Source organism: Pseudoalteromonas sp. Z9A6 (genome assembly GCF_011378805.1).
Taxonomy (GTDB): domain Bacteria; phylum Pseudomonadota; class Gammaproteobacteria; order Enterobacterales; family Alteromonadaceae; genus Pseudoalteromonas; species Pseudoalteromonas distincta.
The window spans coordinates 1-57,671 of sequence record NZ_WTKZ01000015.1; the positions used below are offsets into that span (position 1 = coordinate 1).

47 protein-coding genes, 1 pseudogene and 1 riboswitch are annotated in these 57,671 nt (G+C 40.4%); of the genes and pseudogenes, 26 read left to right on the plus strand and 22 right to left on the minus strand.

Going from position 1 to position 57,671, the window contains the following annotated elements:
• Positions 1 to 78: 78 nt before the first annotated feature.
• Complete coding sequence (locus GQR53_RS08020; RefSeq protein WP_165743483.1) at positions 79 to 1,554, minus strand: NAD(P)H-hydrate dehydratase; 1,476 nt, start codon at positions 1,552 to 1,554, stop codon at positions 79 to 81.
• A gap of 239 nt (positions 1,555 to 1,793) precedes the next feature.
• Here GQR53_RS08020 and gmk point away from each other — a divergent pair, with 239 nt between their 5' ends.
• The 5 genes from gmk to GQR53_RS08045 all read left to right on the plus strand — a co-directional run bounded on the left by gmk (position 1,794) and on the right by GQR53_RS08045 (position 7,206).
• Entirely contained in the window at positions 1,794 to 2,414 is a 621-nt protein-coding gene (gmk, locus tag GQR53_RS08025; protein ID WP_165743484.1) for a guanylate kinase, read from the plus strand.
• A gap of 124 nt (positions 2,415 to 2,538) precedes the next feature.
• Positions 2,539 to 2,814 (plus strand): DNA-directed RNA polymerase subunit omega, encoded by a 276-nt coding sequence (gene rpoZ, locus GQR53_RS08030; protein WP_002958829.1) that lies wholly within the window; start codon positions 2,539 to 2,541, stop codon positions 2,812 to 2,814.
• 122 nt (positions 2,815 to 2,936) lie between these two features.
• Positions 2,937 to 5,042 (plus strand): bifunctional GTP diphosphokinase/guanosine-3',5'-bis pyrophosphate 3'-pyrophosphohydrolase, encoded by a 2,106-nt coding sequence (spoT, locus tag GQR53_RS08035; RefSeq protein WP_002958827.1) that lies wholly within the window; start codon positions 2,937 to 2,939, stop codon positions 5,040 to 5,042.
• Positions 5,043 to 5,054: 12 nt separating this feature from the next.
• Positions 5,055 to 5,447: a RidA family protein gene (locus GQR53_RS08040; protein WP_002958826.1), complete on the plus strand. Its 393-nt coding sequence runs from the start codon at positions 5,055 to 5,057 to the stop codon at positions 5,445 to 5,447.
• A 151-nt stretch (positions 5,448 to 5,598) separates the two neighbouring features.
• Entirely contained in the window at positions 5,599 to 7,206 is a 1,608-nt protein-coding gene (locus GQR53_RS08045; protein ID WP_165743486.1) for a FapA family protein, read from the plus strand.
• Between the two features lie 39 nt (positions 7,207 to 7,245).
• On the opposite strand, the gene asnA is transcribed toward GQR53_RS08045, so the two are convergent.
• Positions 7,246 to 8,241, minus strand: a complete 996-nt coding sequence (asnA, locus tag GQR53_RS08050; protein ID WP_165743488.1) for an aspartate--ammonia ligase — start codon at positions 8,239 to 8,241, stop codon at positions 7,246 to 7,248.
• A gap of 197 nt (positions 8,242 to 8,438) precedes the next feature.
• Here asnA and asnC point away from each other — a divergent pair, with 197 nt between their 5' ends.
• Genes asnC through recG form a run of 3 tightly spaced genes read left to right on the plus strand, consistent with a single transcriptional unit; the run spans position 8,439 to position 11,765 of the window.
• Complete coding sequence (asnC, locus tag GQR53_RS08055; RefSeq protein WP_002958822.1) at positions 8,439 to 8,897, plus strand: transcriptional regulator AsnC; 459 nt, start codon at positions 8,439 to 8,441, stop codon at positions 8,895 to 8,897.
• Positions 8,898 to 8,938: 41 nt separating this feature from the next.
• On the plus strand, positions 8,939 to 9,625 hold the full coding sequence (trmH, locus tag GQR53_RS08060; RefSeq protein ID WP_165743490.1) for a tRNA (guanosine(18)-2'-O)-methyltransferase TrmH: 687 nt from the start codon (positions 8,939 to 8,941) through the stop codon (positions 9,623 to 9,625).
• A 58-nt stretch (positions 9,626 to 9,683) separates the two neighbouring features.
• Entirely contained in the window at positions 9,684 to 11,765 is a 2,082-nt protein-coding gene (gene recG / locus GQR53_RS08065) for an ATP-dependent DNA helicase RecG (protein WP_165743492.1), read from the plus strand.
• A 160-nt stretch (positions 11,766 to 11,925) separates the two neighbouring features.
• Here recG and GQR53_RS08070 read toward each other — a convergent pair whose 3' ends face one another.
• The 7 genes from GQR53_RS08070 to GQR53_RS08100 all read right to left on the minus strand — a co-directional run bounded on the left by GQR53_RS08070 (position 11,926) and on the right by GQR53_RS08100 (position 22,912).
• On the minus strand, positions 11,926 to 14,058 hold the full coding sequence (locus GQR53_RS08070) for an alpha-galactosidase (protein WP_165743494.1): 2,133 nt from the start codon (positions 14,056 to 14,058) through the stop codon (positions 11,926 to 11,928).
• A 321-nt stretch (positions 14,059 to 14,379) separates the two neighbouring features.
• Complete coding sequence (locus tag GQR53_RS08075) at positions 14,380 to 15,864, minus strand: SLC5 family protein (protein WP_165743496.1); 1,485 nt, start codon at positions 15,862 to 15,864, stop codon at positions 14,380 to 14,382.
• Positions 15,865 to 15,917: 53 nt separating this feature from the next.
• A complete protein-coding gene (locus GQR53_RS08080; protein ID WP_346774390.1) occupies positions 15,918 to 16,634 on the minus strand; it encodes a SapC family protein in 717 nt (238 codons plus the stop codon).
• Between the two features lie 50 nt (positions 16,635 to 16,684).
• Positions 16,685 to 18,211 carry a tryptophan halogenase family protein gene (locus GQR53_RS08085; protein WP_165743498.1) on the minus strand — a complete coding sequence of 509 codons (1,527 nt, stop codon included), beginning with the start codon at positions 18,209 to 18,211 and terminating at the stop codon, positions 16,685 to 16,687.
• A gap of 192 nt (positions 18,212 to 18,403) precedes the next feature.
• Entirely contained in the window at positions 18,404 to 21,151 is a 2,748-nt protein-coding gene (locus GQR53_RS08090) for a TonB-dependent receptor (RefSeq protein ID WP_165743500.1), read from the minus strand.
• 187 nt (positions 21,152 to 21,338) lie between these two features.
• Complete coding sequence (locus tag GQR53_RS08095) at positions 21,339 to 22,313, minus strand: aldose epimerase family protein (protein WP_165743545.1); 975 nt, start codon at positions 22,311 to 22,313, stop codon at positions 21,339 to 21,341.
• Positions 22,314 to 22,513: 200 nt separating this feature from the next.
• Positions 22,514 to 22,912 (minus strand): acyl-CoA thioesterase, encoded by a 399-nt coding sequence (locus GQR53_RS08100; protein ID WP_002958811.1) that lies wholly within the window; start codon positions 22,910 to 22,912, stop codon positions 22,514 to 22,516.
• A 33-nt stretch (positions 22,913 to 22,945) separates the two neighbouring features.
• Between GQR53_RS08100 and GQR53_RS08105 the strand changes: the two genes are divergently transcribed.
• Positions 22,946 to 23,650 (plus strand): 2OG-Fe(II) oxygenase, encoded by a 705-nt coding sequence (locus GQR53_RS08105; RefSeq protein WP_165743502.1) that lies wholly within the window; start codon positions 22,946 to 22,948, stop codon positions 23,648 to 23,650.
• Between the two features lie 20 nt (positions 23,651 to 23,670).
• Here the strand turns inward: GQR53_RS08105 and GQR53_RS08110 are convergent, their stop codons facing one another.
• The 6 genes from GQR53_RS08110 to GQR53_RS08135 all read right to left on the minus strand — a co-directional run bounded on the left by GQR53_RS08110 (position 23,671) and on the right by GQR53_RS08135 (position 32,203).
• The gene (locus GQR53_RS08110; protein WP_165743504.1) at positions 23,671 to 24,906 is read right to left on the minus strand and encodes a cysteine desulfurase-like protein; all 1,236 of its coding nucleotides are present in this window, start codon (positions 24,904 to 24,906) and stop codon (positions 23,671 to 23,673) included.
• Between the two features lie 11 nt (positions 24,907 to 24,917).
• Positions 24,918 to 25,550, minus strand: coding sequence for a 2OG-Fe dioxygenase family protein (locus GQR53_RS08115; protein ID WP_002958808.1), 633 nt, complete (start codon positions 25,548 to 25,550; stop codon positions 24,918 to 24,920).
• Positions 25,551 to 25,750: 200 nt separating this feature from the next.
• Entirely contained in the window at positions 25,751 to 28,348 is a 2,598-nt protein-coding gene (gene acnB, locus GQR53_RS08120; RefSeq protein WP_002958806.1) for a bifunctional aconitate hydratase 2/2-methylisocitrate dehydratase, read from the minus strand.
• Positions 28,349 to 28,640: 292 nt separating this feature from the next.
• A complete protein-coding gene (locus tag GQR53_RS08125) occupies positions 28,641 to 29,696 on the minus strand; it encodes an OmpA family protein (RefSeq protein ID WP_002958805.1) in 1,056 nt (351 codons plus the stop codon).
• A gap of 390 nt (positions 29,697 to 30,086) precedes the next feature.
• The gene (locus GQR53_RS08130; RefSeq protein ID WP_165743506.1) at positions 30,087 to 31,496 is read right to left on the minus strand and encodes a protein adenylyltransferase SelO family protein; all 1,410 of its coding nucleotides are present in this window, start codon (positions 31,494 to 31,496) and stop codon (positions 30,087 to 30,089) included.
• Between the two features lie 11 nt (positions 31,497 to 31,507).
• Positions 31,508 to 32,203: a DNA-3-methyladenine glycosylase I gene (locus tag GQR53_RS08135; protein ID WP_165743508.1), complete on the minus strand. Its 696-nt coding sequence runs from the start codon at positions 32,201 to 32,203 to the stop codon at positions 31,508 to 31,510.
• Positions 32,204 to 32,394: 191 nt separating this feature from the next.
• Positions 32,395 to 32,595: riboswitch (Lysine riboswitch) on the plus strand.
• Positions 32,596 to 32,785: 190 nt separating this feature from the next.
• Here GQR53_RS08135 and dapA point away from each other — a divergent pair.
• From dapA to GQR53_RS08160, 5 genes are all read left to right on the plus strand, one after another.
• Positions 32,786 to 33,670 carry a 4-hydroxy-tetrahydrodipicolinate synthase gene (gene dapA / locus GQR53_RS08140; protein WP_165743509.1) on the plus strand — a complete coding sequence of 295 codons (885 nt, stop codon included), beginning with the start codon at positions 32,786 to 32,788 and terminating at the stop codon, positions 33,668 to 33,670.
• A 15-nt stretch (positions 33,671 to 33,685) separates the two neighbouring features.
• Complete coding sequence (locus tag GQR53_RS08145; RefSeq protein ID WP_002958799.1) at positions 33,686 to 34,426, plus strand: 2,3,4,5-tetrahydropyridine-2,6-dicarboxylate N-succinyltransferase; 741 nt, start codon at positions 33,686 to 33,688, stop codon at positions 34,424 to 34,426.
• Positions 34,426 to 35,631 (plus strand): PLP-dependent decarboxylase, encoded by a 1,206-nt coding sequence (locus GQR53_RS08150; protein ID WP_165743511.1) that lies wholly within the window; start codon positions 34,426 to 34,428, stop codon positions 35,629 to 35,631. The genes GQR53_RS08145 and GQR53_RS08150 overlap by 1 nt, the downstream gene beginning before the upstream one ends.
• Positions 35,632 to 35,636: 5 nt before the next feature.
• Positions 35,637 to 36,758, plus strand: a complete 1,122-nt coding sequence (locus tag GQR53_RS08155) for a succinylglutamate desuccinylase/aspartoacylase family protein (protein ID WP_165743512.1) — start codon at positions 35,637 to 35,639, stop codon at positions 36,756 to 36,758.
• A 378-nt stretch (positions 36,759 to 37,136) separates the two neighbouring features.
• The gene (locus GQR53_RS08160; RefSeq protein ID WP_165743514.1) at positions 37,137 to 38,171 is read left to right on the plus strand and encodes a phospholipase A; all 1,035 of its coding nucleotides are present in this window, start codon (positions 37,137 to 37,139) and stop codon (positions 38,169 to 38,171) included.
• Positions 38,172 to 38,243: 72 nt separating this feature from the next.
• Here GQR53_RS08160 and GQR53_RS08165 read toward each other — a convergent pair whose 3' ends face one another.
• On the minus strand, positions 38,244 to 39,137 hold the full coding sequence (locus GQR53_RS08165; RefSeq protein WP_149594448.1) for a bifunctional GNAT family N-acetyltransferase/hotdog fold thioesterase: 894 nt from the start codon (positions 39,135 to 39,137) through the stop codon (positions 38,244 to 38,246).
• 246 nt (positions 39,138 to 39,383) lie between these two features.
• On the opposite strand from GQR53_RS08165, the gene GQR53_RS08170 reads away from it, so the two are divergent.
• Positions 39,384 to 40,091 carry a methyltransferase gene (locus GQR53_RS08170; protein ID WP_165743547.1) on the plus strand — a complete coding sequence of 236 codons (708 nt, stop codon included), beginning with the start codon at positions 39,384 to 39,386 and terminating at the stop codon, positions 40,089 to 40,091.
• On the opposite strand, the gene dtd is transcribed toward GQR53_RS08170, so the two are convergent.
• Positions 40,088 to 40,525 carry a D-aminoacyl-tRNA deacylase gene (gene dtd / locus GQR53_RS08175; RefSeq protein ID WP_165743516.1) on the minus strand — a complete coding sequence of 146 codons (438 nt, stop codon included), beginning with the start codon at positions 40,523 to 40,525 and terminating at the stop codon, positions 40,088 to 40,090. The two genes, GQR53_RS08170 and dtd, sit on opposite strands and share 4 nt — an antisense overlap.
• Positions 40,526 to 41,431 (minus strand): virulence factor BrkB family protein, encoded by a 906-nt coding sequence (locus GQR53_RS08180; RefSeq protein WP_149594447.1) that lies wholly within the window; start codon positions 41,429 to 41,431, stop codon positions 40,526 to 40,528.
• 87 nt (positions 41,432 to 41,518) lie between these two features.
• Between GQR53_RS08180 and GQR53_RS08185 the strand changes: the two genes are divergently transcribed.
• The 3 genes and pseudogenes from GQR53_RS08185 (at position 41,519) to GQR53_RS08195 (ending at position 44,114) form a co-directional block, all read left to right on the plus strand.
• Positions 41,519 to 42,175: a DUF2959 domain-containing protein gene (locus GQR53_RS08185; protein WP_165743518.1), complete on the plus strand. Its 657-nt coding sequence runs from the start codon at positions 41,519 to 41,521 to the stop codon at positions 42,173 to 42,175.
• Positions 42,176 to 42,249: 74 nt separating this feature from the next.
• Positions 42,250 to 43,318, plus strand: a pseudogene (locus tag GQR53_RS08190) (MBL fold metallo-hydrolase).
• 67 nt (positions 43,319 to 43,385) lie between these two features.
• Entirely contained in the window at positions 43,386 to 44,114 is a 729-nt protein-coding gene (locus GQR53_RS08195) for a CBM9 family sugar-binding protein (protein WP_165743520.1), read from the plus strand.
• Positions 44,115 to 44,275: 161 nt separating this feature from the next.
• On the opposite strand, the gene GQR53_RS08200 is transcribed toward GQR53_RS08195, so the two are convergent.
• Both GQR53_RS08200 and typA read right to left on the minus strand, forming a co-directional pair.
• A complete protein-coding gene (locus GQR53_RS08200; protein ID WP_165743522.1) occupies positions 44,276 to 44,593 on the minus strand; it encodes a hypothetical protein in 318 nt (105 codons plus the stop codon).
• Between the two features lie 214 nt (positions 44,594 to 44,807).
• Entirely contained in the window at positions 44,808 to 46,631 is a 1,824-nt protein-coding gene (gene typA / locus GQR53_RS08205) for a translational GTPase TypA (protein WP_002961123.1), read from the minus strand.
• A gap of 507 nt (positions 46,632 to 47,138) precedes the next feature.
• Here typA and glnA point away from each other — a divergent pair.
• From glnA to GQR53_RS08230, 5 genes are all read left to right on the plus strand, one after another.
• Complete coding sequence (glnA, locus tag GQR53_RS08210) at positions 47,139 to 48,545, plus strand: glutamate--ammonia ligase (RefSeq protein WP_024603879.1); 1,407 nt, start codon at positions 47,139 to 47,141, stop codon at positions 48,543 to 48,545.
• 113 nt (positions 48,546 to 48,658) lie between these two features.
• Positions 48,659 to 49,180: a DUF4124 domain-containing protein gene (locus GQR53_RS08215; protein WP_165743523.1), complete on the plus strand. Its 522-nt coding sequence runs from the start codon at positions 48,659 to 48,661 to the stop codon at positions 49,178 to 49,180.
• Between the two features lie 82 nt (positions 49,181 to 49,262).
• On the plus strand, positions 49,263 to 50,333 hold the full coding sequence (gene glnL, locus GQR53_RS08220) for a nitrogen regulation protein NR(II) (protein ID WP_165743525.1): 1,071 nt from the start codon (positions 49,263 to 49,265) through the stop codon (positions 50,331 to 50,333).
• Between the two features lie 14 nt (positions 50,334 to 50,347).
• Complete coding sequence (gene ntrC / locus GQR53_RS08225; RefSeq protein ID WP_002961117.1) at positions 50,348 to 51,733, plus strand: nitrogen regulation protein NR(I); 1,386 nt, start codon at positions 50,348 to 50,350, stop codon at positions 51,731 to 51,733.
• A gap of 29 nt (positions 51,734 to 51,762) precedes the next feature.
• Positions 51,763 to 52,221, plus strand: coding sequence for a cyclic nucleotide-binding domain-containing protein (locus GQR53_RS08230; RefSeq protein WP_002961116.1), 459 nt, complete (start codon positions 51,763 to 51,765; stop codon positions 52,219 to 52,221).
• A 1-nt stretch (position 52,222) separates the two neighbouring features.
• Here GQR53_RS08230 and GQR53_RS08235 read toward each other — a convergent pair whose 3' ends face one another.
• A complete protein-coding gene (locus GQR53_RS08235) occupies positions 52,223 to 52,888 on the minus strand; it encodes a hypothetical protein (protein WP_165743527.1) in 666 nt (221 codons plus the stop codon).
• A 56-nt stretch (positions 52,889 to 52,944) separates the two neighbouring features.
• Positions 52,945 to 53,232 (minus strand): hypothetical protein, encoded by a 288-nt coding sequence (locus GQR53_RS08240; RefSeq protein ID WP_165743529.1) that lies wholly within the window; start codon positions 53,230 to 53,232, stop codon positions 52,945 to 52,947.
• Positions 53,233 to 53,478: 246 nt separating this feature from the next.
• Between GQR53_RS08240 and GQR53_RS08245 the strand changes: the two genes are divergently transcribed.
• The 3 genes from GQR53_RS08245 to acnA all read left to right on the plus strand — a co-directional run bounded on the left by GQR53_RS08245 (position 53,479) and on the right by acnA (position 57,339).
• On the plus strand, positions 53,479 to 53,862 hold the full coding sequence (locus GQR53_RS08245) for an RNA-binding S4 domain-containing protein (protein WP_002961114.1): 384 nt from the start codon (positions 53,479 to 53,481) through the stop codon (positions 53,860 to 53,862).
• A gap of 98 nt (positions 53,863 to 53,960) precedes the next feature.
• A complete protein-coding gene (locus tag GQR53_RS08250) occupies positions 53,961 to 54,389 on the plus strand; it encodes a hypothetical protein (RefSeq protein WP_039488637.1) in 429 nt (142 codons plus the stop codon).
• A 205-nt stretch (positions 54,390 to 54,594) separates the two neighbouring features.
• Complete coding sequence (acnA, locus tag GQR53_RS08255) at positions 54,595 to 57,339, plus strand: aconitate hydratase AcnA (protein ID WP_165743531.1); 2,745 nt, start codon at positions 54,595 to 54,597, stop codon at positions 57,337 to 57,339.
• Positions 57,340 to 57,671: the final 332 nt, after the last annotated feature.

The window sequence follows — 57,671 nt, forward strand, 5'->3', positions numbered from 1 at the left end:
AAAATCAGCTGCCTGATATATTCATTTCAGATGAGGCTGAATAGTTACATAATTAGTTATGTAAAGTGACGCTTAAACTCACGTCACTTTATTAACTAACTCTCTTACAATTGGGAATAGATCACTGGGTAGCATTCCCCTTTGCCCGTCTCGCTCACTTGCGATATCACCGGCTTTAGCGTGCAGTGTTACGCCATAGCGTGCTGCTTCATCAATATTTAAACCTTGAGCAAGTAATGCCCCAATAATACCAGTGAGTACGTCGCCACTGCCGCCAACTGCCAGTGCTGGGTTGCCATCTTCACATACCCACGTGTGCTGGGCATTAGCTATTAATGTTCCAGCGCCTTTTAATACACAAGTCGCGTTATAGCGCTTGGCGCAAAGGCGAGCATAATTAAAGCGGTCTGATTCTATGTCGCTAGTACTAACACTTAGCAGACGCGAAGCTTCGCCTGGATGTGGCGTAAGTACGCATTGCTCTAACATATACGATGAGGCTTGCTTAGCCAGTAAATTAAGGGCGTCTGCATCTATAACCAATGGCATTTTATTGTTTTGGCAATATTGCATTACTTCATCGAATGTTTGTTGTGCCCACTCGTCTTGCCCAAGCCCTGGGCCAATAACAACGCAGCTTGCCCACTCTAGCGCTTGATGTAAGTTATTACTGCTTACCATAAGCTCTGGTCTGCCAATGCTAATAGGTGTTATTGAGCTTTCGTGTGTATACACCCTTACCATGCCAGCACCCGTTCTAAGAGCTGCTTCACTACTTAACCTAATTGCACCTGCAGTACCGTGATTACCACCAACACATAAAAGCTTGCCATGGCTGCCTTTGTGACTATTGATTGCCCGCGTGGCTATTCCTTTAAAGCTATTAATATTTATCAAGGTTCCTGATGACTGAGCTATACAAGTAAACGCATCGCCAATTGCTAAATCATCAAAAACTAACTTACCGCTATATTGTTTACCTGCCGTCGTTGTGAGCCCTTGCTTTATACCTACAAAAGTAACGGTTGAAGTAGCTTGTACTGCGCACCCTAAAGGCTGTCCTGTATTTGCTTCAATGCCTGATGGAATATCAATGCTTATTACGGGCTTACCACTGTTATTTACAGCGTTAATTATATTCGCAAAATTATCGCGCACGGCGCTATTAAGCCCAGTACCGAGGAGCGCATCAATAACGATATCGCATTTATTAAGAGCATCTTTTGTAAAATGAGAAACCACCCCACCCGCTTCTGTCCATAGCTGCTGCGCTTTTGCAGCATCACCGTTTAATGTCTTATCAGGTTCAGCAGCGCATACTGTTGCCTTTTTACCTGATTGCATAATAAGCCTAGCTACAACGTAACCGTCTCCAGCGTTGTTACCATGGCCAACAATGACTAATGTATGCTGTACATCAAATAACTGCCATTGCTTATATACAGCCTCGCCTGCTCGCTGCATTAGGGTAAATAAATCGCAATGACTATTTTTAGCCGCTAAAGCTTCATTATCTCTTACTTGTTGTGCGGTAAATAAGGTTTTATTAAGCATAAAGGCTCCTTTAATAGGTGATACTTCACCTTATCAAATACTTATATCTAGCGGCTAGTTCTGTTGGCAATTTTAAATTGCAATTTTATTTAAAGTCTAACACTCCCACTTCAATTTGGGCATGGCTCACTTGAGCACGTCTAACTTGAGCAAGGTGAGCTAATTAAAGTACAATGCAGTTAATTAAAGGCTTGGTTTACTTGTAATCCAAGCCTGTTTATTTTTAGGTAGAGAAAAGCATGGCACAAACTCGCGGTAACTTATTTATTTTATCAGCCCCTTCAGGTGCTGGTAAATCAAGCTTAATCAATGCGTTATTAAAAAAACACGCTGATATGAAAGTATCTGTATCACATACAACTCGCGCCCCTCGCCCAGGCGAAGAAAATGGTTTGCATTATCACTTTGCATCTACAGATGAGTTTAAAGCGCTTATTGCCAAAGATGACTTTTTTGAATGGGCCCAAGTGTTTGACAATTACTACGGCACATCAAAGCAGGCTATTGAGTCGCAACTTGATGCGGGTATTGATGTGTTTTTAGATATTGATTGGCAAGGCGCGCAACAAGTGCGCGAAATAATGCCAAGCGTAAAAACTATTTTTATACTACCTCCTTCAAAAGAAGAGTTAGAGCAACGCTTAAATAATCGTGGCCAAGATTCGGCTGAGGTTATTGCCTCTCGTATGGCAAAAGCACAATCTGAAACATCACATTATAACGAATACGACTATGTAATTGTTAATGATGACTTTGAGACTGCGCTTGGCGACATAGAAATGATTGTAATGGCTCAGCGCTTAACCCTAAAAGCGCAAGAAGAACGCCATCAAGTTTTACTAAATAGCCTGCTTAAATAATTTAAGTCTATTTAAATCAGGCTTAGACAAGTAAAACTGATAAAAATTGAACACTGGCTATTGGCGAAAGTGGCTGCTTGCAGTAAACTACGTCTTTGATTTAAATTATTTTTGGAGTGCTGTGATGGCCCGCGTAACAGTTGAAGATGCAGTAGATGCAGTTGGTAATCGTTTTGACTTAATTTTAGTTGCGGCTCGTCGTGCCCGCCAAATTGCTGTTGGTGGTAAAACTCCACTAGTAGACCCTGAAAACGATAAGCCAACGGTAGTTGCTTTACGTGAAATTGAACTAGGTTTAGTTGATAGCTCTTCAATGGACTTAATTGACCGTGAAGAACAACAACACCAAGAAGCAGCTGAATTAGCTGCTGTTGCTGCTATTGTTGGTGGCAACCAATAATCGACCTCCCGGTCTGATTTAGCCAACGGCGCAGTATTTCTACTATAGCCGTTGGCAATCCTCTCTTTTCATCGTATATTCGTAACTTACCTAATTTGCTTCACTAGAACATTGGAGTGTGAATGTATCTTTTTGAAGGTCTTAAAAAGAAAATCTCAGAATACTTGCCCGCTGCTGATGTAGAGCTGGTTCAAAAATCTTACGTGGTAGCCCGAGAGGCCCATGAAGGACAAACTCGCTCGAGTGGCGAACCTTACATAACGCACCCAGTAGAAGTAACCCAAATTCTTGCAGGCATGCACCTTGACCATGAAACGCTCATGGCCGCGCTAATGCATGATGTAATTGAAGATACTGATTTTAGTCAACAAGATTTAGCCGAGATATTTGGCGAAACTGTTGCAGAGCTAGTTGAAGGTGTGAGTAAGCTCGATAAGCTTAGCTTTAAAGATAAAAAAGAATTCCAAGCTGAAAACTACCGCAAAATGATTATGGCAATGACTCAGGATATTCGAGTCATTTTAATCAAGCTTGCTGATAGAACACACAATATGCGTACTTTAGGCGCATTGCGCCCAGATAAGCGCCGCAGAATAGCGCGTGAAACACTAGAAATTTACGCACCAATTGCAAACCGCTTAGGTATTCACGATATTAAAAATGAACTTGAAGACTTAGGTTTTCAAGCTTTATATCCTATGCGTCATCGCGCACTTAAATCGGAAGTTGCTAAAGCACGCGGTAATCGCAAAGAAGTTATTACTAATATCCAGCATGAAATAGAAGCACGTCTTGAAGAATCAGGCATTAAAGCAACTGTGTCTGGCCGTGAAAAACATTTATATAGTATTTATAAAAAAATGCTTAATAAAGAACTGCTATTTAACGAAGTTATGGATATTTACGCGTTTAGAATTGCAGTTGACTCTATGGATACGTGTTATCGTGTATTAGGTGTAGCTCATAGTCTTTATAAACCTATTGAAACACGCTTTAAAGATTATATTGCAGTACCAAAAACAAACGGTTACCAATCGCTTCATACTTCATTAGTTGGTCCACACGGTATACCTGTTGAAATTCAAATTCGTACTCACGATATGGATCATATGGCCGACAAAGGTGTAGCGGCGCATTGGATGTATAAAAAAGCAGGTGATGGCGCAGGTAATACTTCGCAGCAACGTGCTCGCCAGTGGATGCAGAGCTTATTAGAGCTTCAACAAAGTGCGGGTTCATCATTTGAATTTATTGAAAATGTAAAAACTGAGCTATTCCCAGAAGAAATTTACGTATTTACACCAGATGGGCGTATTGTTGAGCTACCGATGGGTGCTACCGCAGTCGATTTTGCCTATGCCGTGCATACAGATGTAGGCAACACCTGTGTAGGCGCGCGCGTTAATCGCAAGCCGCACCCTTTAAGTAGGCCCTTAGATACAGGGCAAACTATAGAGATAATAACAAGCTCAGGTGCTCACCCTAATGCAACATGGCTAAACTTTATTGTTACTGGTAAAGCGCGTTTGGGCGTTCGTAATTACCTTAGAAGCCAGCATCATGAAGAAGCTATGCTTTTAGGGCGCCGCTTACTTGATTCAGCATTAGGTGAAAACAAACTAGATAGCATTGCTGATGAAAATATAGCGAGAGTACTTGAGGAGCACGAACTAACAACGCTTCTTGAATTACTTGTAGAAATTGGCTCTGGTAACCTAATGAGCATGTTAATTGCCAAACGCCTATTACAAAATGACAGTGACGACTTAACTGATATTACCAGCCAAGCCAAAGCGACCATTATTGGTACTGAGGGCATGCTAGTTAATTACTCTAAGTGTTGCCGACCTGTACCTGGCGATGCTATTACAGCTCATGTAAGCCAAGGTAAGGGCCTGACCGTTCACCGCCAAGAATGTAAAAACATCCGTGGCTGGGAAAATGAGCGCTCTAAATACTTAGTTGTAAAATGGGACGACAACCCAGAGAAAGAATATATTGCAGCTCTGAGAGTTGAAATTATTAATCATCAGGGGGCTCTGGCTAAATTAACCAATGTTGTTACTACAACCCAAGCCAATATTGTAGAAATTACCACCGATGAAAAAGAAAGTAATTTATACGTGATAGATTTAGGGGTTACCGTTAAAAACCGTATCCACGTTGCTAACATCATGCGCCGCATTCGCGTTATGCCTGATGTACAAAAAGTCTATCGTAAAAAGTAAAATAGGAAACACATGAATAAAGCATTTATCTCTACCGACAAAGCACCTGCTGCCATTGGCACTTACAGCCAAGCAGTTAAAGTAGGCACCGCTGTTTATTTATCTGGTCAAATTCCATTAGTGCCAGAAACGATGGAAATGATTTCAGAAGACTTTAGTGAGCAAACGCATCAGGTATTTAAAAATATCACTGCGGTATGTGAAGAAGCTGGCGGGCAAATTCAAGATTTAGTGAAAATAAATATTTATCTAACTGATTTATCTAACTTCGCCACTGTAAATGAAGTAATGAGCCAATACTTTAAGCAACCTTACCCAGCAAGAGCTGCATTAGGTGTTCGTGCACTACCAAAAGGTGCACAAGTTGAAATAGATGGAATAATGGAACTTCCTTCTACCAATTAAGTATTACAGGCTATAGAGCCTCTCTATAGCCTTTCTTTCCCTCTTAGCACTTCGTTCTCTGTGACCTCTTGACTCAAATGTAAATTTCTAGCAATCTGTAGTTGTGTTTTAAAAAACAAACTTAACTTAAGTAGTAAAAAAGGATTAACTCGTGTTTAAGCTTGCCAACAATGGAAATGTTTTACTTGATGTAAAAGAACATATTCCTCCCAGCGCTGCATTTATTTTAGAGGCTCTCGAAAAGTCAGCTTTTTGCGACTGCAAAATAGATCATGACGCTATTAATGATTTTTTTAAAAACGAAAACACACAACACACTCTGGTTGTAGCAACAAAACACAATGCCACTTTAAATGTAACAATTAGCGACGATAAAATGTTGGCCATTGGCGAGCTAACCCTTGCCCAAGGCGGAAAATTATTAAGTTTAGAAGATGCAAAAAAACAACTCGTTAAAGCAGGAATTGTGCGTGGCTATAAGCAAGCATTTTTAGAGTTGCTACTGCAAAAACAGTTTGAGCATACAGCGGGTTCTGTCGTTAAGGGAGTATTAGCTAAAGGCAGACTCCCAAGTGATGGTTTGGCCACTAAACTAATAACAACCGTAGAGACTTTAAAAGACCGTTTAAAAACCCCCAAGCTCAAAGAAGATGGCAGCGTGGATATGCGCGACTTTGGCAAGCTTGCAAGCGTAGAGCCAGGCTCTGTGCTTATTCGCCAACAACCAGCAACCCCTGGTAAAGAAGGCTTCACCGTAATAGGTGACATACTGCCCGCAAAACCCGGAGAAAATAAACAATTAGTGGCAGGCGAAGGCACCGAAATATCAAAGCTGAATCCGCTTGAACTAGTCTCTACTATTACAGGTGTTCCGGTTGAAATTAATAATGGTATGCGTGTCGACGATATTTTTACCATTTCAGATGTAAACGTAAAAAGCGGCCACATAGACTTTCAAGGCAGTGTTATTGTTACCCGCAATATAGACCCTGGAATGAAAGTAACAGCCAAAGGCGATATTACTATATTTGGCACTGTTGAATCAGGAGAGCTTACCGCAGGCGGAAACATCACCGTTAAACAAGGCATTATTGGCCATCAAAAAGCCGACGAACAATCACTGTCTTGTAAGCTTATTGCACGAGGTGATATTCACGTATCCCATTCACAGTATTGCTACCTAGAAGCAAATAATATTTTTATTGATCGCCAAACAAGCCACTGTGTAATGAAAGCTAAACGCTTACTGCAAGTTGGTCAATCAGACTTACCTAATGGTAAAATATTTGGTGGCGAAATACTTGATGCAACAACCCTCATTGCTGGCGAAATAGGGAATGAATCAGGTGCTAAAGTGATTATTAACCTAGCGGCTTCTGGCGCCGAAATAACAGCAGATACTGATAATTGCTTTAAAGACTTAGCTAAAACAGATGCACAGCTAGACACGTTACAAGCAGCACTAGAAAAAACTGATTTAGTGAAAGATGCCGAAAAGAAAAAACTATTAATTACTAAAATTGGTGCTACTCAAAAGCATTATTGTGAGCAGGCAGAGCAATTAGAAAAACGTCTTTCAAACTTAGATCACGACTTACACGATTTACTTAACGACGCTAATTTAGCGGTAAATTCTGTTTTGCATTCAGGTGTAGAGATTCATATTTTTGATAAAGTACTTAAAACAATCCGCAATTACCCTCCGTGCAACGTTAAACTTTTGAATAACAAAATTGAAATAGAGTTCAAAACAAGCTAATAACTGAGTGCTCTATTGAGCACTCAAATTTATTCACATTTAAAGTAAACCGCTTACCTCAGCATGTGTTTGCTGCGGCCATACACCCACTTGTACTTGGCCAATATGCTGCTTTTGTAGCAAGAGCATAGCCAAGCGCGACTGCCCTATTCCACCGCCAATTGTTTGCGGAAATTTACTTTGTAGTAGCGCTTTATGCCAATCAAACTCTAAGCGGTCTTCATCTCCAGTAACCCTTAACTGCGCTTTTAAAACTTCAGGACTTACGCGTATACCCATTGATGAAATTTCAAAAGCGTCTTCAAGTACTGGATTCCATACTAAAATATCACCATTTAAACCCATGTATTGCTCGCATGTCGGCGTAGACCAATCATCGTAATCTGGGGCTCTTACATCATGGATTTTGCCATCACCAAGCGCGCCACCAATACCAATTAAAAATACAGCACCATATTCTTGTGCAATGGCTTTTTCGCGTTGTTTAGCGCTAAAGTCAGGGTACATTTTACGTAGCTCTTCACTGTGCACAAACTTAATGTCGTCCGGTAAAAAAGGCGTCAAACCATAAGACTCACTTACAAAAGCTTCCGTCTCTTTTATCCCTTTATAAATAGATTGAACAGTTTGCTTTAGTGTTGCCAGCGAACGCTCTGTGGTTTCGTTAATTACCTTTTCCCAATCCCATTGATCAACATATACAGAATGAATAGGACTTAATGAATCTTCATCTGGGCGCAAAGCTTTCATTTGAGTGTAAATACCCTCACCAACACCAAAGCCATAAGTTGCGAGTGTTTTACGTTTCCACTTAGCTAATGAATGCACCACTTCGTAGCGACTATCTGTAATCGCTTTTACATTTACAGCAACTGCGTTTTCATGGCCGCTTAAGTTATCTTGCGTGCCGTCACCTACTTTAGCCAAAATAGGGGCTTGAACCTCAACCAGCCCAAGTTGGGTTTCTAGTTGCTGTGAAAAAAATTGCTTAACTTTACTTATTTGCTGCTGTTGCTGCACATAGTGTGAACTCATAATAATTGGCCTCATTCCCAGTTATTGTTACTTGCTTAATTGATAAAAAGCGCCCTAATGAGCGCCTTTAACGAGGTTAATTTAACGATTTGATTAATTAATTCAATATCCCACAATAAAAATAGCTTTAAGATATTAAAACCATCAATTAAGTGGTATAAAAATCATATATTCGATAATTTTATGAGAAAAATATAATGGAAAATTATTTAATCGATAATCTCGATAAACAGATACTTCATGCATTAATGGCAAATGCCCGTACTGCGTACGCCGAATTAGCAAAAAGATTTAATGTAAGCGCAGGGACAATTCACGTAAGAATTGAAAAAATGAAGCAAGCAGGGATCATTACAGGCACCCAATTAACGATTAATACTAAACAGCTAGGCTACGATGTGTGTTGCTTTATAGGTATTAATTTAAATAACGCACGTGATTACCCACAAACACTTATAAAGCTAGAAGCATTGGAGGAAGTGGTAGAGGCTTATTACACAACAGGTAACTACAGTATATTTATAAAGGTAATGACAAAGTCCATTGATCACTTACAAGATGTGCTGATTAATAAGATACAAGCAATAGAAGCCATTCAATCAACAGAAACACTGATTTCTCTACAAAATCCAATTAGCCGTACGGTAATGCCTTAACTGCAAAAATCTCGTATAATTGTCGAAAAAAGAGGATAACCATGCAGCAAACTCGCTACCAAAGAATCGAAGACGTACTTTCGCGCCGTCAAACAGACTTAACCGTGTGCTTAGAAGACGTGCACAAACACCATAACTTATCTGCAATAGTACGAAGTGCTGATGCGGTTGGTTGTCATCACGTACATGCTGTATGGCCTGAAAAGCAAAAATGGCTAACAAATAATACCTCAGGTGGCAGTAAAAACTGGCTAGAGACGCACTTACATAGAAATATTGATGATGCAGTTACTGCAATGCGTGAACGCAATCCAGAAATACAAATACTCGCGACTCACTTATCAGAAGATGCCGTTGATTTTAGAGAAGTAGATTACACCAAGCCAACGGCTATTATTGTTGGACAAGAAAAAACGGGGATCTCAGAAAAAGCCCTAGAATATGCCGATCAAAATATTATTATTCCAATGCAAGGCATGGTGCAATCACTAAATGTTTCAGTTGCTGCTGCGCTAATATTGTTTGAAGCACAGCGCCAACGTGAGCTGGCTGGTTTATATAATAGAGATATGTTGAGCGCCGAAGTTAAACATCCACTCTACTTTGAAGGCTGCCACCCTATTATCGCAAGGCAGTGTAAACAAAAAAAATTACCTTATCCTGTACTTGATGAAAACGGCGAAATAGTCGCTGACGAGCAATTTTGGCAAGCTTTAAAACATACTTGATGGACTAAAGCTCTGTAAGTACACTTAGCTTATTCACAAATAATAAGATTGATATAATTTGTCTAAACCTAGCTTAAATCAATACCCAATTACAGAGCTCAAAGGGGTCGGCCCAAAAATGGCTGAGCGTTTGTTAAAGCTAGGTATTTTAACTGTGCAAGATATGCTTTTTCATTTGCCACTTCGCTACGAAGATCGCACTCGCTTATACGCGATTAATGAGTTGTCACTACATAGCCACGTGAGTGTTGAAGCAACAATTGAAACAAGCCAAATCACGTTTGGAAAAAGGCGCATGCTTGTTTGCCAAATCAATGATGGTACTGGCAGGCTAACACTACGATTTTTTAATTTTACCGCCGCACAAAAAAACGCATTTAGCGCTGGTAAAATAATACGTTGTTTTGGTGAAGTGCGCCGTGGCCGTGTTGGCTTTGAAATGAGTCATCCTGAATACAGCATCAGCGATACCTCTAACGGGCAGCCGGTAGCAACAACATTAACGCCCGTTTATTCAACAACCGAAGGCTTAAAGCAACTATCGATTAGAGCTTTAAGCGAACAGGCTATTGATTTATTAAATAAATACTCAGTAGAAGAACTACTGCCTTCACAGTGGCAGCCATCAAATATGCCGCTAAGTGACGCCTTATTATTACTGCACCGCCCACCAAATGATGTTGATGTAACTGCATTAGAGCAAGGTACTCACCCAGCTCAACAGCGCCTTGTATTTGAGGAGTTACTTGCTCAAAACCTCAGCTTATTAAAAGTACGAGAGCAAGGGCAACAAGTTAAAGCCGTCGCATTAAATCCGGTAAACACATTAGAAAGCCAATTTTTAGAGCAACTTCCTTTTGCACCCACAAATGCGCAAAGCCGCGTAGTTGCTGAAATTAAAGGTGACATGCAACACGCGTATCCAATGATGCGTTTAGTGCAAGGCGATGTAGGCTCAGGTAAAACCCTAGTAGCAGCACTTAGTGCACTAACAGCCATTGCGCAGGGCTTTCAAGTCGCTTTAATGGCTCCTACTGAAATTTTATCAGAGCAACATGGCGTTAATTTTACAACGTGGTTTAATCAACTAGGTATAACAGTTGCTTGGCTTGGCGGTAAAACAAAAGGCAAAGAGCGCGTAGCAACACTTGAAAAAATAGCCTCTGGTGAAGCGCAAATGATTGTAGGTACTCACGCCTTATTTCAAGATGAAGTTAAGTTTAATAACTTAGTGCTTATCGTTATTGATGAACAACACCGCTTTGGTGTCCACCAGCGTTTATCACTGCGTGAAAAAGGTAAGTTTGGTGATTGTTACCCTCATCAACTAGTCATGACCGCAACACCCATTCCACGTACACTCGCCATGACCGCCTATGCCGACTTAGAAACCTCTGTGATTGATGAGCTGCCACCAGGGCGTACGCCAATCACAACAGTGGCACTTCCTGATACTCGCAGGGACGATATTATTGCTCGCGTTAAATTAGCGTGTAACGAGCAAGGCCGCCAAGTTTATTGGGTGTGTACACTTATTGATGAATCTGAAGTACTGCAATGCCAAGCCGCCGAAGACAGCGCACTGCAGTTAAAAGAAGCGCTACCAGAGCTAAACGTAGGCTTAGTACATGGGCGAATGAAATCAGCTGAAAAACAAGCCATCATGAGTGAGTTTAAAGCAGGTAATATACATGTTTTAGTTGCCACTACGGTTATTGAAGTTGGTGTAGACGTCCCTAATGCGAGCTTAATCATTATAGAAAACCCTGAGCGCTTAGGCTTAGCACAGCTGCATCAGTTACGTGGGCGAGTTGGCCGTGGCGCTACGGCATCGCATTGCGTGCTTTTATACCACGCACCACTGTCTCATACTGCTCAAAAGCGATTAGGCGTACTACGCGATAGTAACGATGGTTTTGTAATAGCAGAGCGCGATTTAGAAATTCGTGGCCCTGGTGAAGTACTCGGTACAAAACAAACAGGGTTAGCCGAGTTTAAAATTGCCGATCTTACTCGTGATAAGCACATACTTAATCAAGTAAGGCCAATTGCACAGCAAATGCTTAAGCAACATCCAGAGGTTGTTGACCCACTAATTCAACGTTGGTTGGGTAACAAGCAAAATTACGCGCAAGCGTAACCACTTTATTTTCTATACTTTTGAGTTTACTAAGTTAATTTACTAAATTAGCTTACTAAGGATATAAAAAAGTCAGCTTTAAACAATATAAAGCTGACTACTAATATCTCAATAGAGCAGCATAAAAGCGATTTTCACCCTTTACTGCTCTTAGTTATATTTAAGCTTTGTTAAGCTCAAATATAAACGATGTTTGCGGGAATGAAATTGGCATTTGTAAACCAAACTGCATTAGCGCTTCACCGGTAAATGTTTGACCATTTACCGCAGCAATAGAAGATGGGCGATACTCTTCAAATTTTACCGGCCACACTAAATTAAGTGTGTACTGCGCATCGGTATCTAGGCCAACAAAACGAAGCTTATTAGGCGCTGTACGCGGTGTTTCGCGAACGCTGTTATAGGCAAATAACGCTTTTGTTTTTTGCTCATCGATTAAACCAAAGTTAATTGATAAATCGTCGCTATCAAGGCGGTATAAATCGGCAGCATGAATAAACTCACGATGCTCTTTGTGAAGTGCTATTGCCGCTTTAAGTGCATTGTATTCGTGATCGGTCAGCTCACGTGGGTCCATTTCGATTCCCATGTGGCCAAACATTGATACCGCAGCACGCATTTCAATACTTACATTACGCCCTGTGATATGACAATCGCGTGGGCCTACGTGTGCACCCATAACCGACGATGGGAAAAAGAACGAACATCCACGCTGTATTTCAAGGCGATCAAGCGCATCGTTTGAATCTGACGTCCATACACGGTCTGTGTGTGCAAGTACGCCGTAATCTACACGTGCACCACCTGACGAACAGCTTTCTATTTCAAGCCCTGGGTGCGCCGCTTTAATACGGTCAATTAAACGATAAAGTGCTAATGTTTGCTGGTGCACTGCTGGCTTACCATCAAAATTACCCGCATGGTTAATATCGCGGTTCATATCCCATTTAATGTACTTAATAGTTGGGTATTCAACTAAAATATCGTCAATCGCTTTGTATAGGTACTCAACAACCTCAGAGCGCGTTAAATCAAGTACTAGCTGATTTCTAAAGCTTAGCTGCTCGTTGTTTTGAGAGCCTAAAACCCAATCTGGATGCGCGCGGTATAAATCGCTATCAGGGTTGACCATTTCTGGTTCAAACCAAATACCAAACTCCATACCTAAGCTATTAACATGATCAATGACTGGCGATAAGCCATCTGGATAAATTTTGTAATCTACTGTCCAATCACCTAAGCCTGCATTGTCGCCACGGCGGCCTTTAAACCAGCCATCATCAAGTACAAAACGCTCAATACCTAACGGCGCTACTTTGTCGGCTAACTGCTTAAGCGTGTCTACGTCGTGATCAAAGTAAATACCTTCCCACGTGTTGTAATGCACAGGGCGCGCTTTTTCACGTTGCGCTTGGCTAAGTAAATTAGCTTTAACAAAACGATGGAAATTACGAGAAAGCGCACTAAAACCTTCACTTGAAAACGAGCCATAAATGCTCGGGCTTTGATACGTTTGACCTTTAGCAAGCGTAAGCTCACCAGGAAGTAATAGCTCACCCATTTGTACATAACGACGACCTTCAGCTAGAAGCTCTGCGCGTAGTTTATTGTTGCCGCTCCAACCTAAATGAAAGCCGTAACATTCGCCGTGTTGCTCGCCTGCATTTTCGTTATGCACTAATAAACCAGGAAACACATCGTGTGATGTTTTGCCTTTACGGTTTTCACGTACAAAGCTCCCAAGCACTAAATCAACAGATTGACGCTGGAATTCGTTTGACCAACGACCTTCAAAGCTCACTATTTTGCTTACGCTATCTGGAAATTGAAATGTTGGCGCGGCGCAAAAATTAACGCCCAGTGGTGAGTCACCTAAATTAGTTAATACAGTATGTGCACTTAGTACGTCACTGTTGTTGTCAAGCGTAATGCTGTGCACGACTTCAATACCACGAAGCTTATCTACACTTACAAACTCAACAGTCGCACTTGAAGGCTGACGCACTTCTTGAAGCTCTGGCCCAACTGACCATGCGATTGAGTCATTTACTAGCTCAAGCCCTGGCGCGCCAGTAAAGCCTTCGCCTAATAAAGGAGATAGAGAAATAGGCGCTTCTTCAACCACGGCACATTTTACTTCTTGACGAGTTGCTAGCTGAGTAAGCATTGTTTCTGTTGTTTGCTCAGATAGGCGTTTACCAAAGTACAGTAATGCCGGTGTTTTGCTCTGGCAGTCGAAAATAACGGTGCTGTTTACACTGTCTAATCGATAAAATGATTTAGTGTCGGCCATGATTTTCCTATCCTCTTGTTCATTGTGTGAGTTATAAATATAACGAAAATTAGTAAGCTACACTATTTACTAAATGTATCTCTTTGCTTGAGCCACAATCTATCAGATGGTGACACCCAACAATAATAGTATATATCATATAAATTAGGTTTTGATAGTCTTTACATCGCAAATAGTCAGATAAACTCACTGGAAGTACCACTGTAATAAAAGGTATTAAACTAACCCTCACTTTAAAGCTCTGTTATTGCTTTTAATATATATAAAAAATCGGCCAGAGTTGCCCCATGACCGATTTTGTCAGCTTAAACTATTTATAATCTATTTTTGTACTTGTACTTGTACTTGTCCTGCGTCATCAAGTGCCGGTGTTTTACCTGCCCACTGCGCATTCAAACCAAATACCACTTTATTTACTATCAATGCAAAAGCTACACATACAATCAGTGTAATTGGCATTAAGTGAATGTAATGAATGTCAGTATGTAGTGGGGAGTTTGCAAACGTAAGCATGCCGTACATTACAACACCTAAAATTACTGCTGCAATACCTGCACGTGCATCAACATTTTTAAATAATAAGCCCACTACAAAAATTGAGAATATAGGCATACTTAATAAGCCATTTAATTGCTGTAGCAAGTTAATAATACTGTCTGCTTGCTGGTAAATTGGTACAAGTACCAGTGATAAGCTTGTTAGTAGCAATGTTACGTAACCACTTAGCTTTACAACACTTGGCTCTTTATTAAAGTAAGCTTCGTGAATGTCACATACATATAGTGCTGTAGCTGAATTTAATAAGCTGTTGTAAGTAGATAGCACTGCCGCTGCCATTGCAGCTGCAAACACACCGGTTAACCATGCTGGCATTACATCACCTACAATTCGACCATAAGCAGCGTCGCCAATATCACCGTAAAGTTTAAATGAAATAATACCCGGTAATACCACAATGGCAGGGACGATTAAAAAACGAATTCCCGCTGCGGCAAATATACCTTTTTGCGCTTCTTTAACATTAGGTGCTGCCATGGCTCGTTGCGTAATTGTTTGGTTAGTACCCCAGTAATACATTTGAATAAAGATCATACCGGTTAAAAGTGTTGGCCATGGAATAGGTGAATCAGCATCGCCTATGAGTGTTAAGCGCTCCTCAGGAATACCCGTAAAGTCATAATCAATCGCATTTAGTACTAAAAACACCACTAAAACAGCCATACCCAGTACCAGTAAACCGTTGTAAGTATCAGACACTGCAACTGCACGTAGACCACCAAAAAACGCATAAATAGCACCTACAATGGCAAATGCGGTGGCAATATACATTAGCGGAATATCAACCTTAAACATGGTTTGCATAAACAGCGCACCTGAGTAAATTACCGATGGCATGTAAATAAGTGCATTACCTAAAAAGAATAATCCCCCAATAACAGCGCGAATATGTTTGTTGTTGTAGCGTTTTTCTAAAAGCTCTGTGGTGGTAGTACAATTGTATTTGTAATAAACAGGAATGAAGACTTTAGCTAAAATAATTAAGCCAATAATCGCCGCAAGCTCCCACCAAACAAGCAAAGCCATTTGGTTACCATTCATACCTACTAGTTGGTCGGTACTTAAGTTAGTAAGTGTTATTGAACCTGCAACAAACATCCAAGTAAGGCCACCGCCCGCTAAAAAATACTCTTTGGTTTGGCTTTGTCCGTTATTACGATTTTGGCCTCGGCATTTCCAATAAGTAAGGCCACCAATTAAAGCGGTGACAAAAACAAAAACCACCAGCTGTAAAATGTTATCTGACATGTGTGTGTCTCCTACGCGTTAAGCGCAATGTCTGTGTAATAAAAAAGTGCACGCTACAGCGCGTGCGCATCTCGACTTAGTTCTAACTTAATTTGCTTTAAAGGCATAAGTTCGGGACGTTGGTTGTGCAGCTTTACCAATGCATTTAACTGAAACAGTGAAATAAGCATACTGTTAAGCACACTTAGGTAACCTTGCTTGTGTAAGCTTGCAACGGTATCGCTATCTAAAGTTTGCAGTTTGTCTTCATCAACGGTGCTCAAACCTTGAATAGTTTGGGTTTCGCCTTGTTCAAACTGCAATACAATATCTATGTTTTTAATAAGCCCTAAGCGCGCTACATCTTGGGTAAATTGATACGTTTGATAATCATTTTTTAAATCGCTCTCAAGTAGCTTTTGCTGTGAATTCAAAAATAAACTTGGGTTACCTTTAGCATCAAATAGTGCCTCGCCTTGCTGCGTATTTACGGCTGAGCTTTGATCATCAATCGCAATAAAGTAGTCGCTGCTATTTGCTTCACGGGTCATTAAATAAAGAGGGTGAGTTTGTATACATACCGGTGTGTAAAGCGCCTGCCACTGGTTGTTAATAACCAATAAACTTTGCCCAGCACTAAAGCTTGTTAAACCCGATACGGTATAACTGCCGTTTTGCGCATTTCGCGCTAAAAATATGGGTAAGTCGCATGCAGCTTTTGCTACTTCGTTAGCTCTTAAATTAACTAAATGCTCCGTTTTTGCATATTCAATAACTGCATTAGGGTTAATTTTTAATGTTTGGTGTTTACTAGTTCACTAATAGCCATAGTTACACATCCTTAAACTGGGTTAGCCGCTAACCACTGCTCAATATAAGCGCGGTGTGGCGGCAAAGTTTGCAACATCTGCTGTGTAAGCTGGCTGTTACGTTCAATTACTTGTTTGGCTTGCGCGTCTTGTGCATACAAATAAGCCTGTTTAGTAAAGTCTGGTTTGAAGCCCATACCATATAAAACGTACTGGTAGCTGGCGGCTGGGAATAACTCTAATGCGCCATGAAAATCTTGAATAAGCGGGCCACGGCTTCCCCAAAGCAGTAAATCTTCTTGCAGGGTTTGTGGAATAGTGTCCGGATGTACATGTGCTTGCCAGTAAGGTTCTGGGCGCTTGGTTAGCATGTAATGGAGCTTTAAAAAGTCGATAATGCGCTGCCAGCGGTAGTCCATTTGCTCGTTAAAGCGTTTAGCTACAATAGGCATTACTTGTGTATCTGCTGGCATATGCTCTGCTACAAAGCGTGCTGAAATTTCAACAAGCATAATAGCGGTTGCTTCAAGCGGCTCTACAAACCCTGCTGACATACCCACTGCAACACAGTTTTTATGCCAAAACTTCTCACGGTAGCCCGACTCAAAGCTAATTTTACGGGCAGTTAAACCGTTTGCTGCATCGCCTAAATAGTTTCGTAAGTTTTGCTCTGCTTCATCGTCTGATAAAAATTTGCTTGAATAAACATGCCCTACACCACGGCGATGCGTTAAACCTATATCCCAAATCCATCCAGCATTTTGCGCTGTTGCTATGGTATGGCTGGCTAAGGAGTCATCGTTTTCATCGTAAGGGACTTGCATCGCCAGTGCGCTGTCGTTAAATAGCACGTGGTCCATTTTTTTTAACGGTACGTTGAGCGCTTGGCCTAATAACAATGATGAAAAACCAGTACAGTCTATAAATAAATCGGCGCTTATAATGCGGGTTTGATCTTTTAGAGTAAGCTCATTTATTGCACCATCGTCATCAAGTTTTACCTGATCAACAGTACCAATAATATGCTCTACGCCAAGCTTGCTTTTACAATGCTGTTTAAGCATTTCTGCAAAAGCGCCGGCATCTAAGTGATAAGCGTAATTACAATTACCTTGATATTCACCTTGCGCTATACCTCTTGGGGCTAAGCTTGCTTCGCAAATATCATGTTGAAAATTAGTTTGCTGTGCAAAGTCTTCAACATTATCTAAATAAGGGGCTAAATCTATGCGGCCGTAGCCTAGCGGTACAGTAAATGGATGGTAGTAAAAGTCGTTGTTGCCGTGCGTCCAATTTACAAATTTACCACCTTGCTTAAAGGTAGCGTTACAGGCTTTAAATACATCAACTTCACGCAAACCTATTTGCTGAAGTGTGTTTTTCATAGTGGGCCAGGTACCTTCACCTACACCAATTGTTGGAATATCTGACGATTCAACCAACATCACTTTTAAGCCATCACCATTTTTACCTTGGTGATACGAAGCTATAATTGCAGCGCTCAACCATCCTGCTGTGCCGCCACCAATTACTGCGATTGTTTTTATTGTTTTATTCATAATGGGCTACTCTTTGAGTATCTTTGATAACGTTTTATACAACAAATGCCCGGTAGGGCATTTGGATTTAATGTGGCTTCATTTTAGCCAATTAGGTTAACTAATATACATTACTGTTAAATTAACCTAATTGGTATTAGCACTAATGTACTGCAATGAAACAAGAGGCGAGAAGTTCGCCTCAAACATTAATTAAAACGATCCGCGAATACCAAACGCGTAACGTGAGCCATTATCTTCCACTGAATAGATTTGGTTAGCAAAACGACCCGTTTGTACTAACTCTTCTTCAGTGATGTTGATGCCTTCTGCAAAAATAGTGAAGTTTTCGTTAATATCGTAGCTTGCACTAATATCCCACTGGCCGTACGTTTCTACGTTCACTGGTTCACCATTGAAGCCGTTATCAACTAAGCGTAAAAAGCCTTCACGGTTGTTAAATGCAACACGTGCTTGCCAGTTTTCTTGCTCATAAAACAATACTAAGTTTTGTGAATCGCCCAAACCTTCAAGTGCAAATGTTTGAGTTGTATCATCACCTACACTAATGTCGCTATTCACAACAGTCGCATTAGCGATAAAACCAAAGCCATTTTCAAACATGTGAGTAACACCCACTTCGAAGCCGGTTACAGTTGCAGACTCACCATTTTGAGGACGGCTTACAGTGTAAACTTCTGAGCTACCAATAAGTTCGTCATCTGTTTGGTCTGTACATGTAGTACACGCAAAATCAGGACCTGAACGGTCAGACATTTCGTATGTTTCTGAACCCGTTAACGTAACAATAAAGTCGTCAACTTCTTTACTAAATACTGCAAAGCTAAATAAGTTAGCATCGTTGTAGTACCACTCGTAAGAGATATCCCAGTTTTCTGATTGGAATGGTTTAAGTGCTGGATTACCACCACTTGCCGTTAAGTTTTGACGACGTGGTTCGTTAAAGTTTGTCGCAGGAGATAACTGAGACATAGTTGGACGAGTAATACTATCGTACGCAGCAAAACGTAAAATCATATTATCTTGTAGCTCAAGCTTAACGTTGAAAGACGGTAGTAAGTTTGAGTAGCTAGTACCTTGTTCAATATTAGTCGCAGGGCCAAATACGTTAGCAAACAATGTCGCATCTGACGTTGGTATAACATCGCTAATAAAGCTTTGTATTGCAGCAACTTCAATATCGGTTTCAGAGTAACGAGCACCCATATTAACGGTTACTGGCATATCAGCTAAGTCAAAACCAAGCGTAAAGTCCATGTATAAGCTAGTGATGTCTTCGTTAATTGTGTAACGGTTATTTTGTAGCGTTGGCTCTACTGGAAAACCTTGATCGGCTATGTAATCAAGCATTTTATCGCCATCGTAGCTATAAAATGTATCGATTAAACCAGGGAAGTAATTACTCGCTGTGTATGCTTCAAAATCAATTTCATCAAGCGGTGCTTGTGTACCGTAACCACAAAATTGACATTGGCTACCAAAAATTTGGAAGCTAGATTTTTCACGCTCTTGGCGATAAGCACCAAAGTTAATACGCTCTACTGGGCCTTTATCTGGCACGTATTCAAAATCGGCTTTTACTTCAGTGATTTCATCTTCATCTGTAAATTGGTTACCAATTTCGTTGTGGTGAAGACGCGCTAGGCTTGGATCTGGCAATGAACCATTTTCAAAACCATCATGCTGTACGGTAGGAATGCTGCCTGTACCGTCAAAAGTATAGCTGTTAATAATACCCACTACGTTAAAACGATCATTACCTGCACGGTCGTTTTCAGCTGTTGAGCGAGATAGATCAAATTTTGCTTTTAGTGACTCGTTTACTTGCCAATCAACATTAATACCAAATGCTTTGTTAGTTACATCACGTGAGTTACGTGTATGTGATACAAAGTCGCTTGCAGGGTCGCCACTTGGTGCACCTAAACCAACTTCTTGAGAGAAAGTTAAAAGCGTCCCCGTTTCAGCATCAATTGTTGCGCTGCCTACACGGTCTGGTTCGAACCAAGATGCTAAATCACGCACTGACGAATCAACTTCAAATTTTGAAATCATTCCATCAACCGTAATCGTAACATCGTCAGATGGTGCATATTGAAGTACTAAACTTGCGTTTGTACGTTCACGGTCTTGCTCATCAACTACTTGGTCCCAGTTACGTGGAATGTAAGCATTTTCAAACAATACACCATCAGTTGGGTTAGATATTGTTTGGCCACCGCGCCAACCTGCCGTTAAAATTTGGTTGTTTTGAAGTTTACGTTGCTGATTAGTGATGGCAAAAAGCACACCTAGCTTGTCATCGTTAAACGTATTACTTATTAAAAATGATGTTGATGGAGATACTTCTTCAGAAAGGCTTTCGTACATACCTTTAACTGAACCTAAAATATGTAAACCACCAAAATCAAAAGGGCGTGCTGTAGTTACGTTAACCGTACCACCAATGCCGCCTTCTTGAAGCGTTGCTGTATTACTTTTATAAATATCAGCACCGGTGATTTGATCTGCCGCTAATACATCAAAATTAAATTCACGACCTGCACTGTCTGTCGCAATTTGACGACCATTAACAAGTACAGTATTAAATTGTGGACCAAAACCACGAATAGTTACCGCTTGGCCTTCACCACCACTGCGGTCAATTGCTACACCTGTAATACGTTGCAGAGACTCTGCTACGTTTAAATCAGGAAATTTACCAAGATCTTCTGCTTTAATCCCGTCTGTAACAACATTAGATGCTTTTTTATCTAACATTGATGAACGTAAGCTGCTGCGGATACCCGTTACTGCGATAACTTCAACATCTTCATTTACTACTGTAGGCGTATTGCCTTCAGCGCCTTGAGCTGCAACGCTTCCGCTTGCCAATATACCAGTGATAGCAATACTGAGCGCGGTTTTCTTGTTGAACGATAACTTATTGTTAATTATCATTTTTTAAAAACTCCTGATTGTGTGTAGTCGTTGTGTCGTTGTGGTAGTGCGTATAGTTTCAAATAGTATTTATATTATAAATACTTTAAACCGGCAAGAAGTGCAACCTTTTCCTTAATTATGGATGGCATTTAATTACCGTATATTTTCTTTTGATTTTCTTTTAATTAACATTAAAGAACTGTATTCACTCAGAAAAAGCGTAAATAATAACCTGTTCGTATTTCTCTGCTGGCAATAAATTAGCCTTTGGAAAATTTTCACGATTTGGCGCATCTGGCCAATTTTGCGCTTCAAAACACAAAGCTTGCCGTGCTTTAAAAGGCGAACCAACAAAGTTTGCGGTATAAAGCTGCATGCCTGGCTGTGTACTTTTAAGGGTTAAACTAACGTTCGTGTGTGGCGAAGTTAATGTAGCCATCGTCTTTAAACTGCTGTCATCATTAAAAATATAGCAGTGATCAAAGCCATTTCCAGCTTCTAGCTGAGGATGAACGGCGCTTAAGGCCTCACCAACTTGAGCTGGCTTAGTAAAGTCAAAGCAGGTACCGCAAACTAAAGCGGCTTCATTAAGTGGAATACTAGTTGTATCAATAGGAAGGTAACGATCGGTATTAATTTGAACAAGATGCTCATTAATTGATTCACTACTATCAAGATTAAAGTAGCAATGGTTAGTAAAGTTAACGAGCGTTTCTTTATTGGTTAGCGCTTTAAAGTGCAGAGTAAGCTCGCCGTTTTTAGCGCTAATAGTTTGCCAAACCTGCAACTCACCGGGGAAACCTTGTTCGCCGTCGGGCGAGCAATAATAAAGCTCAACTTCACTTTCAGTTTGTTTGGTTACTTGCCAAAGTACTTTATTAAAGCCTTTAATGCCGCCATGTAGGTTATTAGGGCCGTTATTTGTCTCTAATTGATACTGCGTACCAGATAAGCTAAAACGCCCCTTTGCAATTCGATTAGCGTATCGACCTACTGTAGCGCCTAAGTAAAATGGGTTTTCAAGATAGTATTGAGGGTCATCGACGCTAAGCGTCATTTCTTGTTTTTTAAATTTAATGCTTTTTATTATTGCGCCAAACGGCAAAATTTCAGCTGCTAAATTCTCACCATCACTGAGCTGAATAACTTGTAAAGGCTGGTTACTGGCAATAGATGTCACACGCATACTCCAATCAAATTACCGAATTAACATTTCCTGTTATAACGGCGCAACAATATATAATATAAATAGTATATAATTGAAGCCTGCAACTCAATCTAAATACGTTAAAATTTCTCGACAAAAATTTACAGCTGCCATTATTTATTTACACTAATCCAGCTCAGCATGAGCTTATATAAAATATAAGCTTTGTAAGGTTAACTCCCTTGGTAAATATGCTCGTTAAGCGCTGCTTTTTCGTCAATGCTAAGCGCTTGCTTTGATTTAGCAATAAAGTCGTATCTCACCATCACAGCTTTGCCTATTGCGCAGCATTTATCGTGTTGCCATGCTTCTTGCCTAAGCGTAAAAGAACTAGTCCCTATATGCTCTACAGAGGTTTTTACGGTCACTTCGTGGCCATAAAATAATTCGCCCACAAACGACACTTCAACTTTGGCGATAATCAATTTCCAATCATGTGGATTTAAGTCCGGTGTAAAAAACTTAAAAATAGGTCCACGTGCGACTTCAAACCATACAGGGAGTACGGTATTGTTAATGTGTCCGAGTGCATCTGTTTCGCTAAAGCGCGGCATCACTTTTTCAATAAACATAAAAATCCAATAATAATTATATAAAGGTAAACCATGACGGACTTTATACGCGTTATTGATAACGCATTAAGCGATGAGTTTTGCGATGAATTTATTTCCACATTCGCGCAAAGCCCGCATGTAAGACAAGGGGTAACATCGGGCGGTGTCGACTTAAAGAAAAAAGACAGCCACGACCTACACTTAAATAATCACCCCGAATATGCACAACAATTAAAACATATACAACAAACGACTGCACAGCATGTTTTTAAGTATGTTGAAGAGCATATTTTTATGATGATTGGGGCATTTGGCTTAAAGGTTTATCATCCAAAAACAGGTGATGTAGTCGATTTAACCCAAGAGAATTTTGAAGAAGTGGGTAAACCGCAGTTACCCGTTTTAGTTCAGCAAATTTTTAGACTCGGTAACATTCAAGCGCAAAAATACGAAGTAAACAAAGGTGGCTACCCTTACTGGCACAGTGAAGTTTATCCGCAGCTACAGCACAATGAAGCTTTGCATCGCGTGTTGTTATTTATGTTTTACTTAAACGATGTAGAAGAAGGTGGTGAAACAGAGTTTTATTATCAAAACCGTAAAATCGCCCCTAAAAAAGGCACTATGGTAATAGCACCTGGCTACTTTACACATACTCATAGAGGCAATAAGCCAGTATCAAACGATAAGTATATTTTAACCTCGTGGGTATTGTTTAACCGTGCAGAACAAATATATGGTGCGCCTAAGAGTTAGCGCACCAAAATCAGTATTATTTAACCGAGCAGTTCATCAAATAAATTAAACAACTGATCTAGCTCTTCAATGGTGTTGTAGTGCATACAACCAATGCGCACTACGCCGCCTTTATCAAGCACATCTAATTGCTTGCACAACCCTTGCGCGTAAAAATTACCATCCCACACGCAAATATGCTGCTTACCTAGAAATTCTGAAACGGCGCGTGGCTCAAGCCCTTCAAAAATTAAAGCAAAAGTAGGTGTACGCTCATTAAGGCGATCAAAATCATCAATACCAAATAACTTAATACGTGGATAATTAACTAAGCGCGTTAAAAAGTGTTCGCTAAGCGCCATTTCGTGCTGCTTAGTTTTAGCAAAAGCAACGCTTAACTTTTCGCGGCGTGAATGGCTATCGTCAAGTTCGCTAATCGCCGCAATGTAATCAACAGCTGCGATAAAACCAGCCATTGCTTCAAAGCTTTGCGTGCCGGTTTCCCAGCGACCTGGTGCTACGTCTTTAGCTGGCTCAACCTTGTAAGGCGTAAACCCGTCTAAATGTTCTTTTTTACCGTAAACCATACCTAAATGCGGGCCAAAAAACTTATACGCAGAGCACGCTAAGAAGTCGCAATCAAGTGCTTGCACGTCAACAAGTTCGTGCGGTGTATAATGTACGGCATCAACATAAACAAGTGCACCTACATCGTGAGCAAGCTCAACAATACGTTTAATATTATTAATTGAACCTGTGGTATTTGAAGCATAAGTGACCGCTACAAGCTTAGTGTTGCTGTTTAATAAGCTTTCAAATTGCGCCATATCTAAGCTGCAATCAGCTTCGTTAATTAAAGCCGTATTAACTTTAGCGCCTTTATCTTCTGCAGCTTGTTGCCACGACGATACATTCGAGAAGTGATCGGCATTGGTTACAATTATTTCATCGCCAGCCTGCCAGTCGCGTGAAATTGCACGGCTAAAACTAAACGTAAGGCTGGTCATGTTTGGACCAAACACAATTTGTTGTGAGCTAGGTGCATTAAGTAAGTCAGCGGCGGCTTGGCGCGCATTCGCCATCAACTCAACCGTTTTATCACTTGAAAAAAACGCGCCACCTAAGTTCGAATTATAATGACCTAAATAAGCAGTCATCGCAGTAAGCACCGATGTTGGTACCTGCGAGCCACCTGGTCCGTCTAAAAATATTGGCGATTTACCATCAACGTTCTGCATTAATGCTGGAAACTGCTCACGTAATTGCGTTATGTTCATGCCTAACTTCCTTAAGACGTTAATACAAAACAATCCAGATAACCTGGTTTGCTAGCATCAATTTTGTTCATAGGTGTTGCGTTATGCCACACTTGACGGTCATTTATTAATGCAAACATGCCGTCTTTTATTTCCATTTTAAAACAAGGCTCAGCTTGCTTATTTTCGTATACAAGCAGTTCGCCACCTTCTAAGTTCTCGTGAGAAACACCGCATATACATACGTGGTCAAAACCATCTTGATGCACGCCTTCTGGCGCTGCAGGTGTATCGCTATCAATGGCAAGCATGCGGAACTGATGAATTTCAATATCACGCTGCTCATCAATACCGGTAAGTTGGCGAAACTCATTTACAATGCTTTTCATGCCTTCTGACTCAAGTAAACTTTGCTCTAAATTTTCGTAAGTACGCTCTACATTACCTTGAAAAGTATTAATTGAATCATCTTGAACAAATGCTTTGGCTTGCTGTAGCTTTATTTCACCATTTTGCATTTTTACTACTGAATAACGACGTTTACGAAAGGCACCATCTGCATAAAGGTTTGCAGGAAGGTTATCAAAAGAAGGTTTAACCAAATCAATATTTGCTTGGTTAACAAAACGTAGTTGCAATAAATTCTGGTTGTTTAATGCTGTCATAAAATCTCGCCTAAAATAATGAGAATATTGATAAGGATTTTAATGCATTTTGATAGGAATTTTTGCGCGATTAATTACTTTAAAAGCAATTTAAGACTAGAGTTAATACAATAATACAAAAAAAGAAGCATGAACTATCTAATATTTTTTTTAGCCAATAAAAAACCCGCCGAAGCGGGTTTTTAAACAAACTCTAAAAGTTATACAGCTTGTTGAATAATCACGTTGTCTGCTTTTTTAGTGTAAGCAGGCATACGGTGGAAGTTTAAGTAACGGTAAGTATCTGCAGCCGTTGCATTAATCTTCGCTGCGTATTCTTGGTACTCAGCTGGAGTAGGTAGTTTACCTAAAATAGCCGCTACTGCAGCAAGTTCTGCTGAAGCTAAGAATACGTTCGCGCCATTACCTAAACGGTTAGGGAAGTTACGTGTAGAGGTAGACACAACCGTTGCTTTGTCTGCAACACGTGCTTGGTTACCCATACATAGTGAACAACCTGGAGTTTCGATACGTGCACCTACACGACCAAAGATACCGTAGTAACCTTCGTCTGTAAGCTGATCTTTATCCATCTTAGTTGGCGGGGCAACCCAAAGCTGAGTTGGGATACGACCTTTAAAGCCATCTAGTAACTTACCTGCTGCGCGGAAGTGACCGATGTTAGTCATACAAGAACCGATGAATACTTCGTCGATTTTCTCGCCAGTAACATCAGATAATAAACGTGCATCATCTGGGTCATTTGGAGCACAAAGGATTGGCTCTTTAATGTCTGCTAAATCGATTTCAAGTACATGTTTGTACTCTGCGTCAGCGTCAGCTTCCATTAGTTCTGGGTTAGCTAACCAATCTTGCATTGCAGTAATACGACGCTCAATAGTACGTACATCGCCGTAACCTTCAGAGATCATCCATTTAAGCATAACAATGTTTGATTCTAGGTATTCTGCGATAGACTCTTTAGAAAGTTTAACCGCACAACCTGCTGCAGAACGCTCTGCAGATGCATCTGATAGTTCAAACGCTTGCTCAACAGTTAGGTGTTCAACGCCTTCAATTTCTAGTACACGACCAGAGAATTCGTTAATTTTACCTTTTTTCTCAACTGTTAATAAACCTTCTTTAATACCGAAGTAAGGGATTGCATGTACAAGGTCACGTAAAGTGATACCTGGTTGCATTTCACCTTTAAAGCGAACCAAAATTGACTCAGGCATATCAAGAGGCATAACACCTGTAGCTGCTGCGAATGCTACTGCACCCGAACCTGCTGGGAATGAAATACCTAATGGGAAACGTGTATGTGAATCACCACCAGTACCTACAGTATCTGGTAATAACATACGGTTTAACCATGAGTGAATTACACCATCACCTGGGCGAAGTGACACACCGCCACGGTTCATGATGAAATCAGGAAGCGTATGGTGAGTGTTTACATCGATTGGTTTAGGGTAAGCCGACGTATGACAGAAAGACTGCATTGTTAAATCTGCAGAAAAACCTAAACATGCTAAGTCTTTAAGTTCGTCACGTGTCATAGGACCTGTTGTATCTTGCGAGCCAACAGTTGTCATTTTAGGTTCACAGTATTGCCCTGGGCGAATACCTGGAACGTTACACGCTTTACCAACCATTTTTTGCGCTAGTGTGAAGCCTTTTTCAGAAACTTCTGTCACTGTTGGTACTTTAAATACATCAGTTGGACCTAGGCCAAGTGATGTACGTGCTTTATCAGTTAAACCACGACCAATGATAAGTGGTATACGACCACCAGCACGAACTTCATCTAAAATTACATCAGATTTAAGTTCAAAAGTTGAGATTACTTTGTCAGTACCGTGGCTCTTAACAACACCTTCGTACGGGTAAATATCGATTTGCTCACCCATGTTAAGCTCATCAACATTTAATTCGATTGGTAATGCACCTGAATCTTCCATTGTATTGAAGAAGATTGGAGCAATTTTATTACCTAGACATACACCGCCAACACGCTTGTTTGGTACGAATGGGATATCATCGCCCATGAACCAAAGTACAGAGTTAGTTGCAGACTTACGAGAAGAACCAGTACCAACAACATCACCCACATATGCAAGTGGTAAGCCTTTAGTTTTTAATTCTTCAAGCTGAGAGATTGGACCTACTTCGCCTGGCTTGTCTGGTGTAATTCCATCACGTTCAATTTTTAGCATTGCTAAAGCATGAAGTGGGATATCTGGACGAGACCATGCATCTGGTGCTGGTGATAAGTCATCAGTATTTGTCTCGCCAGTTACTTTAAATACAGTAACTGAGATCTTTTCAGCAACAGCTGGCTTATTAGTAAACCACTGCGCATTTGCCCAAGACTCAATAATTTGCTTAGCGAATGTATTACCCGCTTTTGCTTTTTCTTCAACATCGTAGAACGCATCAAACATAAGTAATGTATTTGAAAGGCCTTTAACTACGATTGGTGCAAGTGTTTCGTCATCAAGTAGGTCAATCATTGGCGCGATATTGTAACCGCCCAGCATTGTACCTAATAATTCTGCCGCTTTTTCTTTAGAAACAAGTGGAGAATTAGCTTCACCTTTAGCTACAGCTGCTAAAAATCCCGCTTTAATATAAGCAGCATCATCAACACCAGCTGGTATACGCTGAATGAACAAATCTAAAATGAATTCTTCTTCACCTGCAGGTGGGTTTTTTATTAATTCAATAAGATCAGCAGTTTGCTGAGCATCTAATGGCGCTGGTACGATACCTAACGCGGCACGTTCTTCTACGTGTTTACGATATTCTTGTAGCACAATATTGCCCTCTTGGTGACGTGAAAGTATCCGGTAGCGCTTTGGGCGCGAATAAGTTACCCAATACTTATAGTATTCTAACGCGTAATTATAAAGCTTTTATGGATAGATGAAAATCCATCCAGTTGCGCAACTGATTATACCGATTATAAATACTATGAATAGTGGTTGTGGTAAAAACTATTTTCATGAATACTTGTTAAGTAAGAATCATTACCATTAACTAATATTATTTTATTACAGCCATAAAAAAACCCAGCACTTGGCTGGGTTTTTATTACAAACTACTTAATTAACGTAAAACTTTAACGTTTTTGATAGTTTTGATATGCGCTTCTACACGACGGTTTTCTGCGTTTGCAGCTTTAGTGTTTGCATCATTTTTAAGACGCTCTTCACCTAAACCAACTGTAGTAATACGGTCTTCAGCAATGCCATCAGCAACAAGTTGCTTAGCTACAGCATCAGCACGTTTTTTAGATAACCATTTGTTGTAAGTTGCTTTACCTACAGCAGAAGTGTGACCTTCTAATAGTACTGTTGTATCTGGATACTCTTTTAAGAATGCAGATACTTTTTCAATATCATCTAAATATTGAGTAGATACTGCAGAAGCATTGTTAGGGAAAGTCACTAATAAGCTTACTGTTACTTCTTTATCTTCATATAAAGTACAACCAGTACCATCTACAGCATCAGTCATAGGTGTGTTAGGACACTTATCATCTGCGTCAGCAATATTATCATTATCGCTGTCTGCAGGGGCTACAGCTACTTCAACAACTTCAGGAGCAGGTTTAACTTGCTCAACCGGTGCAGAGTTTTGGCCAAATAAGTAGTTAATACCAATTTTAGCGCCAACATCTGTATAACCACGGTCAAGGCCTTGGTATACAGCTGTTTCAGCATTTACAAATAAGCCATCTGTAATGAAATGCTGGTAACCAACACCTGCATTTAAGAATGTGTTGTCATCAACTACGTCAATTTCTTTAATACCGAAAAGACCATAGAAAGGACCGCCGTCTAAATGGTAAAGAGCATCAATACCGTAACGCTCGCCATCAATATTGTTACGGTTGCCAGCAACTTTATCAAAAGCATTAAAATCCATGTCTGCATATTCAAGACGTGCGCTCCAGTAATCACTGAAACGGTAACCAGCTTCAACACCCCAGCCAGTTGATTCGTTTACGTCAAGACCGGCTTGATCACGCATGTTTTTCCAAGATGCGTCATAGTAGTCACCAAATGCGCCAATGTAGAAACCTTCTTCTTTATCAGCAGCGAATGTAGATGCGCTAGTTGCAGCCAACGCGATTGCAATTGTAAGTGTTTTTAATTTCATTGTTTTCTTCCCATTTGAACAATTTTAAATTGTAGCTAATCGATACTAGCTCAATCAGTTTTATATAGACTAACTGAGCCTTTGTTAATCAATACTTAACGAAAAATAAAGTTTATAACTTTTTTTCTATGCCTTGTCACAACACACATCCACTTACTATAGGCGAAATTAAAACTTTATTGAAAAATAAATATAGTAGTTTTTGTAAATTAGTACTTAGCAAGGAAAGTAAGAGCAATTAAATTGAATGCACTTATAAATGCAAAGAAATATTGCTTGCTTTATATTGTGCGCATAATACCACCAGAATTAGCATTCCCCTAGGTATATGCGCATGTTTGATTAAAAAATGACTCTTTTTAATCATGCGGTTATATTTAAAGTTAAGTATTAAGTACCACAAAAAGTCTGGTAGTCATTATCATTAGTCGGTGGAGAGCAAAATTCTGATAATTCTTCACTGTTAGAATATGGATTGCCGGCTATTTTTATAAAGCGCTGTAGTAACTCGCTAGATCCTGTAGCGTTATATTGTTCAATTATTTCTTCGATCACATGATTTCGCGGTATAACACGAGGATTTGCCGCTCTCATTACTTTATAACTATTATCGTCAGTTAAGCTTACCCACTTAGCTCTCCATTCAATTAGCGACTCAGGTACGCTTTTTTCTCCTTTTAAGGATTCAGTAAGCGCATCAAAGGTGTTGGTGTAGTCGAGCTGATTATCTTTTAATAGCGTTAACAACTCTGCTATTAACTCACCACTACTATCGCTAGATTCATTTAAACCCAATTTTTGTGCCCACATAGCCGTAAACTCAGTATTAAACTGCTCAGCAAAACTATTAATAAATGGCGTCATTAATGAAACCGCTTGCTCGTCATCATCGCTAATAAGCGGTATTAAACTCTCAGCTAAGCGTGCGCAGTTCCAGTTAGCTATATTAGGTTGATTACCAAATGCATAGCGGCCTTGTTTGTCTATAGAGCTAAATACGGTATCAAAATCAAAGCTATTCATCATGGCACACGGACCGTAATCAATGGTCTCTCCGCTAACTAGCGTATTATCTGTATTCATTACTCCGTGAATAAAGCCAACACGCATCCAGCTCACAACTAGCTTAACTTGGTTTTTAATCACAGCGCCTAAAAATGCTAAATATCGCTGCGAACCTGTATCGGTTATTTCTGGGTAGTGACGCTCTATAGCTAAATCGGCTAAATTTTTAAGCCCTTCAACATCGCCTTGCGTCGCTAAATATTGAAACGAGCCAACACGAATATGGCTAGTTGCTACACGCGTAACGATAGCCCCAGCTTGTGGCGGATTACGATAAACCGTTTCACCACTACCAACAACCGCTAAGCAGCGTGTGGTTTTAACTCCCAGTGCATGCATTGCTTCGCTCATTACGTATTCACGAATAGCAGGACCAAGAGCACAACGCCCATCTCCCCCTCTTGAGTAAGGAGTAGCACCAGAGCCTTTTAATTGAATATCCCATAACTGGTTTTCATCATCACTAATAGCGCCCAGTAAGTGCGCTCGTCCATCGCCTAAGCGGGGTGAAAAATGTCCAAATTGGTGCCCAGAGTAACCAAGTGCTACTGCAGGAATCGCCTGTTTTTCGTTACCGCTAAAAGTGCTGGCACGCAAATCAGCCGCAACGTTAATATTAAATTGTTTTGCTAAGCTCTCATTCCACAGTAGTAGCTGAGGAGAGGCGACACTTGCAGGGAAATCTTCTATTGCGAAATTTTCCGCAATATCTGTGTATCTTGGCACTAATTTCATGGTAATTCCTATTATTGCTGACTTATACCAACCCGGTTGTCACCTACGCCATAAGCAACAATTAAGCTTAACTCTTGCATACTTAAGCCGCTTTGCTTTTGCATTTCGTTAAAAAAAGCTTGGGCTGCATTTAGTGACTTTTTAGTTTGTAAGCCGCCGTCTATAATTTTATGGGCACGCAAATAATTCTCTACATCGCGTGATAGTAAAAATGTATCTTTACCAAGTGCTCGCAGCGCATAAGGCCCTGTATTTCCGCCTAAACGCGAACCATGTTTTTTTAAATACGCCCACAAACCAATAATATCCTCTGTTGGCCAATTAGCGATAAACTGACTAAAACTGCCATGTTCCCCTGCTATTTCGTGGATCATGTAAGCATTTTCGGTAATTGTTTTTACTTTTTTATAGTTACGAACAATGCGCTCATCCGTTGCTTTTTGTTCCAGCATATCAGGTGGCATCATTAATAACTTGTCAACGCTAAAATCCCAAAAAACCTCTCTAAAGCCCGGCCACTTATTATTTATGACTGACCAATAAAAGCCGCTTTGAAATACTTTTCGAGTAAATTCTTCAAGCCAATCGTCGTCACTTAACGTGCTTAGTTGTTTTTTAGATAGCGGTTTTGCAAGTAATAACTTAAGCATTTTTTCAGAGCCTTTTCGCTCTACCGCTCGCTTATAAATATCGCTAAATTTTTCCATACTAATTAAATACCTCACTACTTATATTGCTAGTGTACGAGAAAAGCACCTAATACGTAACCACCCCTCTTTTCGATGAATTAATCTGTATTTAGTCGCTTGACACCTAGACGGCTAAAATGCTTTAATCGCCGTAATTACCCTATTTAAATTGCACAGGTTTGTAAGTTTTACTCTACAAACAGGTGCAAAGGGCTAGAAGAGGTGCGTTATTCAGGTAGCGTATGTTAGGAGCGCAAACTCCAGTAAGCATACGTGAGGGGAATTAACGCCGAGAAGTAACCACTTTTGCGAGGTGTTTATTTCGGGCGACTAGGTTGAACCCTAGCGACTGTCACCAATAGCTGTTTATAAAAAGCAGCTTGTTAGTTTGGTGGAGAGCTTCTGGTCTTAAATATTAAGGCCGTGCGCCCTATTATTTTAAGCCCATTCGCTCTTCGAATTATTAGTTCGAACGACGTTAATGCGGCTCCTTCCATAAAGCTTTTTAACTCTTCGAATAATACCAATTACATTAAATTAGTTATCGCTAAAATGATCACGTTTTTAATAAAATTGGTACAAATTATAAGTTCGTGAGAGATGATCAACAACTTCAATTTAAACGACTACTCACTGTGGACCGCGCTCGTTACGCCATTTGATCAACACGGCGATGTTGACTACAACACGTTAACTAAGCTGGTTAGTGATCAAGAAGCGGCACATAACGGTATTTTGCTACTTGGCAGTACGGGCGAAGGTTTAGCACTAACGCTAAAAGAACAACAAGCCATTGTTGAGCACGTATGCCAGCTAAAACCAACAGTACCACTCATGGTAGCTGTCGGCGGTAGTAACTTAAAGCAACAAATTGAGTGGGTTAACTACTGTAATACACTCCCAATTCATAGCTTTTTACTTGGCTCACCGCTTTATGCAAAGCCTGGCGCTGTAGGTCAAACTCATTGGTTTGAAAGCCTACTAAATGCAAGCGCTCACCCATGTATGCTTTATAACGTACCAGGTCGAAGCGCTGTTAGCATCCCAGCGGCAACAATTCAAAACTTACAAAACAATAAAAACTTATGGGCGTTAAAAGAAGCGAGCGGCAGTATTGCTCAGTTTGAAGCTTACCGCCAAGCGGCGCCTAATTTAGCTATTTTTAGTGGCGACGATGCGCTAATGCCTTATTTTGCTCAAGCTGGCGCAAAAGGTTTGGTGTCGGTAGCTGCAAACGCATGGCCTGGACAAACTCACGAGTTTGTTCAGCGCAGTTTAAGTGGTCAACACCCTAATTTATTTGCCCTGTGGTCAAGCGCTATTAATAGCCTATTTGCTGTCGCAAACCCTATTCCCGTAAAGGTACTGATGCATTTGCAAGGCCGCTTAAGCAGCCCGCAACTTCGTCCACCTTTAACACATCTTGAGTTAACTCAAACCGATTGCATCACAACTGCAAACAACACCATTTTATCTTGGCATTAAATACAGGTTTTTATAATGAGCTGGTTAGAACTATTAAATAATTTAGAATCGGGCGCAGTACGCGCAGCATCACAAAACGAAAGCGGCCAATGGCAAGCTAACGTAGAAGTAAAGCAAGGCATTTTAGAAGCCTTTAAAAATGGCACTAATACTGAGTTTGCAGGCGGCTTTGTTGATAAACATAACCTAGCTCCACAAGAGTTTAGTACTGACGATGGCGTTCGTATGGTACCAGGTGGCTCAAGTGTTCGCCGTGGTGCTTATGTTGCTAAAGGCACGATTATTATGCCACCAGCGTATGTAAACATTGGCGCATATATCGACGAAGGCACAATGGTAGATAGCCACGCATTAGTGGGTTCTTGTGCACAAGTAGGTAAAAACGTACATTTAAGCGCTGCAGTTCAGCTTGGTGGTGTACTTGAGCCAATTGGTGCAAGCCCAGTAGTTGTGGAAGACGACGCCTTTATTGGCGCTGGCTGTATTATTGTTGAAGGCGTAGTCATTAAAAAAGGCGCAGTACTTGCCCCAGGCGTGCGTTTATCAGCAACTATTCCGGTATACGACTGCGTAAACGAGCGCCAACTAGATAAAGGCGAGCCAATCCCAGAGTACGCGATTGTAATACCGGGCTCTCGCCCTGCGTCAAACGAATGGGCGCGCGAGCAAGGCCTAAGCATGTCGTGTGCGTTAATAGTTAAATACCGCGACGAGAAAAGCGATGCATCGTTATTGCTTGAAGAGGTTTTACGATAATGAGCTTTTTGAGCACGCCTATCAAAACCGCTGTAAATACAATTACACAACAACTTGATACACCTTTTTTTGTTTACGATTTAGATCAACTAAACACGCATCTTGCGCGTTTAGTTGCGCAAACCGATGTAAAACTGTGGTACGCGGTAAAAGCAAACCCACTGTCTAAAATTATTCAAAGCTTAGACAGTGCTGGCTTTAATTTTGACGTAGCAAGTAAAGGTGAGCTTGAGCAAGTACTCGCACAAGGTATTAGCTCGCAGCGCGTGCTCAACACAGGGCCTGCAAAAAGCCCTAAACAAATTAAACACTTTATTGAGCGCGGCGTGCGTATATTCGTAGCAGAAAGCCTCAATCAAGTACGTTGGTTAAACCAACAAGCACAACTACAAAACACGCAGTTACAAGTATTACTGCGAGTGCAATTACGCTGGCCTGAAGGTGAAAAAAACCCTCTGGGCGGCGATAGCCTTACGCCGTTTGGTATGGGTTGTGATGAGTGGCAAGCACTCAATGTAGCTGACTACCCTGCACTTAAATTTGACGGCCTGCATATTTTTCAGTGGGGCAACATGCTTAGCACGCAAAAGCTAAGCGATTTGTGGTCACAAATGATTGCACCTCTTAGCCAACTTGCCAGCGATTTAAATATTAGCCTTAAGATTTTAGATTTAGGTGGTGGTTTAGGTATTCCTTATACACAAAACGAAGCAACACTTGATTGGGATGACTTAATTGCTGCGCTCGCTAAAATTAAAAATGATGCGGGTGTAGAAGAATTATGGATGGAACTTGGTCGCTATGCCGTGGGCGAATGCGGTCATTACGCAAACCCAGTAGTAGAGCGCAAACAAAACTACAATCAAGAACAAGTAATTTTAAGCGGCGGTATAAATCACTTATTACGCCCTGCTGTTACCAGCCAAGACTTTCCTGCTGCATTACTGCGTGAATCCAGTGCTAAAACTCAAGCGGTCACTTTATACGGCCCACTTTGTACAGCGCTTGATTGCTTGGGTGAACATAACTTACCAAGCGACTTAAATGAGCACGACTGGCTAGTGTTTAGCCAATGCGGTGCTTACGGCTTTACCGAAAGTATGCCGTATTTTTTATGCCATGAGCTAGCTGCTGAGTACACCTTGCAAAACGGTACACTTACCTGTGTTCGCCAAGCCGAAAATGCCAGCCATTATTTAAGGTAACAAGTATGAGTAATACAACACACATTAGCCAAGAGAACATTGTAGTAGGGGAAGTTGCAAACGGCTTACCGCTTACAATTCCTGTGTATCGTTTAAAAGGCAATGGCACAGGGCCAAGTGTTTACATTCAGGCCAATATGCATGGCGCTGAAGTGCAAGGTAACGCAGTTATTTTTCAGCTGCTTGAGCAATTAAAACACCTTAACCTTAGTGGCGATATTACCCTTGTACCTTATGCCAATCCGATTGGTTGTAATCAAAAATCTGGCGAGTTTACCCTTGGCAGGTTCGATCCGATTACGGGCACTAATTGGAATCGCATGTATCACTACAATAAAAATTTAGTGGCACAGTTTGCACAAAATCATACTCAGTATGACGACGCTACATTAAAAAGTAACTTCAAACAGGCACTTATTGACGAAGTAGACAGCAAACTTAACGGCCCTGCTTATTTACTCAATACGGGTAAACGCATTGCGCTTAACTTACAAAAGCTCGCTCATCAGGCTGATATAGTACTCGATTTACACACAGGCCCTATTTCAAGCAAGCATCTGTACTGCCCAAGCTATGCAACCGACAGCGCACGTTACTTTAATATTGAGCATGTATTGCTTATTCCTAGTGATTTTGACGGCGCTATGGATGAAGCTAACTTTTGCCCATGGTGGCATTTAAGTGATGCACTTAGCGGACAAGGTCGCGAATTATCAATACCTGTAGAAGCATTTACTGTAGAGCTAGGCAGCCAAGAAAAAATAGACTTAAAAGAAGCATTAAACGATGCAAACAGCATTTTAAGTTACTTAAATCACAAAGGCGTATTACAAAACGCACCGCATACGCCAGCTAATATCACTCGTTATGCATGTAACTTAGATGACTACTTTGCCTATTATGCCCCTATTGGCGGCATGGTTGAATACTTAGCTCCACTTGGCGGGCACATTAAAGCTGGTGAGCCTATTGCCAATATTTTACGCATGGAGCGCTACTTAAGTGAGCAACCATTGCAAACACTTACTCTTGATTGCGATGCAATTGCTATTTTGCACTTTGCCTCAGCGAGTGTTAATCAAGGTACCGAGCTTTATAAGTTTTTTACTAACATATTTGAGCTTTAGCTCACCCTTCTCATTGCGTGAGAGTAATACCAATTGCATTAAATTAGTGATCTATTATAGCGATAAGGAAATAGCTTAATAACAAGGCTAAAATTATGGTACATAGTTGTTCTATATAAATAATTTTTAACGTAGTTAGTGAGTTATTTAATACGCTAGAATGATCATGTTTTTAATAAAATTGGTATAAATTAACTAAAATAGTTAATGTGCATTAGAAAAGCGGCTTAGGCCGCTTTTCTTTTGATCTATACTTACTTTGTATACGTATGGACCTTGTTATAAATGCAAATTCAGTAAAAGTTCACCGTTACATATGTAAAAAGACGTTATAATTAAATTAACGCATACAACAACCCAAACTCACAAGGAATTACAATGAGCTGGCGCCACTGGATAACTCTTTCTGCTTTAATTAGTACCGCTACCTTCGCACAAGAAGAAGTTGCTACAAACGAGCAAGACAACGACATCGAGCTTGTAAAACAGTGTATTTTAAATGAGGTAATTGGCGGAGATGGTAAACAGACATTAGACGATCTTCGTAAAAAGTGTTCAGCTCTTGAAGAAAATAAACAACTTACCGCGCTTGATAAACGTCAAGCCCGTGAAGAAGTAGGTAAAAAAAATAGAAATGTAATTACGCCACATAAGCGTAACTATATTTTACCGCTTTCGTACGTATCACACCCAAACGATCGCCCTTTTGATGGTTTTGATGCACTAACAGATGATAACGACGGCGAACCGCTCGACAACCTAGAAGCAAAATATCAGCTATCGATAAAAGTGCCTCTTTACGATGATTTTTCGGATAAAGACCAAGCCATATTTTTTGGTTTTACACTGCAATCATATTGGCAAATTTATAACTCAGAAATTTCGTCTCCATTTCGTGAAACAAACTACGAACCAGAGATATTTTGGATAAATTACCTCGACCCAGAAAACGTATTATGGGGCGACGAAATGGCAATCGCATTAGGTATTTCGCATCAATCAAATGGTCGAAGCCAACCAAACTCGCGTTCGTGGAACCGTATTTATGCAGAATTTATCTGGGAAAACAGAGGCTTTGTTTTTAGCTTTAAACCTTGGTATCGGATAGCTGAGGACGAAAAAGAAGATATTTTAGAAGCCAATGGCGACGACAACCCAGACATATACAAATACATGGGTTACTTTGAATTTAGCGGCGCATATCGTTTTCATGACCATGAATTTAGCTTTATGACGCGTAACAATTTAAATTCAGATAATCGTGGTGCAATTCAACTCGACTGGTCATTTCCGTTATGGGGCCGCGTTCGTGGTTATGCACAATACTTTAACGGTTATGGCGAAAGCTTAATTGATTACAATGCGGATGTAGAACGTATTGGTGTAGGTATATTATTAACCGATTTGCTGTAATACTTCCCTAAGTTTTACGCACAAAAAAGCCAAGCATCGCTTGGCTTTTTTGTGTATCGAACAGCTAAACAGTTATTTTTTTACTACAAACTGCCCTTCAAATTCTGCAACCACGTTATCACCATCGTAAACAGTTACTGGCACTACGTAACTTGCTTTACCGTCGGTTTCTAAATCGCTTAACTTGCCCTTACAGGTTTGTATATCAACACAACCACGTGGGTCGGTAGTAAGCGGCTTTAAGTACTTAATGTTAGCATCGGCTAATACAATATTACCTTCAAGCCCAGCTTCTTTAAGCGCTAAGTACGTAGCGCCCCAACCTGTTAGCGTGGCCAAGCTATAAATAGAGCCTGCAAACATGGTGTTATGTAGGTTTAAGTTAGCGTCTAGGTCGGCGCTGGTTGTAAATTGCCAATCGGTATAGCTTTCTACCTTAATACCCATCGCGTCACTAATTGGAATAGACTCACGCCACGTATTTTGTAGTACTTGCGTCCAATTAGGGTGACGAAACCAACCTGGCTCAGACGGTTTTTGCTTTACCATTTTAAAGTGTTGAACATCGCCATACGCTAAGTGCGCTTTTTCTTTTAATTCGTAACCGTGGCGTTTATAAAATTCAAGCGCTCGTTCGCGTGCAAACAATACAAGCTCACCTGCGTTTTGAACCCATGCAATTTTTTCAAGCTCGTGCAGTAAGCGACTACCAATATGCTGGTTACGATTACCCTCTGCAACCGCCATATAGCGCACTTGTGCTTGCTCATGATTGTTAAAGTGCAAACGTGCTACACCTAGCACTTCGCCTTCTTTATTTTTTATAAAGCGGTGCTCAGAGTCTTGTTCCATATCGTCTTGTTCAGAGCCACGTGGCTCGCCCCAAGGCGCGCGTAATACCTGCCAACGCAATTGGTAATACGCTTGCCAATCTTCGCTACTTTGTGGGGTGCTTACCTGAAACATACATACTCCTGTTGTTATATAAGCCGTAAATAAAAGTCAAAAAAGGCTACGGCGCTATACTAATCGTATTGATTATCTACCAAACTAAAAAGCTTAAATAATTAAGTCCGTTGGTATTATTTATGGCAAATACCATACTCCATCTTAAAAAAACTGCAAATACGACTTTGGTGATGGCTGTAAAATAACGTAAAAAATAATGGCAAAGGCCATTGCGCTTTAATGTTGCTAGTTTATGCTGAGAATATGATGGAAAAAATCAATTATATAAACTCGCTGACGGGCTTGCTAAGCGATCAATTTATTGAAAATAGCCATAGCATTGGTCAGTTAATCTATTGGCATAAATTCAGTGGCGATCACATTCAAGTACGTGAGCACGAGCAGTTACGCTGGTTACTTATTAACGATACTCTTCAGTCTGTTGTTGATTTAAATAACCCGGATTTATTACTTTTTCCACATTTATTATGCCTAGGTAAGCATTGGCAGGCTCTTAAGCCGCCACAAAAAGTGTTAGAACTTGGTCTCGGCGGCGGAGCAATTCGTAATTATTTACAGCATAAATACCCTAAAGCACAAATAACATCGGTTGAAAAAAACGCCGATATTATTGATTGCTACACACAATTTTTTTCGTCAAATAAAAATGATCAATTGCTTTGCGCCGACGCACAGCAGGTTTTAAAAAGTGCACAAAATATTGATTGGATTATTCTCGATTTGTTTAGCCAGATAGATGCACCTCGATTTTTATTTGAAGAGGCATTTTATAAAAAAATCTACTCGGCTTTAAATAACAACGGCGTGCTATTTATTAACTTTTTATCGCAGCATGAGTCGCAATTAAAGCAACTTCAGCAGCTATTACTCGATGTATTTGACTGTAACGTCAGCCCGCAAAAAATTACGGGCTATGTAAATCATATTGTCGTGGTTACTAAAAAAGTTTAAACAGATAAGTTAAACGTAACGGGCCCATCGTTACACAAGCTTACTTGCATATCGGCACCAAACCCACCTGTGGCTATTGTAAGCCCCAACTCTTTAGCTTGAGCTACAAAGTATTCGTAAAGCTCGTTAGCTTGGCTTGGCGTTGCCGCAGATGAAAAGCTAGGGCGCATACCCTTTTTAGTATCTGCCGCTAAGGTAAATTGCGAAACCACCAGCAACTCACCTTTAATATCTTTAAGGCTTAAGTTCATTTTGTCGTTTTCGTCAGTAAAAATACGATAATTACTTACCTTGTGCAAAAGCTTATCGGCCGTTTGCGTATCGTCGTGTTTTTCAACGCCCAGCAACAACAATATACCTTGGTTAATTTCGCCTACTACTTGGTTGTTAATTTCTACTTTGGCATGCTTTACGCGTTGTATTAAACCTTGCATTTAAACTGTGTCCTTTACTGCTGGCTCATCATCTTCTAATTCAAGCTCTGGTGTTTCTGGAATATCATTTGGGCTAATACACGCTGTAAATTCAGCGCCAAGCAAAACAACAATCCACGACAAATACACCCATACAAACAAAATAGGAATGGTTGCTACTGCGCCGTAAATAACTTCGTACGAAGGAAAATGGCTAATATAAAGTGCAAATCCTTTTTTAGTCAGCTCAAATAAAAGTGCCGCAAAAAAAGCGCCTGGTATCGCCGCTCTGAACGATACACGCGTATTAGGCACTAAAGTGTAGAGCATAATAAAGCCCACCATCGAAATCCCATACGGCAATAACTTTAACAAAAACCCGCTAAACCCCGGAATACCCTGATCAGCAAACGATACCAAAGATACAATATAAGAGGTAACACCAATACTCGCTCCGAGTAATACAGGCCCTAAGCTCAAAACCATCCAGTACACAGCAAATGAGATCATCATTGGGCGTTTTTTCTTAATTCGCCAAATTCGATTTAGTGTGGCATCTACATTACGTATTAACAGCAAGGCTATTGCAGCTAAAAAGCCAATACCTACCGCCGTCATTTGATTAGCGTTACCGGCAAAGGAGCTAATGTGCTCTCTAATAACATCGGTAGAGGTAGGGACAAAGTTGGTAAACAAAAAGCTCTCAATTTCCATGCGAGTAGATTCAAAGCCCGGAAAAGCTGAAAATATAGCAACACCCACCGCAATTAATGGCACTAAAGAAAGAAGGGTTACGTAAGCAAGGTAACCTGCATTAACCGTTATTTGATCGTCTATACAACGATTAAAATACTGCATCCACCAACCAGGCTGCTGGCGTATAAAGGACTTAACTTGCTGTTTGTAATGTGAGAGCTTATCATTCATACAATTGACTTGTGCTTATATAGTTTTGATTATAATAACAATCAGCGCCATAATTTACAGCACTAACGCTCGTAAACAGGAATTCAAATGAAAAAACAAACATTACTCAGTGTTTCAATGCTTGTCGTAGCACTTACTTTAACTGGCTGCCAATCAGCTTATTATTCTGCGATGGAAAAAGTGGGTGTTCACAAACGCGATATTCTTATTGACCGCGTAGAAGAAACCAAAGACTCTCAGCAAGAGTCACAAGAAGAATTTAAATCGGCACTAGAGCGCTTAACGACTCTAATCGATTTTAATGGTGGCGAACTACAAGACACTTATAATCAGTTAAACGACGATTACGAGTCGAGCTTAAATGCCGCTAACGAAGTGTCAACTAACATCAATAAAGTAGAAGACGTGGCAGAAGCCCTGTTTGATGAGTGGGGCGATGAGCTAGAGCAATACAAAAGCGCGTCACTTAAGCGTGAAAGCAGCAAAAAGCTAACCGCGACTAAGCGTCAATTTGATCAGCTATTACGCTCAATGCGCAGCGCAGAGAGTAAAATGGAGCCAGTATTAACCTCGCTTCATGATAACGTTTTATACTTAAAGCATAACTTAAATGCACAAGCGGTATCGGCTATTAAAGGTGAATTCACTAACCTTAAGCGCGATATTCAATTGTTGATGAACGACATGAACAAATCGATTGCCGATTCAAATAAATTTATTGAGCAAATGAATAGCGCTGGCTAATCATTTGTTACTTTAACAAGCCTGCTTAATTGCAGGCTTTTTTATGTTAAAGGGAATACTAAAAGGGATTTACAATGAAACGCTTTTTAATCGCAGCAATGCTCTTATGTATAATAACGGCCTGCGGTGCACCTAATAATATTAATCGTATTACCAGCTCTGACTCAGTTGTTGTTATTAATGATAAGAACGGCCGTTATAAAAATTTATACACAGGTGAAAAAACATATCCCACCACCTGTACTGAAAACTGCTACCCAGCCCACCCAGACTTACTATGCAAAACCGGCAGCGAAAACTGCCAGTACCAAGGCCAGCAAACTAAACCACAACTTAGCACTGGCTATACAGCACGCTGGCTTGGTCACGCTAGTTTTGTAATTAACACCCCAAATGGTCAAAATGTGCTGTTTGATCCGGTAAAAAATCAGTTTGATTCTCCAGTCGCACTTGGCTTTAAACTCAGCGGTGGCACTTATCGTAAAGCAGGCGCTTGGCCTAGTGAGCAAGAACTGGAAAATATTGATGCGGTAATGTATTCGCATATTCATTACGATCATTTTAATAAAGCCGACATACAAAGCATTGGCAATAAACCTCGCTATTTAACACCACTCGGGATGGCCGACAACTTCCCTACCGGCGGTTTTAATATTAGCGAAATGCCGTGGTACTCAACAACCAACATTGACGACTTAGTTATTAACGCCCTGCCAGCTCATCATTTTAGCGCTCGCGTATTAGTGCCCTTTCTTTACGAAGATAACAATAAAGACTTATGGAATGGCTGGCTGCTTGAACAAAACGGTAGCACCTTATTTTTTGCAGGCGATACAGGCTACTCAAAACACTTTAAAGACATATGGCGATATAGATGGATGCTTAATCCCAATCGCTTCTTACTACAGTAAAGACGATCCTAACTGGTACCGTTACGTGCACACCACACCTGAAGACGCGCTCAACGCAGCACAAGAGCTTAATTGTAAAGTAATGATACCGTGGGGATACGGTAACTCAAGTTGGAAAATGGGCGACCACAGCAGTCATTCAGCCTTACTTCGCTTATTGCATATGTACAATAAAATGGATTCAAAAGTACCGCTGTATATTTTAAACGAAGGCGAAAGTATTTCACTGTAACTATTTACTTAGCTGTTTTAAGATTGTTATTACATTAAGACAAATCGACAATAAAATTGAGAGATTAATGAAGAAATTAGCACTCGCCTTAAGCTTTTTATTAAGCACGCCAGCAATGGCTATTGATGTTGAACATACATCAACCCCAATTACTATTGATGGCGTATCAGAAAGCGCATGGGATAAAGCCGCTTGGCACGACATGCCTTATCTAATGGATGGCACACTGCCATCAAACGATGCCGACTTTAAAGGGCGTTATCGCTTATTGTGGGATCAAAACTATTTATACCTACAAGCCGATATTGTGGATGATGTTCTAATAGATAAACACGCAGATCCAACCTATAAATATTGGGATGACGATGCGCTTGAAGTGTTTATAGACAGCGACGCATCGGGCGGAAACCACCAATTTAATCACACCGCTTTGGCGTACCACATTGGCCTTGATAACCAAGCCGCCGATTACGGCCCTGATAAACAAGCCCACTTGTATACCGACCACCTAACAAGTAACTGGAAGCGCAATACCACCGCACCTTTTAACATTACGTGGGAAGTAGCAATAAAACTCTACCCTAATGATTATAAAGAAGGTGCTAAAAACACCCCAATTACACTTAGCGAAAAGCAAGTAATAGGCTTTATGTTAGCGTATTGCGATAACGATGGCAGTGACGTGCGCGAGCACTTTATGGGCTCACACGAAGTACAACCAATAAATGGCGACAGAAACCGTGGTTTTATAGATGCCGACGTATTTGGCAAAATAACCCTACTCCCTAAAAAGTAAGCCACCCCCATCAAGAAGAGATACAAGGTTGGGTTGAGCGCAGCGAAACCCAACGACCCCACCACCAACAAACACAGATACTTTGCATTATCGATTATTTAATTCTCAAGCACGTTTTTGCTTAGACAAAGAGCGGGCTGCGCCCTAATATAAAGCTAATTTCAGCCACCCTTTTGCTCATGTTTAATAATTTTAAGAAGCAAATCAATTCTGCGATTTGTTTTTTTGGTTTGCTCCCTAATCATTCCCTGCACCACAGCTGAAGCAAGGAAAATAAAACATATTATTTGAAATAATTCAGTTTCAATATCATAGAAGCTATTAGCAATTGATAACAAAACAAACGGTAAAAAAATTAATATGAGATCTTTCAAGCCCCAATCATTTTTTCCTAACGTTTCAAATTCATCTTTATATTTTTGCAGTTCAGCAATATGTTCTATCTCTAGTTTTGCCTTAATTACATTTTCGGTATTCACACTAGCTTACTCGCACATATTAAATATAGCTTTGATAATAACTTAATACCTTTTTTAGGTTCAATATTAAAAACTGCTTAACAGTATCGAACCAACCGCGATGTTCTTCCAACCTGAGAGCTTACAGCTCTTCTCTCGCTAACTATTGTTCACAAAAAAGCCGCTGTATTTTTCAATACAGCGGCTTTTAAAATCATTATTCTAAATTAATAGATTATGACTTAGGTGCACGACCCGCACGTTTACGTTCGTTTTCTGTAAGGTGTTTCTTACGGATACGAATGTTTAGTGGAGTAACTTCAACTAGCTCGTCATCATCGATGAACTCAAGCGCTTGCTCAAGTGAGTAGTTAAGGTGTGGAGAAAGCGTTTGCGCTTCATCAGTACCAGATGCACGTACGTTAGTTAACTGCTTGCCTTTAAGGGCGTTAACTGTAAGGTCGTTATCACGGTTATGAATACCGATAACCATACCTTCGTATACTTCAACACCGTGACCGATGAATAAACGGCCGCGCTCTTGTAAGTTGAATAATGCGTTAGTAAGTGCTTTACCAGTTGCGTTTGCAATCATTACGCCGTTCTTACGAACACCGATAGCGCCACCTTTATGAGGACCATAATGATCGAACGTATGGTACATAAGACCAGAACCCGAAGTAAGCGTCATGAAATCAGTTTGGAAACCAATTAAACCACGGCTTGGGATCATGAAGTCTAAACGCATACGGCCTTTGCCATCTGGAGTCATGTTAGTAAGTTCACCTTTACGTAGGCCAACTTGTTCCATAACAGAACCTTGATGCTCTTCTTGACAGTCAATAGTCACTGTTTCAAACGGTTCTTCTAGAACGCCATCTACAGTACGTAAGATAACTTCTGGACGAGAAACTGAAAGCTCGTAACCTTCACGACGCATGTTTTCGATTAAGATACCTAGGTGTAATTCACCACGACCAGAAACACGGAAGCTATCTGGGCTTGCAGTATCTTCAACGCGAAGTGCTACGTTGTGTACTAATTCTTTGTCTAAACGCTCACGGATATTACGTGACGTTACAAACTTACCTTCTTTACCACAGAAAGGTGAGTTATTTACAGAGAATGTCATTGTTACAGTTGGCTCATCAACACTTAGTGGTGGTAATGCTTCAACGTTTCCTGGGAAACAAACTGTATCAGAAATCTTAAGCTCACCAATACCTGTTACAGTTACGATGTTACCAGCGTAAGCTCTATCAGTTTCGATACGCTCAAGACCTAGGTAGCTTTGTACTGCACCAATTTTACCATTACGTGTAGTGCCATCAGCACTGATAATAGTAACTTGTTGGTTAGGAGCAACAGAACCACGTTTTATACGACCAATACCAACTACACCAACATAAGAGTTGTAATCTAGTTGAGAAATTTGCATTTGGAAGTCACCTTCAGGATCTGCATCCGGTGGTGATACTTCTTCAACGATCATCTTGAACATAGGTTCCATGTTGTCTGATGGTTCGTCTAAATCTAGTGTTGCCCAACCGTTGATTGCTGAAGCGTAGATTACTTTAAAGTCTAACTGTTCGTCAGTCGCGCCAAGGTTGTCGAATAAATCAAAGATTTGATCCATAACCCAATCTGGACGAGCGCCTGGCTTATCAATTTTATTGATAACGACGATTGGCTTTAAGCCTTGCGCGAATGCTTTTTGCGTAACGAAACGCGTTTGCGGCATTGGACCTTCTTGAGCATCAACAAGTAATAATACTGAGTCAGCCATCGAAAGTACGCGTTCAACTTCACCACCGAAATCGGCGTGTCCCGGGGTATCTACGATATTGATATGGTAGTCATTCCAAGAAATGGCTGTGTTTTTAGCCAAAATGGTAATACCACGTTCTTTCTCAATGTCGTTTGAGTCCATCACGCGCTCTTCGTTACCGCCGCGTGTTTCTAATGTACCTGATTGCTCAAGTAGTTTGTCAACCAGTGTTGTTTTACCATGGTCAACGTGCGCGATAATCGCTATATTTCTTAACTGTTCGATGCTCATATATTTACTCAGAGAAATTAAATTCTCATTGATCCTGCAAGATCTACGCACTCATCCACGCTTTCGCGAGATGTCCCAGCATAGGATTTAAAAGGGCGCATATTATCCCTCATTAATGACATGGATGAAAGTTTATCCAATATAAATTTCAAAACTTTCTCAATACTTTTACTAAGTATCTGTTTTATATATGACAATTATATGAATTAAATTTCAAATTTTTTTTGAAAAACAGCCTTTTTGGCTATTTTGCTGATCTTTTTGGTACTCTTTTGCATTTAGGTTATGCTATTTCCGAGCGATTAAATTAGCAGCAAATTGTGCCCTGTAAATTTTGCACCAAAAAGGAAAATTTACGCACCAATATAGTGCGTTTGTACATTCCATTTTGATGCAACGATATTTTTTTAATTTATAAACAGCTAGTTATAAAAATGGCACAAAATCAGCTTAGTAAATCCCAAAGCAATTATGCAGCAATAACAAAACCCAATAGTTGGAGGACACATGTCACAATCGGTTTTAGATTTTATTAAAGAAAATGACGTCAAGTTCATTGATTTACGCTTTACTGACACTAAGGGTAAAGAACAACATATATCTATTCCTCATCACCAAGTTGATGAAGACTTTTTTGAAGACGGTAAAATGTTTGACGGTTCTTCAATTGCAGGCTGGAAAGGCATAAACGAATCAGACATGGTATTAATGCCAGTTGCTGAATCAATCAAACTAGACCCTTTCACTGAAGAATCAACATTAATCGTACGTTGTGACGTAGTAGAGCCTTCAACACTTCAAGGTTATGAGCGCGACCCGCGTTCTGTTGCTAAGCGTGCTGAAGATTACATGCGCTCTACAGGTATTGCAGATACAGTTTTATTTGGCCCTGAGCCAGAGTTTTTCGTATTTGACGACGTTAAATACAAATCAGATATGTCTGGTTCTATGTACAAAATTGATTCTAAGCAAGCTGCTTGGAACTCAGATAAAGAATATGCAGATGGCAACACAGGTCACCGTCCAGGTATTAAAGGCGGTTACTTCCCAGTTGCTCCTGTTGATGACTTCCAAGATTGGCGTTCAGCTACGTGTCTAGTTCTAGAAGAAATGGGTCAAGTAGTAGAAGCACATCACCACGAAGTTGCAACAGCAGGTCAAAACGAGATTGCTACTCGCTTTAATACAATGGTATTAAAAGCGGATGAAATCCAAGAAATGAAATATGTTATCCATAACATGGCTCACTTATACGGTAAAACAGCAACGTTTATGCCTAAGCCAGTTGTTGGTGATAACGGTTCTGGTATGCATTGTCACCAGTCACTTGCTAAAGATGGTGTAAACCTTTTTGCTGGTGATAAGTACGGCGGCCTTTCTGAAGATGCGCTTTACTACATTGGTGGTATCATCAAGCATGCTAAAGCAATTAACGCTTTTGCAAACGCCTCTACTAACTCGTACAAACGTTTAGTACCAGGTTTTGAAGCACCAGTTATGCTTGCATACTCTGCACGTAACCGTTCTGCATCAATCCGTATCCCAGTGGTTCCATCTGAAAAAGGTCGTCGTATTGAAGTACGCTTCCCAGATCCAACAGCTAACCCATACCTTGCTTTCTCAGCAATGCTTATGGCTGGCCTTGATGGTATCAAAAACAAGATCCACCCTGGCGATGCTATGGATAAAGATTTATATGACTTACCAGCTGAAGAAGCAGCAGAAATCCCAACTGTTGCAGCATCACTTGACGAAGCACTATCTGCACTTAGCGCAGACCGTGAATTCTTAACTCAAGGTGGTGTATTCACTGATGACTTAATCGATGCTTACATCGAACTTAAATCTAAAGAAGTTGAAAAGCTTAACATGACAACTCACCCAGTTGAGTTTGAAATGTACTACAGCTGTTAATTTAGCTGTATAAAATATGTGTGTTCTCAAGCCCGCTTTGCGGGCTTTTTTAATGGTAAAATTAATCAATCTCCACTAAAGTTAAGTTACCGACAAAAATGCAGGGCTGCAGAGTGAACAACAAGATTTTATTACTATTAATTGCTTTAGGATTAAGCAATTATGGTTACGCTGGTGAAACAAAGATATACGCTTGGAAAGATAAAAATGGCGTATTAGTGTTCTCTGACACCCCTCATAAAGGTGCTAAAGAGGTAAAGCTTACCAGCCAAGATCTTAATATGCCTGCAACAAATACTGACATTTTTGACGAGCAACCCCAGCCCCAACAAGCGGCCTTTAGTATTGCCATTTCCTCACCTGATCATAACCAGACTATTCGTGAAAATACCGGCACTGTTTATGTTACTAGCCGAATAAAACCACGCTTTGAAACTGGTTTTACTATACAACTTTTTATTGATGGCAAAGCACATGGCCCAGCCAGTGACAGTTCAACCTTTGCAATAAGAGATGTAGAACGTGGTGAGCACACACTACAATTAAAGCTTTTGAATAGTAAAAACCAAGTTATTGCTATAAGTGAGCCCTGCATATTTTTTATGCACCGAAAAGGGCTAAACCTAAGTAACTAAATTGGGGCATTACTAAACGTGCAGCAGTGTATTTTACTATATAACTTGCTTGTAAATATCAACGCACTAAAATGGTGCAGCTATGATTAATAATAAAAACTTTAGCCCTGAGCTACTCGATGCTATTTGGCAAAATCAAACAACCGCTATCATGTTGCTTGATAAAAACTTCACCGTTGTCTATGCCAATACCAGTACTAGCGAACTGCTTGGCCTTGGTAACAAGCGCCTATTAGATCAGCCTTTCGATAGTCTTTTTAATTACCATTCAATCGATTTGCAGCGTATAGAACAATACTCATTAGTTGAAGGTGTAGATTGCCAGCAGCACAGAGCTGACGTGGTTTTTAGCGATTCTCGCCATGCAAAAGTAGCCGTAAGTACACGACAAATTAAGTTTGAAGGCTCACTTTATATTTTATTTGAGTGGCGCCAAACTGATGACGAAATTAAGCACGACCAAGCGTCTAATCAAATGCATCAATACCAAGCAGCCCGAAATCTAATTAGAGGCTTAGCTCACGAAATTAAAAATCCTTTAGGTGGAATTCGCGGAGCGGCGCAGTTATTGCAGTATGAGGTTGATCAACAAGAAAGAGACCAATGTGCTGAACTTATCATTGAGCAAGCCGACCGATTACGTGAATTAGTAGATAGGCTTTTAGGGCCAAATCAGCTTCCGCAAAAATCGTATGGCAATATACATCAATCACTTGAATCAGTTGCACGACTAAGTACGTTAGATAATTGTTCTAACATTAGCTTGGTTAAGGATTACGACCCAAGCATTCCTGATGTATACATTGATCAAGGTAAAATTCAGCAAGTAGTATTAAACATTGTTCGAAATGCTCAGCAGGCGCTTGTAGATGGCGGTGAAATAACAATAAAAACCCGCATTAATCATCAGCATCGTCGCCCAGGTAAAGCACCTAAAAAAGCCTTGTTGATCCAAATATCTGATAACGGACCAGGTATTGATCCCAGTGTACGTGAAACACTGTTCTACCCTATGATCACCAATAAAGAAGATGGCTCAGGGTTAGGACTCTCAATAGCGCAAACGCTGATAGATCAACATGATGGCTATATAGAATGTGATAGCTGGCCTGGACATACTGAATTTAATATCTATCTGCCCTTTGCAGATTAATGTTTGGAGTTTGCATGAAAACAGTTTGGCTTGTAGATGATGATGCTTCTATTCGATTTGTACTTGAAAAAGCACTAACCCGTGCAGGGTTTAACGCAGAAAGCTTTGCTAATGCGCAAGATGTATTAAGCGCATTAAAGTTTAGTCAACCTACTGTTTTAGTTTCGGACGTACGAATGCCTGGTATGGATGGCATGGCGTTGCTTGAGCTTATAGCAGAGCAAAACCCTGGGCTGCCAGTTATTATAATGACTGCCCACTCAGATTTGGACTCTGCAGTTAATGCATTTCAAAAAGGTGCTTTTGAATACCTAGCTAAGCCGTTTGATTTAAACGAAGCAGTGGCGCTAGTCGAAAGCGCATGCAGAGCAAACTCCACTAAAAAAACTAAGCGAAAGCAAGCTCCACCAAAAAGTGCCCACATTATTGGTGAAGCACCCGCTATGCAAGAAGTGTTTAGAGCGATAGGTAAACTATCGGCCTCAAGCATGAGCGTATTAATAAATGGTGAATCTGGCACAGGTAAAGAACTTGTCGCCAGCGCCCTGCACAACCATAGCCCACGTAAAGAAAATCAATTTATTGCACTTAACATGGCGGCCATTCCAAAAGAGCTTGTTGAGTCAGAGTTATTTGGCCACGAAAAAGGCGCATTTACGGGCGCCGATAGCGTACGTAAAGGCCGCTTTGAGCAAGCCAATGGCGGTACACTATTTTTAGATGAAATTGGTGATATGCCACTTGATGTGCAAACACGTTTATTACGCGTTCTTGCCGATGGTGAGTTTTATCGCGTTGGTGGCCATCAAAGTATAAAAGTGGACGTACGCATTATTGCAGCTACGCACCAAAACCTTGAAGATTTAGTTAAACAAGGCAAGTTTAGGGATGATTTATTTCATCGTCTTAATGTTGTGCGCCTACGTTTACCCGCTCTTCGAGAGCGTACTGAAGATATAGAAAGCTTATCGCAACACTTTTTACATAAAAGCGCTAAAGAGCTACAAGTAGAAAGTAAAGTACTGAGCCCTAAAGCGACTGAGCAATTACGTTTATTTAATTGGCCAGGTAATGTACGCCAATTAGAAAATACGTGTCGTTGGCTGACAGTTATGGCACCGGGTGAGCTTGTAAGCGAGCAAGATTTACCGCCGGAGATTCTGGATGCTTCACCAACCCAAGAAGAAGGTGATTGGCTCGATGCATTCCAACAATGGCTTAATCAAGAGCTAAAAAAAGGCAAAGAAAATATTTGGCCTGACATTCAAGCTCAGCTAGAAACTCGCTTAATAAAAACAGCCCTGGCTAATTGCTCTGGTCATAAGCAAGATGCAGCTATAAAAATTGGTTGGGGACGTAACACGTTGACCCGAAAATTAAAAGAGCGCAATATTAGCTGATTAAACGCTTTTAACACATTTGGTTATTGATGAAGCTAATCGAACATATTCCATTATTCAAACAAATGGAGATTATAAACAGGCTGCACTTTTTTAAAGAATTTACGCTCAGCGAGCGCCAAGTCTTATTGGAGTCGTTCGGCCTGTTATATTTAGTAAGCCAGCATCAATTTTTATTTAAGCAATACGATAACGACAAGCGCTTGTACATTGTACTTAGCGGCGCATTATTAGTATTTAAGCATAACCATTTACTAGAACTTGGCACTATAGAGCCCGGTGAATTTATAGGTGAAGGTGCCTTTATAAATAACCGAGAGCGCAGTACCAGTGCTCGCGCTAAAACCGACACCATAGTACTTGCCATTACCCCTGAAGCACTCACCCGCCTACCTAATGTTATCCGCGAAAAAATTAAAGACCGAATTATTGAAGGTATGAGCCTGCGCATTGCCAAATTAAGCGAGCATATAGAAACTCACGGTTAGTTCAATCCATATAAACAATTTGCAATGAGCAATCAAGCCAACTGGGCTTATTAACGTGCGCAGTAAAAGTGTAAGTATCTGAAGGCTTGGCACCAAAGGGGGTATTTACAAACGGCTGTGAATGACGATATGTTTGCGAATAGGTTTTATAATAAATAACAACGTAACCGTATAAAAACTCCCAACCTAACCTTACAACAGCGCCACTGGGTAAACTAAAGTCAGCATATTTATCTGTAAATGTAACAAGTAAATCATTGTACTTCTCTTCGCTGCATTGAGTTGTTCGTAACTTTTTAGGCATAACAAAGGTAGTACCCGCCATTATATTCTTTAAATAAAAGCCTATATTGCCATCACCATAAAAATGATTTGAACGAGTCGTGTAGTTAACTTGTGGCTTGTAACCTAGCTCTTGCATTATAGCCGCAAGTTGCTCAGTTTCTTTAGGATAAATCTTATCACTTGATAAGAGTAATGTGGCTTCACCAAAATCAGGTGGGATTGCCAGCTCTACATATTCATAAGGGAGCGATTGTGCTTTTAGCGCAGCATCGAGCTGGTTGCGCTGTTCATCTTGCAAGTTTTCACTAAATACATACACGGTAGGTTGTTGGCACGCAGCTAATAGTAATGCCAACACACATATTAAAATTCCACTTTTCATAGTTACCCCTTTTTGATTACAATTGTAGTCTATTAAAGGTAACTATTTATCGCAATTTAATTTGTTTGGCTATCTAACCAAGCATCAACACTTTTGCGAGTATATAAAACTTCTTTAAATAAACGATGACGTTCAAATTCAAGTTTTGTTTTTCTCGTGGCATCACCACTAGCTAAACGGCTATGGGTATCATTGAATTTTGAAATTACAGAAAAACCGCGCTCACCTTGATCAGCTTGCTTTTTTACAGAATTAGCAAGGTGCTCTCTAACATCGTCAGCAGTTAACATACCTGAATTATCTAATCCCATTAGCTCTTTTTTCATTGCTAATCTTACGCCCATTTCCTACTCCATTTAATGAAAAATATTTATTCCGCCAAAGTTTTAGCAATTAGCAGGCCATACGTAAAACTAACTGCAGCAAATATTACTCTTCAATTGCTTCAGTTTTTTTAAAGACAGATAAAATACATAAAAACTTTCGTCGTTATTTCCCTATTACAATTAGCTAAAGTTACTTGCTTTGGTGCAAAAGTAGCTGCAAGCCTTTATACTACAGCTTGTGCGTTACCCCCACCGAGAGCAAATATGAACGAAGAATACATAGAAATAGAATTAGAAGAAGAGCCGATTGAGCTCTGTAAATTATTAAAAGTACTAAACTTAGTTGAAGGTGGCGGCCAAGCTAAAAACCTAATTACTGAAGGCTATGTGGGTGTTAACCATGAAATTTGTACAATTAAACGGAAAAAATTATACAGTGGTGATGTACTAGAGTTTGATGGTGAGTTTTTTAAACTCTCACTAAGTGAAGATGCAATCCCTGCAGAAAAACCTGCGGTACAAACTCAAGCAGAGTCAAAGCAAGCTGCACCACAACCAACAAATCAACCAGCTAAAAGTAAGCGTAAGCGAACTAAAAAACCAAAAGTAGATGATAAAACAGGTCGTCGTCCTATTTCATTTGGTTAAGCATTTAAAAGCACTCTTTTTATATAAAAAGGCCAACTTGTATAGTTGGCCTTTTTACTCTTTAATAACCTAATTAATAATAAAAACAAGGTTATAAAATGTCTGTAAACACACCTAAAAATTGGTTTAAACCCGTTGTATGGGCGGCACTCGTATGGAACTTACTTGGCGTTATTGCATTTGCTATGCACATGATGATGACACCCGAAATGATAGGTAAACTTCCTTTAGATCAACAAGCTGCCTACTCTGACATCCCTCTTTGGTCAACCATTGCATTTGCTGTAGCTGTATTTGGAAGCACTTTGGGTTGTCTGTTTTTACTTGCTAAAAACGCGCTGGCAACACCTACTTTTGCGCTATCGCTCGGCGCTATTTTAATTCAGCAATATTATAATTTTGTGGTCATAAATAGTATTGAGCTACTTGGCGCAAGTGCGGTATTTATGCCTATTTTTGTAATCATTATTGCCATCGCTTTACTTTGCTTGAGTATTAAAGGTAAGCAACAAGGTTGGTTACAGTAATTAATAAGGGTCGAAATAACTTTTGACCCTATCTCTTCTTTTAAATCATCTCTTGAAATTAAATTTTTCAGCATCATCTCTACTATAATAACTGTATAAAATTCGTTCTCTAAACGCGATTTTTTACACTGGTATGTACTTTGCAACTCGAACACTACAGAGGTCACTCTTCAAAACATTTTTATAATTCATAAAGGGGCAAATAATGAATAATAGTTTCGATACCCAACATCAGCTCACAATAAATGGTGAGCAATATCATATTCATTCTCTAAAAGGACTTGGCGACAAAGCGAAACGATTGCCCTTTTCCTTAAAAGTACTACTTGAAAACCTTCTTCGTAACGAAGATGGCGTAAATATAAAAGAACAAGACATTCAAGCCCTTCTTAATTGGGATCCTCAAGCAAAGCCTGCATCTGAAGTTGCCTTTACTCCCGCCCGTGTTGTTATGCAAGATTTTACCGGCGTACCCGCTATTGTAGATTTAGCCGCGATGCGTGACGCAATGGAAAAGCTAGGTGGAGATCCTGCAAAAATAAACCCGTTATCGCCTGCTGAACTTGTGATTGACCATTCGGTACAAGTAGATGGCTACGGAAATGATGGTGCATTTGATTTAAATGCAAAACTTGAGTACGACCGAAATAAAGAACGTTATGAATTTTTACGTTGGGGACAAACCGCTTTTGATAATTTAAAAGTAGTGCCACCAGCAACCGGCATTGTTCACCAAGTAAACCTAGAATACTTAGCGCGCGTTGTTTTTAATGAAGAGCGCGACGGAAAAAAATTCGCTTACCCAGATACGCTTGTAGGGACTGACTCTCACACCACCATGATTAATGGCTTAGGTGTGCTTGGCTGGGGTGTAGGCGGCATTGAAGCTGAAGCAGCCATGCTTGGTCAGCCAATTAGCTTACTCATTCCACAAGTAGTAGGTATGAAGCTAAGCGGACGTTTACCTGAAGGTACTACCGCAACCGATTTAGTGTTAACAGTAACCGAAATACTGCGTAATCATGGCGTAGTGGGTAAATTTGTAGAATTTTATGGTGACGGCCTTGCCGACCTACCACTTGCTGATAGAGCAACCATAGCCAATATGGCACCAGAATACGGCGCTACGTGTGGTATTTTTCCAATTGATGATGAGACCATTAACTACCTTCGCTTAACAAACCGCGACGAAAAACACTTAAAAGTAATTGAAGATTACGCTAAGCATCAAGGCTTATGGCGTAACGATGGCGACGAAGCTAATTATACCGATACACTTGAGCTTAAATTAGATGACGTTGTACCAAGCCTTGCAGGCCCTAAACGCCCACAAGATAGAATTGCCTTAAACGAAGCTGGCAAAGTTATTGGCGATCATTTAAAAGGCTTCCAAGACGAACGTATGGCTCGTCGTGATAAAAGCGATGAAGAACAAGCTCGTATTGAGAGTGAAGGACCGACAACAAATCCAGATGAGCCAGTTAACGAAGCGCAGTTTATGGGTGCCGCTAAGGTTAAATTTAAAGGCCAAGAGTTTGAGCTAAACGATGGCGCTTGTGTTATTGCCGCAATTACCAGCTGTACCAACACCTCTAATCCAAGTGTTATTTTAGCTGCTGGTTTGGTTGCTAAAAAAGCGAAACAGTTAGGCATTAATGTAAAACCTTGGGTTAAAACATCACTTGCTCCAGGCTCAAAAGTAGTTACCGACTACCTAGAAAAAGCAGGCCTGATGGATGACCTAGAAAGCCTAGGCTTTAACTTAGTTGGCTACGGCTGTACTACGTGTATTGGTAATTCAGGGCCACTTGCAACTGAAATATCAGACGCGATTCAAAAACATAAATTAGTAGTGAGCTCTATTTTATCGGGTAACCGTAACTTTGAAGGGCGTATTCACCAAGATGTTAAAATGAACTTTTTAGCCTCTCCTCCGCTTGTCGTAGCTTATGCCATTGCAGGTAGAACCGATATTGACGTATACAACGAACCCCTTGCTCAAGATGCTAACGGTAACGATATTTACCTTAAAAACATTTGGCCAAGCGTTAAAGAAGTAAGTGACTTAGTTAAAGAAACCGTAACTAAAGAAATGTTTGAAAAAAGCTACGCTAACGTTTACGAAGGCGATAGCCGTTGGCAGCAAATTAAAATACCGGATGGCAAACTTTACGATTGGGATGATGCATCTACCTACATTAAAAAAGCACCCTTTTTTGATGGTATGAAAGTAGAACCACCGGGCATTCCTTCTATTGAAGGTGCACGTTGTTTAGCTAAACTTGGAGATTCAGTAACCACTGACCATATTTCTCCAGCGGGTGCTATTAAAGCAGAAGCGCCAGCAGGTTTATACTTGCAAGAGAAAGGTGTAGATAAAGCGCAATTTAACTCGTACGGCTCACGCCGTGGTAATCACGAAGTAATGATGCGAGGAACGTTCGCTAATGTGCGCCTTAAAAACTTACTAGCTCCTGGTACTGAGGGCGGCGTAACACGTACTCAACCCGGCGATACGCTAGAGAGCATTTATGATGCAGCAATGGAGTATCAAAAAAATAATACTCCACTCATTATTTTAGCGGGCAAAGAATATGGCACGGGTTCATCTCGTGACTGGGCTGCTAAAGGTTCACTTTTATTAGGCGTTAAAGCCGTTGTAGCACAAAGCTATGAACGTATTCATCGCTCTAACTTAATTGGTATGGGTGTATTACCTCTGCAATTTAAAGAAGGTGAAAGCTACGAGTCACACGGGTTAACAGGGCAAGAACAATTTGATATTGATGGCCTGTACGATAAAACCGATGAAGTTACCGTTATTGCTACAAATGCCGAAGGTAAAAAAGTAACCTTGAGTGCAGACGTACGTATTGATACCCCTAAAGAGTGGGATTACTATAAACACGGCGGCATTTTACAATATGTACTGCGTAATATGCTCGACTAACAAAGACAGTAGTTAATACATCTAAAAGCCCAGCTTAGTAATAAGCTGGGCTTTTTTATATTTGCTGTTTGTTGTCTTAAATCAATGCTAAGCATTTAAAGCGTGCCTACACTAGGGCCTGTTGACCTTTCAGGATTAAAATTTGTTCAACCTAGGGCTATTTAATCGCGGCGTGAGGTTTGTAACCTAGTGGGCTAAGTAAAAACCGAGCAAAGCTTCCGCGTCCTGCTCACGCCCCTTACCTACATCCATGTAGGCAACAAAGAGTAAATAGCCCCTAGGCAGAACCCTTCGGGCAGCGCATGCTTGGCATTTATTCCACGTTAACGCCT

Excerpts from the sequence above, each read along its gene's own strand:
- GQR53_RS08020 (WP_165743483.1), bottom strand. The coding sequence starts at position 1,554 with ATGCTTAATAAAACCTTATTTACCGCACAACAAGTAAGAGATAATGAA.
- gmk (WP_165743484.1), top strand. The coding sequence starts at position 1,794 with ATGGCACAAACTCGCGGTAACTTATTTATTTTATCAGCCCCTTCAGGT.
- rpoZ (WP_002958829.1), top strand. The coding sequence starts at position 2,539 with ATGGCCCGCGTAACAGTTGAAGATGCAGTAGATGCAGTTGGTAATCGT.
- spoT (WP_002958827.1), top strand. The coding sequence starts at position 2,937 with ATGTATCTTTTTGAAGGTCTTAAAAAGAAAATCTCAGAATACTTGCCC.
- GQR53_RS08040 (WP_002958826.1), top strand. The coding sequence starts at position 5,055 with ATGAATAAAGCATTTATCTCTACCGACAAAGCACCTGCTGCCATTGGC.
- asnA (WP_165743488.1), bottom strand. The coding sequence starts at position 8,241 with ATGAGTTCACACTATGTGCAGCAACAGCAGCAAATAAGTAAAGTTAAG.
- asnC (WP_002958822.1), top strand. The coding sequence starts at position 8,439 with ATGGAAAATTATTTAATCGATAATCTCGATAAACAGATACTTCATGCA.
- trmH (WP_165743490.1), top strand. The coding sequence starts at position 8,939 with ATGCAGCAAACTCGCTACCAAAGAATCGAAGACGTACTTTCGCGCCGT.
- GQR53_RS08070 (WP_165743494.1), bottom strand. The coding sequence starts at position 14,058 with ATGGCCGACACTAAATCATTTTATCGATTAGACAGTGTAAACAGCACC.
- GQR53_RS08075 (WP_165743496.1), bottom strand. The coding sequence starts at position 15,864 with ATGTCAGATAACATTTTACAGCTGGTGGTTTTTGTTTTTGTCACCGCT.
- GQR53_RS08085 (WP_165743498.1), bottom strand. The coding sequence starts at position 18,211 with ATGAATAAAACAATAAAAACAATCGCAGTAATTGGTGGCGGCACAGCA.
- GQR53_RS08090 (WP_165743500.1), bottom strand. The coding sequence starts at position 21,151 with ATGATAATTAACAATAAGTTATCGTTCAACAAGAAAACCGCGCTCAGT.
- GQR53_RS08100 (WP_002958811.1), bottom strand. The coding sequence starts at position 22,912 with ATGTTTATTGAAAAAGTGATGCCGCGCTTTAGCGAAACAGATGCACTC.
- GQR53_RS08105 (WP_165743502.1), top strand. The coding sequence starts at position 22,946 with ATGACGGACTTTATACGCGTTATTGATAACGCATTAAGCGATGAGTTT.
- GQR53_RS08110 (WP_165743504.1), bottom strand. The coding sequence starts at position 24,906 with ATGAACATAACGCAATTACGTGAGCAGTTTCCAGCATTAATGCAGAAC.
- GQR53_RS08115 (WP_002958808.1), bottom strand. The coding sequence starts at position 25,550 with ATGACAGCATTAAACAACCAGAATTTATTGCAACTACGTTTTGTTAAC.
- GQR53_RS08125 (WP_002958805.1), bottom strand. The coding sequence starts at position 29,696 with ATGAAATTAAAAACACTTACAATTGCAATCGCGTTGGCTGCAACTAGC.
- GQR53_RS08130 (WP_165743506.1), bottom strand. The coding sequence starts at position 31,496 with ATGAAATTAGTGCCAAGATACACAGATATTGCGGAAAATTTCGCAATA.
- GQR53_RS08135 (WP_165743508.1), bottom strand. The coding sequence starts at position 32,203 with ATGGAAAAATTTAGCGATATTTATAAGCGAGCGGTAGAGCGAAAAGGC.
- dapA (WP_165743509.1), top strand. The coding sequence starts at position 32,786 with ATGATCAACAACTTCAATTTAAACGACTACTCACTGTGGACCGCGCTC.
- GQR53_RS08145 (WP_002958799.1), top strand. The coding sequence starts at position 33,686 with ATGAGCTGGTTAGAACTATTAAATAATTTAGAATCGGGCGCAGTACGC.
- GQR53_RS08150 (WP_165743511.1), top strand. The coding sequence starts at position 34,426 with ATGAGCTTTTTGAGCACGCCTATCAAAACCGCTGTAAATACAATTACA.
- GQR53_RS08155 (WP_165743512.1), top strand. The coding sequence starts at position 35,637 with ATGAGTAATACAACACACATTAGCCAAGAGAACATTGTAGTAGGGGAA.
- GQR53_RS08160 (WP_165743514.1), top strand. The coding sequence starts at position 37,137 with ATGAGCTGGCGCCACTGGATAACTCTTTCTGCTTTAATTAGTACCGCT.
- GQR53_RS08165 (WP_149594448.1), bottom strand. The coding sequence starts at position 39,137 with ATGTTTCAGGTAAGCACCCCACAAAGTAGCGAAGATTGGCAAGCGTAT.
- GQR53_RS08170 (WP_165743547.1), top strand. The coding sequence starts at position 39,384 with ATGATGGAAAAAATCAATTATATAAACTCGCTGACGGGCTTGCTAAGC.
- dtd (WP_165743516.1), bottom strand. The coding sequence starts at position 40,525 with ATGCAAGGTTTAATACAACGCGTAAAGCATGCCAAAGTAGAAATTAAC.
- GQR53_RS08180 (WP_149594447.1), bottom strand. The coding sequence starts at position 41,431 with ATGAATGATAAGCTCTCACATTACAAACAGCAAGTTAAGTCCTTTATA.
- GQR53_RS08185 (WP_165743518.1), top strand. The coding sequence starts at position 41,519 with ATGAAAAAACAAACATTACTCAGTGTTTCAATGCTTGTCGTAGCACTT.
- GQR53_RS08195 (WP_165743520.1), top strand. The coding sequence starts at position 43,386 with ATGAAGAAATTAGCACTCGCCTTAAGCTTTTTATTAAGCACGCCAGCA.
- typA (WP_002961123.1), bottom strand. The coding sequence starts at position 46,631 with ATGAGCATCGAACAGTTAAGAAATATAGCGATTATCGCGCACGTTGAC.
- glnA (WP_024603879.1), top strand. The coding sequence starts at position 47,139 with ATGTCACAATCGGTTTTAGATTTTATTAAAGAAAATGACGTCAAGTTC.
- glnL (WP_165743525.1), top strand. The coding sequence starts at position 49,263 with ATGATTAATAATAAAAACTTTAGCCCTGAGCTACTCGATGCTATTTGG.
- ntrC (WP_002961117.1), top strand. The coding sequence starts at position 50,348 with ATGAAAACAGTTTGGCTTGTAGATGATGATGCTTCTATTCGATTTGTA.
- GQR53_RS08230 (WP_002961116.1), top strand. The coding sequence starts at position 51,763 with ATGAAGCTAATCGAACATATTCCATTATTCAAACAAATGGAGATTATA.
- GQR53_RS08235 (WP_165743527.1), bottom strand. The coding sequence starts at position 52,888 with ATGAAAAGTGGAATTTTAATATGTGTGTTGGCATTACTATTAGCTGCG.
- GQR53_RS08240 (WP_165743529.1), bottom strand. The coding sequence starts at position 53,232 with ATGGGCGTAAGATTAGCAATGAAAAAAGAGCTAATGGGATTAGATAAT.
- GQR53_RS08245 (WP_002961114.1), top strand. The coding sequence starts at position 53,479 with ATGAACGAAGAATACATAGAAATAGAATTAGAAGAAGAGCCGATTGAG.
- GQR53_RS08250 (WP_039488637.1), top strand. The coding sequence starts at position 53,961 with ATGTCTGTAAACACACCTAAAAATTGGTTTAAACCCGTTGTATGGGCG.
- acnA (WP_165743531.1), top strand. The coding sequence starts at position 54,595 with ATGAATAATAGTTTCGATACCCAACATCAGCTCACAATAAATGGTGAG.